Consider the following 51,346-nt stretch of genomic DNA (forward strand, 5'->3'; position numbering starts at 1 on the left):
TTTGCAATTCTTCTGATTGAACTTGTAACTCTTCTGTCATTGCTTGTGATTCATGTAAAAGAGTTTGAATTCGCATACGTCCCATAATGCTATGGATTGTCAAACCTAGATTATCAACAGTTTGTTGAATTAAATCTTGATGCAAGTCTGAAATCTCAGTTACACTTACTAACTCCATTACTGCAATTACTTCATCCTCAAATAAGATAGGGATGACTAGTAGGTTTTTAGGGCGTATTTCTAATAATCCAGTAGTAACGTAACGGAATTCTTCAGGTATGTCCCTGAGAATAAAACTTTTCTTTTCTAAAGCAGACTGTCCAATGAAACCTTCACCCATTTTAATAGACTGTTTTCCAACATCAGGACCTTGACCGGCGAAAGAAGCTTTCTTCACATAGTAGACAGTGTCTTCAATTTCTTCACGAACATAAAATGCACCGCAAGAAGTTTGCGTTTTTTGTATAACCCCACTAAGAATTTTGTTACCTAACATCTCAATAGAAGATACACCTTGATACATTAAAATTAATTCTGCAAGCTCGGTTTGCAACCACTCTCTTTTCGATATTTCGTCTAGTAAGTGGTTCGTTGTATGAGCTAGATCTTTTATTTCATCATGGCTGTTTACATGAATTCTTTCCGTAATTTTTTCTTTGGAAGAAATGGATTTAATAGCTTGAATTACATTTTTAATCGTTTTTGTAATGGAATTCGAAATATAGAGTGAAACGATAATGGAAATACAAGAAAGTAAGAACAATAAACTGTATAACCAAATCTCTAATTTATTATTTTCAATATCTAATTGTGCAGCTCTTTTTTTCGTTAGTTGCTCCTCAGTGCTACGGAAGTTAGTTAGCTGCGACTGTAATGACTGAATTTGAGTCGTGTCGATTGTTTGTACATTATTACTATTATTATTTGTAATGAGTGGGTGAATCTCTTTATTAATCCAACTAGTAATGTTTTCGTTAATCTGTTTTAATTTTTCTTGCTGAGAGGGGTTATCCTCTAATAAAGAAAAAAGATCTTGATAATGTTTTTCGTAATCCTTTTCTGCAGCGTTAAGGGATTGAACGTAATTTGCATCATTAGAAGTGATAAATCCTTTCGCTTTATTTTCAATTGTTAGTAAATCTTTCTCCACTTGATTCGTTAAATTAAGAACTTTAAAATCGTGATCAATAATAAAATTACGAGATTTTTGTAAACTGGAAATCCCATTGTTTAACATAATGAAAGAAATAAGCAAGAACAAAATGATAACTAAATAACCAGCCATAATTTTGTAACGAATACTAAATTTTGCTTTCGATTTCATCAAAAATTCCTACCTTCAAGATTATTAAAAGTTTTCTATTTTAAAGAATAAAAAACGTAATATATATTATATCAGTTTTCATAAGGCCAAACTAGAAATCCCCCTACTGTATTAGGGGGTTCTTTTTTCATAGAGGAAATCATTTTGAAATATAAAAACATATATGAAAGGTAGTAAACGGGGGAATAGAGGATAACAAACATTCTAAGAAGGAAAGAGTGTTCTTAAAGCTTTTTTTGCATCTATTCCTTCAAAAATAAATAATACAAGATCTTTCTTTTTTACAGTAAGGAAAAAGGATACTAGAGTGCTTAAATTTTTGATTGATGTCATTGTTCCATGTTTACTTATAAACAAATTAGCTTGAAATGTTGTCATTAAAGCATAAAAATGATGAATCTGAGTTATTGTAGGTGTTTCATTATAAGAAATAGTAGTAGAGTGAATGGCGTTCATCGTAATATTCCTTTCCATATAGTGAGCATAACAATATAAACATACCCGTTTTAGAAGATGTTAAACGTATAAATAAGAAAAATATAATTAAAGTTTTTTACGTTTAGAAAGAGTTAGGAAGGGTATACATATACTATAAAGAGATTGACTGAAGATGAATTGTAAGATGTCTATGTTTAGTAGATTAGTCTATCAAAATATACTTTTACTTTAAATAAAAAGGAGCCTGGTATACATGAATGAAATGATGATTGATATTACATTTGATTTAATTTACTTGTTAAGTAGTTCACTTGTAGTGCTTTTACTATTCGCATTTTTCGTAAATGGTTATGTTAATAAGAAGGTTAGTGTATACAGAAATGAAGAAAAATAAAGATACATTATATAAAACTTTAGGAGGTTAATAGTTATGAATGTAGATAGAAAAATAGTAGGTGTTTTTAGAACAATTGATGATGCGGCACTCGTTATTAATGAATTAAATGATAAAGGATACCCAGCAGATAACATTTCAGCTATTGCGAAGGATCAAAAGGAAATTGAACACCTGGAAGAAAAATCGGGTGAAAAAGTTAAGAATGAAACTGCACATAAAGCAGATATCTTTTCAGCGACAGGGCTTGTAGCAGGAGGAGTAGCAGGGGGACTAGGTGGTTTATTAACTGGCCTTGGTATACTTGCCATTTCTGGAATGGGTCCAATTGTAGCAGCAGGACCAATCGCAGCAGCTATTGGTGGAGCTGGTATTGGCGGAGGAGCTGGAAGTTTAATAGGAGCATTTATAGGATTAGGAATTCCAGAAGAACATGCTAAAAAGTATGAAGAATATATTTACGATGGAAATATATTAATTTTAGTAGATGCAACATTAGATGATAAGTTAGAAATTTATAAAATATTTGATAAGCATAATGCTTATAACTCTGATTTCTTTAAATAATATTTACTTCACATATCAATTATGCAAAATATAAACATAGTGAATATCGTTTTTTTGATCTTACAACTTTGGCGCGGCCGAGGAGTCGTATGACTATAAGAGAGGAAGGGCTTATAGTAAAAGATCAAGTTCTATCATGTTATTTAAAAGGGAAGAGGTGCCTTTTCGTGATTGTAAAAATATTAAAGGATAGCAGTAATAGCTTCCTTTGTACAGTTCAAAATAAAAATGGAGACCAGTATGTGAAAAAGTGGTTTAGTAAACATGAAAATAATAAAGAATTAGGACGACCAACTTTTAAAGAAGTAGAAAAAGATTGGAAAGAAAATAGAGAATCGTTTATGTATCCCAATATTAAAGCGCTTTATTAAAATGGAACATAATGCGCGTTTTATTATTACAAAACTGTCACATTCCTGTAAGGTAATTCAATAGATTAGATACTTTTTCCGTGTCATAATAAAGTCATAAGAAAGCTTATCAAAACTACAACTTATTAGGAGAGTGTCAGTCATGATTGTAACAACAACTTCTGGAATTCAAGGTAAAGAGATTATTGAGTATATTGATATTGTAAATGGTGAAGCTATTATGGGTGCAAACATTGTCCGCGATTTATTCGCTTCTGTTCGTGATGTTGTCGGTGGTCGTGCTGGTTCTTATGAAAGTAAGCTTAAAGAAGCTCGTGATATCGCAATGGGCGAAATGAAAGAACTTGCAATACAAAAAGGTGCGAACGCTATCGTTGGTATTGACGTAGATTACGAGGTTGTTCGTGATGGAATGTTAATGGTAGCTGTCAGTGGTACAGCTGTACGTATATAAGTAAATAAAAAACAGGCTCACCCCTTGAAGTTCATGCTTTGAGGGGGTTTTTTGTTTTTAAGTTGTAAAAGTAAAAAGAATGGGATTGTATTTCTTAGAAAAATAGAAGTGCCAGTAGCATAAATGGTATTTCGTACAAAAGAGCGAACTCGTTCAAATTATAGAACAGTTTTAAGGGCTAAATGAAAAAGAAACAGTAATGCTACATATATGTAACGTAAGTGCGAATTTTATAATAAAATTGTTATTTGAGATAATGGAAGAATTAGTGGTATAAATAACTTTATAGATAATAATCAAAATAGAGAAGACAGAGTGTTCATAGATGGAATGGTTAAGGGGATTTTCCAATCTGTAATAAAAAACGGAGGTACCGAGAACGTTTTACAGATGTCTGTTACATAAAATTTATAATGGATTGGGGGCAATTTATATTATGTTTTGGTTAGGAGGCTTTTTAGGATACATTGTAGGTTCTATTACTACATGTGCGATACTTTACTTTGGGTATAGAGCCGAGAAAAACAAAAAAGCGAATATGCGAAAGAAAGAGGGGAGAAAAATCAATAAAAAAGGCGTATAGGATGTGGAAGAAAAATTGATAACATTGATGCAAAAATAAAGGACAGTTACATATTTTATATGATTACTATGTACTGTCCCGCTTATTCCTTTTGGATTAACAAAAATTGTTTCCTGTCTTGCTATAAATTTCATAGGCAAAAAAACCAAATAAATAGCCTATTCCGGATCCTAAACTAATGGAAAGCAGTGAGAAATCTGGGAAAAACATGCCGAAAATCAAACCGATTATACAGCCAAAAAGCATTCCTATAGGTATTAAACTATCTAATAACAGTTGAGCTTTTTGAGGTTTTTTCTTACCTAATTTTCCTTCTTTATATTTCCGTTCCATTCTTTTTATTACAAATACTACAATTCCACCAACTATTAAAACGGGCGCGATTGCCGAAATGAACCACATATTAGAAGCTCCTTTCGTATTTTAACCAAATTATACCATGTAATAACATTTTTTAGTTTAAGCGGAGATAAGATTTTTTGCTTCTCCTTCCTTTTTGTTCATGACTAAAGTTAATAGGAGTAAAATTAAGCTTAAAAGTGCCATTATAATAAAAACTTGCGTATAACTATCAAAATAGTCACGAGCGATTCCAGCTAGGACAGGAATGAATCCGCCCATAATATATCCTCCTGATTGCATCATAGCAGTCCATGCACTTGCATCTTCTGAAGTTTTTGTTTCATATAGTGGCAGCATAAGAGCGAGTGGAAATACGCCGCCGAGCCCGATCCCTAGTAAAATAGAAGGGGTCCATGGTGTAGTTAGTGGGTAAATCATAAGCGATAAACCTACGAGTACAAAGCATATACTTCCTAATAACCAAAGTGCTCTGTTTTTATAAATATCCGCTAATGTTGGAATTAAAAAGCTACATATCATTTGAATCACTGTAAAAACAGTTATAAGAGTACCCGCTTGCTCGCTACTCACACCCATACTTTGATTTGCTGGCGCAAGCCAAGTCGTAATGGAATAAAAGATTCCTGATTGTAGTCCGAAAAAGATTGTAAATAACCATGCTTTTTTATTTCTTAAAGGCAATTTATTATTCTTTTTATTTTGTGTGCTCGTCTTCTTTTTTCGTTTCATAATGGGATACCAAAATATAATGGCGATAATAGTTAGTGCACCCCAAAAAGCGAGTGCCATATTCCAAGATCCTTTTAATACATGTTGTAAAGGAATCGTTAATCCTGAACTTAAAGAAGCACCAGTACCCATACCTACTGAATATATTCCAATCATTAAGCCGATTTTCGTAGGGAATTTTTCTTTAATAAAACCTGATAATAGCGGACCTGCAAGTGCAATTCCAATACCGATAAATAAAGAGCTCGCGAATAATGTGGAAATAGAAAAGGTAAAAGCTCTCATACATGTTGCCAAGCCAATTAAAATAAGACAAGCCATAATTGATTTTTCTGCCCCGTATTTCTTAATTACCTTCCCAGTCAGTAAGGCGAATGTCCCCATACAAAAAACAGGAATAGCTGTTAAAAAACTAACGGAAAAATTGCTTATATTTAAGTCTTGTCGGATTGTTTCTAATACAGGTGAAACAGATGTAATTCCGATACGTAAATTAATAGAAACAAAAAATAGCGCTAGTATATACAAATAAGTTCGTTCTTGATGTTTCAATTTCATTTTCTCCTCTCTTAAACATCAGATGTTATTGAGTATATCATCTGATGTTTTTGTGTAATAGATAAGGAGCTTATTTCAGCTCCAAATTTTGAACAGCGTATTTTCGTGCTTCTTCAGTATTTTGTTTTAAAATCGCTTGGAATAACTTTTCATGAATGTCAGAGTTATCTTCATAGTTCGCTGTATTTAATATGAATTGGCTTAAAATGTGACGAAGGGCAGGTACGAAAGATTGATACAAATCAAGTAGAACTTCGTTTTTGCTCGCCTTTGCAATGGCTAGATGAAACTGAATGTCTGCATCTATGTATGCTACATAATTTCCTTCTTGAAGGGCATTTTTTCTTTTATTCAAATGTCCTTTTAAGTATAAAAGATCCTCGTCGCTTCGGCGCTGTGCCGCTAACATCGCTACTTCTTTATCTAACATATTTCGTGCTTCATACACATGATTTATATTAGCTGCTTGTAGTCGTTTTTCAAATGAATCTTGCGTTATATTAAGTGAGACAATACGAGTACCTTGTCCTTGTCGAACTTCTAATATGCCAGCATGTACTAATATTTTTATGCTTTCTCGTAGCGTTGAGCGTCCTACCCCTAACTCTTCCATTAATTGCGGCTCTGTAGGGAGGCGATCACCAACTTCATACTTCCCAGAAAAGATTTTCTCTTGTAGACGTTCCAATACTTCATCGACTAATTTCCGCCGAGAAACTTTTGAAAAAGATTTCTTTTCGTTCATATTCATCTGCTCATCTCCTGTTATGTTCGCTTTTATGATAACCAATATAAGTACTGTTGACAATGTTATTTTTAGGTAGTTGAAGCCGGGATATCAAAATTAGGTTTATAAGGCATAAAAAAATCAATCAAAATAGAGTCTTCAATTGCATTCAATAACTCGTCAAAAACACTTTCCCTTTCGTTTTCTCAGCGGACTGCACAACATCAACTGCCGCTTTCACATCCGCTAAGTCATATGTAGAATGTACTTTCATAAAACGTAATTGCTTATTTTCTACTAAACGAATTAAGTGACGAAACGTTTCTTGCCATTTATATGGTGACACTTCATTATTCCAATGTCGTAAATGAAATATGTTTGCGTGTACTTTTGCTTTCGTGACAATCTCGGCCCAGTTCACTTGTATTCCTGATAGAAGCCCGATCGTTAAAAAATGCCCGTTTGGACGTAAGGAGAAAGCTAATTCATTTCCATCCGGTCCCCCGATAGAATCAATTGCAGCATCCGCGCCGAGCCCGTTCGTTAATTCCATAACGGTTTCATAAAGCGGGGTAGTGGAAGTATCGATTACATATGCAGCACCTAGGCGCAGTAATTCTTCTGTATGCTTATTATTTTTTGTAACGGCAATGAATTGGAAGTTTAAAATTTGTGATAACTGCGCAAATAGATGTCCAATAGCAGATCCACAAGCATTCACTAATAAAACGTCATTACTCTGTAAGTTTAACGTTTCTGTACAAGTAACCCACGCCGTAAGAGGGTTAATATACATTTGTGCCGCTGTAAAATCATCGATGGAATCAGGGATAGGGACTACAAAATCAGCTGACGTCTTCACATACTCCTGCCAAGTACCTTCTCCGCGTAACGGTAAAACACGTTTACCGATAAGGTCTCTCGTAACGCCCGCACCTACATCTTCTACAATACCAACACCTTCATAACCAGGTATGTTAGGTAAAGGAATTCTATGAGCGTACGCTCCCGTTATTGGAATTAAGTCAGATGGATTAATCGGTCTAACTAGCATACGAACGAAAACTTCATTATCTTTCAGTGGTTCTATATTTTTATATTCAACTTGTAATACGTCTTTTGGATTGCCAAACTTATGAAATTGAATGCATGTTCCAAGCAAAGTAATTTGCCCCCTTAGTTTGATTGGGTTTATTATAGCATTTTTGGTTTAGGTGGTTATTTTGTTAGTGATAAATAGGTTTTTTAATTTGCGTATTTATCAGAATTTTATAAAATGTGTATATAACTATAAAATGGGGGGATTTCTTCATGTGTACTAGTTTGACGTTACAAACAAAAAATTTCCAGCATCTTTTTGCGAGAACAATGGATTTCACATTAGATATGAATCAGGAAGTAATAATCATTCCTCGGCGTTATCAGTGGAAAAATATAACTGGTGAAACGATCCGAGCGAAAAAGGCTGTTGTCGGAATGGGAATTAATCATGAAGGAAGGGTCATTATGGCGGACGGAGTAAATGAAGCTGGTATGACATGTGCCACTCTCTATTTCCCGGGATTCGCTACTTATAGTAACAGCATAGATGACCATAAAACGAATTTAGCACCATTTGATTTTGTGGCTTGGAGCTTGACGCAGTTTAATTCTGTTGAAGAGTTAAAAAAATCTGTTGATAACATTTCCCTTATAGATGTACCATTACCAGTTTTAGGGATTACTCCGCCACTACATTGGATTTTAGCAGATAAATGGGGAGAGTGTATTGTACTTGAGCCGACAACTGATGGAATAAAAATGTATGACAATCCAATAGGAGTGATGACTAATAGCCCGGAGTTTAATTGGCATTTACAAAATTTAAGACAATATATTGGACTTAAATCGCAGCCATTTGCACCAACCGAGTGGGGAGACGTACCATTAAGTGCTTTTGGCCAAGGTTCCGGATCGATGGGACTTCCTGGAGATTTCACCCCGCCATCAAGATTCGTGCGGGCAGCATATGGCAAACAAAACATTCAAGGTATAGAGAACGAAGAAGAGGGGATATCGGCTATTTTTCATATCTTATCAAATTGTGAGGTTCCTAAGGGGGCAGTAATAACAGAAGACGGTATATTAGATAATACTATCTATACAAGTGCAATGTGTATGGAGTCTGGAACATATTATTACCATACTTACGATTGTAGACAAATTATAGCCATTCATTTATTCAATGAAAATTTAGATACAGCTGAGATTAAAACGTATCCGTTCCAGCGGAAGCAAAAAATCTTTTATGAAAACTGATAAAAACACCTCCATTGAATTTGCATACTTAGTATGCGAATTCGGGAGGTGTTTTTCTATTAAGCCGAAGCCTTCTTCATTCTCTCAAGTAAACTAGATAACACATGCGTACGATACGATTCTAGTTTTTTACCTTCATAAGTACGGATACCTAATTTTTTAAGTTCTTTTACATACCAACCTTTGCTTCCGAAATACATGTGATCGCTCCCCTTCAACTTTGTTTTTATTTGTTCTGATTGCATATGGAGGTACAGGTAATATAATGAAGGAAATGAATTTCGCGCGAAAATGGTTAACTTTGTTGCAAAAGACATATATACTAAAGATAGTATACAACGAGGTGGACAAGACGTGATTATAGAGAAGCACGAAATTCAAATTGACCAAATTACTAGCGGTAAAGTGAATATCTTTACTTTCTATAGAAATAGAAAGCAAATTGATGATCATTTTTTACGATTGCAAGAACCATCGCTTACAGCAAACTACTTCTTCCATTTTCATTTTGATGCAGAGAGCTTGCATCTACTGCAGGAAGAGTTTCCAGGCGTATATCCGTACGACGGTAGTGAAACGATTCACGACTGGACGGAAAAGATGAAAGCTGAATTGCAACATCAGATCCAAACAGGTAAATGGAATAAAAGCGTACGTATTGGTAATCGCATTCTAGATGTGGTGTTTACGTGGTGTGACGAAGATATAGTAGAGTGAAAAAGAAGCGGATGACGCTTCTTTTTTTAGCGCTGGAATAAAACGAGCTTACCTGCAGTAGATGTACAGCGATGTGTTTTTTCATACAATCCTTTTTCTTGTAAAATAGATTCACCTTTTGCTTTTGCTTCTTTTTCAGTTGCCGCCTCGAATGATTCGTCTAATGCTTTTGAACCATCTTTTTCAAAGACTGTTAGAACGTATACTCCCATGAAAATTCCCTCCAATAATTAAAATCAGAATCTTATAATTATTTTGACATAAAACGCTACAATATGCAAAGAAATATATGACATTGCGTGGTAAAATAGAATGAAACTTTAATCATCGAGAATATTTTCATTCTCGATGATGATTAGTTTTCAGCGATGTTAATTTTAATAAAATGAAACTTTTGAAAGATAGAAAGGATCGTTATTTGTGAAACAAGTAAAGTTTATACATGCGGCTGATTTGCATTTGGATAGTCCGTTTAAAGGAATGGAGATGAATGTTGCGCAGTCTGTTTGGGAGAGAATGAAGCAAAGTACGTTTGAATCATTTGAGCGTATTGTTGATAAAGCGATTCAAGAGCGCGTTGATTTCGTATTACTAGCTGGGGATTTGTATGATGCGGAGACGAGAAGTTTGAGGGCGCAAGTGTTTGTGCGTGAGCAAATGAAGAGACTTTCGCAGTACGATATCCCTGTTTTTATTATTCACGGTAACCATGATCATTTAGGAGGAAGCTGGGCAGCGATTGAGTTTCCGGAAAATGTTCATGTGTTTACGGAGCCTTACGTAGAAGAGAAATCATTTTATAAAAATGGTGAGCTATTAGCTTCTATTTATGGGTTTAGTTATTTGCAGCAAGCGGTAACGGATAATATGACAGCGCAGTATACGAAAATGAGTGATGCGCCTTTTCATATTGGCATGCTTCACGGAAGTGTGGAAGGAGATGCAGAGCATAATCGCTATGCACCGTTTCAAATTCGTGAATTGAAAGAAAAACAGTTTGATTATTGGGCTCTTGGCCATATACATAAACGTGAAATTTTATTAGAAGAGCCGTATATTATTTATCCAGGGAACATACAAGGTCGTCATCGTAAGGAAACAGGCGAGAAGGGTGCGTACCTTATTGAACTTACGAAACAAGGAACGCACTGTTCATTTTTCCATACGGCAGATGTTGTATGGGATGAGATCGAGGTTTGTATTGATGGACTTGAAACTGTTGATGAACTTATGACGAGCATGTCAACTGCGATGAATGATTGCCGAAGAGAAGAGGAAGGGACGCTTTTAACTGTCGTATTCATAGGGCAGGGCCCACTTTCTCCTTATTTGCGTGACGAAAAGCGTGTGGAAGAGATTTTTCACATTTTAGCATCTGGCGAAGAGCGAAAAGATTTCGTATATGCAATGAAGTGGAAAAATGAGACGGTTTCTTTTGCGGAAATCGAACGTTTGAAAGCGGAAAATCATTTCGTCGGTAGTGTGCTAAAGGAGCTAGAAGCTTTCACAAATATGGACGGCGTGTTGCGCACCATTTGGACATCTCCTGTAGCGCGTAATAGTATTGAATCTTTTACAGAAGAAGAGAAGAAAGAGATTCAAAAGGAAGCAGAAAATATTATTTTAGAGCAATTATTCCAGCAAGAGAGGGATAAAAAATGAGAATTGAAAAACTCCATATTTATGGGTACGGAAAATTAGAAAATGTGGAAATGGATCTTTCCTTGCTGACGGTGCTATACGGTGAAAATGAAGCGGGGAAATCGACAATTCGCTCGTTTATGAAAAGTATTCTGTTCGGTTTTCCGACGAGAGGACAGCGCCGTTATGAGCCGAAAGAAGGCGGGAAGTATGGCGGTGTGATGACTGTACAAACAGAGCAGTACGGCCGTTTGAAAATTGAACGATTGCCAAAGACGGCAGCTGGCGAGGTGACCGTTTATTTTGAAGACGGGAAAACGGGCGGCGAGGAAATTTTAAACGATATATTAAGCGGGATGAATGAAAGTTTATTTGAATCGGTCTTTTCATTTGATATGCATGGTCTTCAAAATATTCATCAGCTCGGCGAAGCAGATATTGGCAATTATTTATTTTCAGCAAGTGCAGTCGGAAGCGATGCGCTATTACAGTTAGATAAAAAGCTAGAAAAAGAAATGGATCAGCGTTTTAAACCGAGTGGGCGTAAACCGGAAATTAACGTGTCACTGCAAGAGATGAAGAAACTTGAAGAGAAGATGAAAGAGTGGCAAGGGAAAATTGGCACGTATGAAAAACAAGTGAAGCAGTTAAAAGAAAGTGAAGAGAAGCTTGCTTCTGTTCGCGTGGAAAAAGAGAATGCAGAAAAGCGAAAGCAAGATTATGAAATATTAGCAGCGCTTGAGCCCCTCGTTATTGAAAAGCGTGCGCATGAGAAAGTGTTAGAAAATGAGAGCGGGCAGTTTCCTGTAAACGGAATGGCGCGCTATGAAGCGATTAAGGCGAAGATGGAGCCGCTTCAGTTACAAGTTGATTCGCTCCATAAGAAAATCGAGACAGTGCAATCGGAAATTGCCTCGATTCAAATAGATGAAGAGTTTTTACAAAAAGAAAGTTATGTAGAAGAACTTCGTATGCAACATATGTCTTACGAAAATGCACGCCAAGAAATGCGTGATATGACAGGAAGTATTGCGAATATAAAAAAAGAAATTGCAGAACTAGAACAGCAAATTGGTGCTACTTTTGAAAAGGAAGCGGTTCTTGCGTTTGACATGAGTTTGGCAACGAAAGAATTAATTACGCAAACCGTGCAAAAGGCACGTGAATTAGAAACGCAAAAAGCACAGCTTGATGATCGTTTTAAAGTAGCGCAAGAGCAATTAGAAGAACAAGAAGAAAATATAAGACAGATTCAGAAACAAATGTTAGTTGATGAAGAGCGAAATACGTTAGTTGAGAAAGAGAAATCGTTCCAAGATGCGGCGTTTATCGGTATGGGCGCAGAGAGAATGAAGCGCAAGTATGAGGAAAAAGCAGGAGCAGCTATGCAAAAGAAAAAGCAGTGGCAAAGAGTTTGTCTTCTGTTACTTCTTATTAACACGCTTGTTTTATTCACGAGTTTATTTATTGATAACCGCCCGCTCTTATTTATTAGTGTTATTGTTTTTGTAGGGATTGTTCTTGCCCTTGTTTTATATAAAGATCCGTCAAGTGGATTACAAGAAGAGCTTCTTACTCTTCAGCAAAGTGCTGGCGGGAGACAAAGTGAAGAAGCGCTGTCTGTGCGCTATGAGTTAGAAAAAGATGAAGAGATTCGGAAGCTATTTGAGCGTGAGTCTTATAAATTGCAGCAAATGGAGCGAGCTTATGATAAAGTCGTTTCATCGTATGAGGAATGGGAGAGAGAAACGTTCCAGGCGGGAGAACAAGTAGATGCATATAAAACGCGCTATATGTTCCCAGAATTTTATACGTATGCACACATATTGCCAGCGTTTGAGCGTATTGAAAAAATGCAGCAATTATATCGGGAGTTAGAAAAACAAGGCACGCGAAAATCTTCATTATATGAAATGATTTCGCATTTTGAACAGAAACTAGAAGCTGTTATCGGTAGTGCGGAGTATAGTAAGCTACACGGGGCACAAAGTCGTATGCAAAATGAGAAAGAGAAGCGCCAAACTTGTAAGCAGTTAAAAGAAAAACTGGCGGAATGGCAAGAAGAATATGAGTTTATGCAAGAACAATTGAAACAACTGTTAGTAGAACGAAATGCATTATGGAATATTGCAGAGACTACAGATGAAGAGATGTTTTTAGAAGCGGGTAAACTGGCGGAAAAACGTGAAGATGCTGAGAAACAAGTAGTGCGTTTATTACCGCAAATTGATCTGTTAGAACAGCGTTTAAAGAGTTTATCATTAGCTGAACATTACGAAGCTGACGGTTATGAAGAGAAATTAAAGAGAGAAATTACAGTCGTACAAAACTGTCTGGCGCAAGAGAAAGAATTGACAGAGCGCATCGCGAAACATCGTATGGAAATTGCGAATTTAGAAGAAGGTAGTACGTACGGCGATTTAATGCATGAGTGGGAAATGAAAAAAGCGCAAGTACGTGAACAAGTGAAGAAGTGGGCTGCTTATGCGGCCGCAAAGACAGTATTAACGAAAACGAAGCAATATTATCATGAAGTGCATCTGCCTCGTATTTTACAAAAATCAGAAGAGTATTTCGTCTATTTAACGGGCGGACGCTATAGTAAAATCTTTTCACCGTCAGAGGCGGAGCCGTTCGTTGTTGAACGTAACGACGGTATACGTTTTTACAGTCATGAACTAAGCCAAGCGACAGCGGAGCAGTTATATTTATCGCTGAGATTTGCACTTGCGAAAACATTTGAACATGATTACCCATTTATTATTGATGATAGTTTCGTGCACTTTGATGCGGTAAGGACGGATCGAACGATTGAACTAATAAAGGAAATCGCAAAAGATAGACAAGTCATCTTCTTTACATGTCATGCGCATTTACTCGCGTATTTTACAGAAAAACAGATTATAAAATTAACACATAAGCGTAAAGAAAATGAGTTGTAATATGCTATACTAAAAGTAACTGATTTGGTGGAGGAATTCGAATGAAAAAGAAAATTGCAGAATATGAAGTTGGTGAACAAGTCGATGTTTTCTTGTTAATTAAAACAGCGACAAAAGGTCTAGCAAGTAATGGAAAGCCATTTTTAACAGTAATCTTACAAGATCCAAGTGGAGATATTGAAGCGAAGCTATGGGACGTATCACCAGAAGTTGAGAAACAATATGTAGCAGAAACAATCGTTAAAGTAGCTGGTGATATTTTAAACTACAAAGGACGTATTCAATTACGTGTGAAACAAATCCGTGTTGCGAATGAAAATGAAGTAACAGATATCTCGGATTTCGTAGAAAAAGCACCAGTGAAAAAAGAAGATATGGTTGAGAAAATTACGCAATACATATTTGAAATGAGAAACCCGAACATTCAGCGTCTAACAAGACATTTATTAAATAAGCATCAAAATGAATTTTTAGAATATCCAGCAGCGACAAAGAATCATCATGAGTTCGTATCTGGACTAGCTTATCACGTTGTATCAATGCTAGATTTAGCGAAAGCTATTTCAAATCTATACCCATCATTAGATAAAGACTTACTATATGCAGGCGTTATTTTACATGACCTTGGTAAAGTAATTGAACTATCTGGTCCAATTTCTACAACGTATACGTTAGAAGGAAATTTACTAGGCCACATTTCTATCATGGTGAACGAAATTGGTAAAGCAGCAGATGAGCTGAACATCGATGCAGAAGAAGTATTAATTCTTCAACACATCGTCCTTTCTCACCACGGAAAAGCAGAATGGGGTAGCCCAAAACCACCATTAGTAAAAGAAGCAGAAATTCTGCACTACATCGATAACCTAGATGCAAAAATGAACATGATGGACCGCGCATTAGGACGCACAAAACCAGGTGAATACACAGAGCGTGTCTTTGCACTTGATAATCGTTCGTTCTATAAACCGACGTTCCATAATTAAAAGTGTGAATAAAGTGGCCTCATTAAGTTTTAAAAGCTTAGTGAGGCTGTTTTCTTTATTAAAAATTAAATGAAATAGTTAAGAAGTACGCATGGGATTAACGAAGAACGATTAAAACATATCTCACCACTAGAATGGGAGCATATCAACTTTAATATGGCAGATACTTAGAATCGCTTCAGCCTGTATAACAGGCCTAAAAATAAGAGTTGAAACTTGTTTAGCATCTATTTTTGTTAAAAGGTGGGAGAATTGTGCTATGATGTGGGCAAATATAAAACTATCTAAAGGAGGGATTTACATGCCGCATATTGTGTTTCGTGGAATTACTACTGAACAATTAAAACACATAAGCAAGACATTAGTAGAAGAGCTCGCAGAGATTTGTGAGTGTGGTACGGATAATTTTACGTTGGAACTACCAAGTTCTACGTTTATATTCAATGGAGAAGAAATAGAAGCGTTTCCTCTTATTGAAGTGAAATGGTTCGAGCGTGGACAGGAAATTCGTGATCGATTTGCCAAGGCCATTACTACATATGTAATGGATTTTGGACTTCCAGAAGTAGAGGTTGTATTTACGGTTTTCACAGAATCAGCGTATTATATTAACGGGAAGCATTGTGCAAGTTAGAGATATTATAAATGTTTTTGTAACATTTATCCCGCATTAACGGGCAGTAAGACCCCCACCTCAAAATTCAGCGGAAGCAAAGAAGTTAGGTGGGGGATCAACTGTCCGTAAAAGCCCGATTGGTTCAACTAATAATCAGTGGGGGATGAACAAAACCCCCACTGATTAAAGTTTCACTTTATAAGGGATAGAACCACATCGCTATCAAGCTAACTAGACAAAATATCCTCTAAAAAGAGAAAGGCGTTATTCTTTCTGAGAAATCATAGGAAAGGATAACGCCTTTATATCAATTTTAATATAATCGATTCACTTCTTTATAAAAAGTTTGGTTATTTTATTGAAGCTTATTCCACAAACACACCCGTTTGTTCACTTTTTTACTGTTTGAAAGCCATACTTTTTATATTGATTCATTTATTGGAAAAACCGAAAGTTTTAAACTCTCTCTATTACATATTTATTTTTGGAAAAATAGCCTAACTCCAAATACTAATAATACTGTGCCAGTAATACCCTCTATTGTACGGTTCACCTTTTCTTTTCTTAAAAAAGTTCTTAATTGACGTATTAGAGAGATATAAAGTAAATACCATATTGCTGTCAAAGTCGTAAATGTGAATCCCAACAAAAGAAATTGGAAGAAATGACTTTGATTACTCACAATAAATTGGGGTAGAAAACTAAGGAAAAATACAGCCGTTTTTGGGTTTAAGATTGCCGTGGTAAATCCTTGTCTAAAACTTTTAACCGTTCCAATATCCTTAGAGTTTATTTCCACTGAACTTGACATATCTTCTTTTTTAGAAAAGGCACTTTTAATTGACTTTACAGCTAAATAAATTAAATAAAATGCCCCAGCATATTTTATTAATGTAAATAGCATAGCAAATTTCATTAAGATAGCAGAGAGTCCTAGTGTAGCCATTATTGTATGAATCATCATTCCAGATACTGTTCCTAAGACGGTCTTTATTCCACCATTTCTACCATGAGAGATAGTGTTTTTTGTAACTAAAGCAAAACCGGGACCAGGCATCATTATAATAAGGAGTGCTGTAAGGATAAATAGCATATAATTTTCCATGTTCTGGTATTTCCTTTCTGATTTTTAGTTTCGCTTATAGTATAGCTTTTTTCCTTAAAACATTAAATATAAAAAGTGTGATCAGGATAGTATCATAAGCTTTCAAGGAGTTGTAATTGAATTATAGAGGGCTTCACTTGAATAATGTTCTTCTGTAAATGAGCGTTTTAATAGAATGTCAATTACGTAAATAATCAGATTTTACACCCTAAATGTTATTTAACAAAAAAATCTTGAATTCGAGATTTTTCGCTTGCTTTTCAATCACTTGAGGTGTAAAGTGATAGTAACGAAAGCGATTGAGTCATATGAAAAACATACACTCAGTTGTTTTCGATTAAAAAACAAAGTAACTTATACAGTAAAAACTAAGATGAATTTACAAAAACATAATTAAGAATAAATTGAAAAGCTAAAAACCATATTAGTTGTGGGAAATATTATTTTTTTAGTTATCACTTGACTAGTAAAACGAAACGGAGGAATAACCAATGTATAAAATTAAAGGGCATCATCACATTTCAATGGTTACGAAAAATGCAAATGAAAATAATCACTTTTATAAAAACGTGCTTGGCTTACGTCGTGTGAAAATGACAGTAAATCAAGATGATCCGTCAATGTACCACTTATTTTATGGAGATAAAACAGGAAGTCCAGGTACGGAATTATCATTTTTTGAAATTCCATTAGTAGGAAGAACATATCGCGGTACGAATGCGATTACTCGAATTGGATTACTCGTTCCTTCAGAGGAAAGCTTACATTACTGGAAAGAACGATTTGAGAATTTTGATGTGAAACATAGTGAAATGACAACATATGCAAATCGTCCTGCTTTACAATTTGAGGATGCTGAAGGTCTTCGCTTAGTACTACTCGTTTCAAACGGAGAAAAAGTAGAGCACTGGGAAACTTGGGAGAAATCAGAAGTTCCTGCAAAGCATCAAATTCAAGGAATGGGTTCTGTGGAAATGACAGTTCGTAGACTTGATAAAATGTCGAGTACACTTACAGAGATGTTCGGTTATACAGCGGTTAGCCGTAGCGAAGAGGAAGCAATTTTTCAATCCATTAAAGGAGAGGCTTTTGGAGAAATCGTTGTGAAATATTTAGATGGACCTACTGAAAAGCCGGGCCGAGGGAGCATTCACCATTTAGCAATTCGCGTGAAAAACGATGCAGAGCTTGCCTATTGGGAAGAACAGGTGAAACAAAGAGGCTTCCAGTCTTCAGGAATCATCGACCGTTTCTACTTTAAAAGCTTATATTTCCGTGAATCAAACGGAATCCTTTTTGAAATTGCGACAGATGGACCAGGATTTACAGTTGATGGAGATGTGGAACATTTAGGAGGAAAACTTGATTTACCACCGTTCTTAGAAGATCAGCGTGCAGAGATTGAAGCGAATTTAGCACCTATTGAAGAGAAGTAATAGGAGAGAAAATATAAATTAAAAAACATTGGAGGAATATAAAATGAACCAATTAAAAGGAATTCACCACGTTACAGCGATTACAAGTAGTGCAGAAAAGAACTATGAGTTTTTCACTCACGTTTTAGGAATGCGTTTAGTTAAGAAAACAGTAAACCAAGATGATATTCAAACGTATCATTTATTCTTTGCAGATGATAAAGGGAGTGCAGGAACAGATATGACATTCTTTGATTTCCCAGGTGTTCCGAAAGGCGTACACGGTACAAATGAAATTTCAAAAACTTCATTCCGTGTTCCGACTAATGCAGCATTAGAGTATTGGGTGAAACGCTTTGACCGTCTTGAAGTAGAACATACAGGAATTAAAGAGCAATTTGGTAAGAAAACTCTTTCTTTCGTTGACTTTGATGACCAACAATATCAATTAATCTCAGATGAACTTGATAAAGGAATCGAATCAGGTACACCGTGGCAAAACGGGCCAGTACCATTAGAATATGCAATCACTGGTTTAGGACCTGTATTTATCCGTATTGCAAACTTTAGCTTCTTCAAAGAAGTGTTAGAAAAAGTTCTATTATTTAAAGAGGTTGCGCAAGAAGGGGAATTCTATTTATTTGAAGTGAACAAAGGCGGAAACGGTGCATCTGTTATTGTAGAACATAATACAGTTCTTCCTGAAGCACAACAAGGTTTTGGTACAGTGCACCATGCGGCATTCCGCGTAGAAGATCGCGCTGTATTAGAAGAATGGATTGAGAGAATCAGTAGCGTAGGACTTCCTTCATCTGGATATGTAAACCGTCACTTCTTCGAATCATTATATGCAAGAGTTGCACCACAAATTTTATTTGAATTCGCAACAGATGGCCCAGGATTTATGGGAGATGAGCCATACGAAACACTTGGTGAAAAATTATCTTTACCTCCATTCCTAGAGCCAAAACGTGAAGAAATTGAAAAATTAGTTCGTCCAATTGATACAGTGAGAAGTACGAAGGAATTTATTAAAGAGTAAAAATAGAGATAGTAAGTAGGAGAGCAAGTAGTTTTAGCGGAGTGCTGGAACTGCTTGCTTTTTTATTTATCCTAGTAAGTTTTCTGACAATTGTTTCTCAAGTTATTAAAAAGGAAAACTTTGGTATAATTAATTAAAATATAGAATTTTCTAATAATTATTTTTCAATGCATAGAAAAGGAGTGGTAATATACAATTTTGATAATTGTATAAAAATCCTAATTTTATAATTTTGGAGAAAAGGGGATGCGAGTTTATGGGAGCAGATGTAGTAACGCGGGAGCAAATGAGACATTCTTTAGATGATTGGTATCGTGTAATGTTACAGCAAAATATAGAGAAGGCTACGGAAATGAAAGAGGAGATTGAAAGTAAGATTAGTGGGTTGGACGTGGATCAGGATGTATTACTTTATCATGCGTTGTTGAATTTTAGATATGATGCATTAGTTGATTGGATTTCAGTTAGAGAAGATAGTTTTGATAAAGTGGAATCTTTCGAAATTCCAACAGAGGGCTTTTTAGCTTATTATTATCACTTTTTTAAAGGGTTTCATTGCACATTAATTTCAAATTATAACGAAGCGAAAGAACAGTATGAGCAAGCTGAGAAGTTATTGAAATATATTGCAGATCCGATAGAACATGCGGAGTTTAATTATCGGATGGGGAATTTCTATTATCAAAAATATGACCAAGTTCATGCAATAGATTACTTGAATAGGGCAAAAACAGCATTTTTACAATATCCAGGCTATGAAATAAAAGTAGGATTATGTGAAAATGCTTTTGGACTATGTTGTGTAGACATAGATCACTATGAATTAGCGGAAGAAAACTTTAATTCTGCTATGGAAGTATTGCAAAAAGCAGATCAAAAAAAATATATGCTAATGGTTCGGCATAATTTAGCTTGGCTTTATGCTAGTCAAAATCTTTCAGAATTAGCGATTCGTCATATATCTGAGGTGACCAAAAATTACCCAGAACACTTTAAAGCCTTGTTTGTAGAAGCACATGAACATTACAAATTAGGACAATATAACTTAGCGAATCCAATTGTTGAAAAAGGTTTAAATATTTGTGTTGATTTAGGGGAAAAAGAATTTCAACATCGGTTTAAAATTTTGAAAGAACTCAATGGAAAATCTTCAGTATCAATTATTGAAGATGTAATTTTAGAAGGAATTTCTTATTTTGAGAGAGAAAGATTATGGGATTGTATTCAAGAATACACTGAAATTTTAGCACTGAAATTTTATGAATTTGATGATCATGTTAAGGCAAGTAAATATTTTTATATGAATAATAAGGCTCAAAAAAATATATTGGAAAAGGGAGCGTTAAAATAATGAAGAAATTTCGTTTGGCTATTGTTGGGACTGCATTAGTAGGGGTATTATCAATTGGGTTCAATAGTTCTTTTACAAATCAAGCTGTAAATATTGGTGACACAGGAGGGGCACCAGCAAGACCAGACTACGTTAATATTGGTGACACAGGAGGAGCACCAGCAAGACCAGACTACATTAACATTGGCGACACAGGCGGAGCACCAGCAGATAATAGAGGCGACGGCGGAGTAAGCCAACTATAATAACAAAGAAAGGGACTTCAACATGAAGTCCCTTTTTCTATTTTCAGGCCATGTAGAGAAAAGAATTGACTTACTTTAAATATGTAACTATAATAGTTACATAATAACCATTAGTAATAGAAATGAGTTATATTTTTTTAGTATAATTGTAACTATCTCAGTTACAATTAAAAGGAGAACATAAAACAACCAAAAAATGTAAAAACTTTAAATAGAAACAAGAGAAAGGAGACGGGAACTTTGAAACGGTTTAAGTTTTATATGATTAGCGGTATTGTGCTCGTTTTGTTAATTGTTTGTAACTTCGTTGAGAAGCCGATTGCGAAGGTTGGAGAAGTGAAAGATACTGTTATGATGAAGTTGAATACGAAAGAGAGTATGGCGCAAATTGATGGGCAGACGATTTATTTTAAACAAATTGGTGAGGGGAAACCTCCGTTACTTATGCTTCACGGGTTTGGTGGTTCTTCTGATGGGTTTAGTGATATTTATCCGGAACTAGCGCGAGACCATACGATTATTGCGGTTGATATTTTAGGGTTTGGGCGTTCTTCTAAACCTATTGATTTTCAGTATTCGTTTCCTGCGCAAGTGAATTTATATTATAAGTTAATGAAGAAGCTCGGATACGATCAGTTTGCGGTGCTCGGCCATTCAATGGGCGGAGAGATGTCCCTTAATTTAGCGTATTTATATCCGGATGCAGTGACGCATCTCATCTTGGCGGATTCCACAGGGATAGAGTCTTTCCAGCAAAAAGAAAGTTATGAAGTACCACCGCTATCGACGGACTTACAAACTGTAACTGAGATTGCGAAGTATAATAAAAATGAAGTGAAAAATAGTCGTGATGATAAAGAGCATTATGATCAGCTTACGAAAATGAGAGAGCGCCGCATTGCGATGGAAGCAGATAAAATTAAGGTACCGACTTTAATTTTATGGGGACGACATGATAAGAGTGTTTCTTGGAAAAATGGTGAACTGTATCATGGGCTATTTGCGAATAGTACGTTTCATATTATTGAAAAAGGATACCACGCACCGTTTCGTCAGGAACCAATTGAGTTTATGGAATATGTACAAGCATTTTTCGCGAAGCATCCACAATAAAAATTTTAAGCATAAATCCACTTCTTTCCTCATAAAGTGAAACTAATAAGGCTTGTCTAAGGAAAGGAATGAAGTGATTTGGAAACTTTACCATGGTGGGTGTATCTTGTAATTGTCGGGATTGTACTAAGTGGCTACATGGTTTTATATACTTCGAAAAAAGAGCAAGATATGGATAATGAGTTTATCGAAAAAGAAGGCGAAGTATATATGAAGCGTTTAGAAGAAGAGCGCGAGAAACGTAATCAGGATAGTGATAAAGATTCGGTATTGCTTTAATAAAAATTTTGAAAGGCTACCACCTAGTAGAACTTTACAACTAGGTGGTAGCCTTTTTCTTCTTGGGGATCAGGTTATATAAATTTAATATTACATGTATACGAGATTCATCAGAACTTTTATTGATGGTATTTATATATTTTTTTACTCATAAGAATGGAACTAGCGGGGGATTTTACTGGGGGGGATTAACAATGCATAGGGATGAAACATCATTACATCCTGATACAGGTGTTACATCTGTAATGTTTGTTGAGCGTTCATTAAATGAAATTCGTTTTTGGTCTAGAATCATGAAGGAGCATTCTTTTTTTCTTCGCTTAGGGTTTAGATGCGAGGATACTCAACTAATTGAAGAGGCTAATCAATTTTATCGATTGTTTGAACATATCGAACAAATAGCGCATTCCTATACAAATGAAACAGATCCTGAGCAAATAAAAAGATTTAATGCAGAAGTACAACAAGCCGCAACTAATATTTGGGGATTTAAAAGAAAAATTTTAGGATTAATTCTCACATGTAAATTGCCAGGACAAAATAACTTTCCACTGTTAGTTGACCATACAAGTAGGGAAGCTGACTATTTTAGAAAACGTTTAATACAATTAAATGAAGGGAAATTAGATGCCCTTCCTGATGCTATTATTAAAGAAAATGTTTTCTTTTTACGGATTATGGCAGACCATGCTAAATTTATTGGCCATCTTCTTGATCCATCGGAAAGAAAGCTTGTAGATACAGCACGGAATTTTAGCAATGATTTTGATGAATTGATGTATCAAGCAATTGACTTAGAATCTATGAAACCACAATCCCAAACAGTCCCACTTTTAGATCAATTTTTAGATCAAAATCGTGTGTCGGTTACATCTCTTCGGGATTTTAAGAAAACAGCACGTGATTTAATTGAGCAATGTAAAATAAAGAGTATCATTCATCCATTATTAGCAGACCATGTTTTCCGTGAAGCTGATAGATTTCTTGAAATCATTGATATGTATGATGTTCATCTTACAAATATTCAATCACAACCTAGATATTAGAAGATAAGGAAAGATACTATTTTTTCCTTAAGCCGAGAAGTTAACAATTTATTGTTAGCTTCTTTTCATTGTTGTTAAAATTTTCTTTTCGTTTAGTAAATTTCCTTTTAAAGACTATATAAATCCCTTTGATCGAATATGTGATTATTTGTAAAACAGTACATGTGGAAATATTATAAATATGTAAGAAGTATACGGATGTTAGATTCTAATAAATTATTCGAGGGAAATTTCCTAATTAAGTATATTAACTTGTTTGCACTAAATTTTACAGGGTTTTTTATTAGTTTTAATTTAATTTCTTCATTATCTTTCCAGACGCTGTCCATACTAGTATAAGTTGAGAAATGAACAAAACGATAATGATAGGCAGTTGATGTAACTCCATAGTAACTGTAACCATCTAAAGCCCAATTCATACACTATGGTGGAGGATTTTCACCTAATAACCGGATGAAAAAGGGGTGTAATCATGAAGAAACGTACTGTTAATGAAGCGGGAGGGAATGTGCCACAACCAATCCGCAGCGACGGAGCAGGTGCGATTGATTCTGGACCTCGTAATGTTATGCGGGATATTCAAAATCCGAATATGCTTGTTCCGCCTATAACGGATGCAGGGTTAGTTCCTAACTTGAAGTTTTCATTCTCGGACACTTCTATGATTTTGAAACAAGGCGGGTGGTCTCGGGAGATTACTGCTCGGGAACTACCGGTTTCGACGACGATTGCGGGAGTGAATATGAGTTTAACGGCCGGTGGAGTACGAGAACTACATTGGCATAAAGAGGCAGAATGGGCGTATATGCTTTTAGGACGGGCGCGCATAACGGCTGTTGATCAAAATGGGCGTAATTTTATTGCTGATGTTGGACCAGGTGATCTTTGGTATTTTCCGCCTGGTATTCCGCATTCCATTCAAGGATTGGAACATTGTGAATTTCTACTTGTTTTCGATGATGGACATTTTTCTGATTTATCTACTTTAGCTATTTCTGATTGGTTTGCGCATACGCCAAAAGAAGTGTTGTCGGCTAATTTTGGAGTACCTGAGAGTGCTTTTCATTCTATCCCTTCAGGTCAAGTTTATATTTATCAAGGAGAGGTGCCAGGTTCGCTTGAAAGTCAGGAAGTTCAATCACCGAAAGGGGAAGTTCCTTTAACATTTAAACATGAACTGTTAAAACAAAAGCCAATTAAGACTCCTGGTGGTAGCGTTCGAATTGTAGATTCTACAAATTTCCCTATTTCAAAAACGATCGCAGCAGCGCTCGTTGAGGTTGAGCCTGGTGGAATGAGAGAACTTCATTGGCACCCGAATAATGATGAATGGCAATATTATTTGACAGGAGAAGCGAGAATGACTGTGTTTCTTGGAAATGGTACCGCTCGTACATTTGATTATAGAGCTGGTGATGTCGGATATGTACCGTTTGCGACGGGGCATTATATTCAAAATACAGGTACCGAAACATTATGGTTTTTAGAGATGTTCAGAAGCAATCGTTTTGAAGATGTATCGTTAAATCAATGGATGGCACTGACTCCTAAAGAAATAGTGGAGGGTAATATACATGTTGGCCCGCAAGTAATGGATTCCCTGCGTAAGGAGAAGTGGCCTGTTGTGAAATATCCGGGGTTTTCATATAGTCCGAAAAATGATGAGTAAAAATGAAAATTTGCGTTATTCTTTCTGGAGACTGATAAGAAGGGATGGCGTATTTTTTATGCCTAATCTAGTCTTTATCCCGCTATTTGCCGGGCTGTCTGTAAAAGCCCGATTGGTGAGGGCTGATTAAAGTTTCACTTTATTAGTATCCGCTCTTTGTATTATTGTTCGGGAAATTATTATTGGAGCATAGTATAGGGAAGATACATATAAAATAGCACTATTATAAGCTGTAACGCATAAGTTGCACAGGCGATGCAACGATAACTAGCTTTACTCTTCATCATTTATTTGAACATAATGGGCATAGAGAGGTGATAAACACAGTATGATTTTTAGTGAGCGTTTAAAAGAAGAAAGGGAAAAAAGAAATTGGTCGCAAAATGATTTGGCTGAAAAAATTCATGTAAGTAGGCAATCTGTTTCGAAATGGGAGACGGGAAAGAACTATCCGAGCATTGAAATTATTATTCATTTAAGTGATTTGTTCGATATTACGATTGATGAACTGCTAAGGAGTGATGAAGAATTGACGCAGAAAGTAATTGAAGATAGTAAGAAATTGGCATATCCAAAATGGAAGGTGTTTTTTGATAGTTTATTTATGATAGGGGTATTTTTACTTATTGCAAAAATCGTTGTATGGATGCTAAATAAATTTGCTGGAGCAAGTATTGCAATTGTAGCAGATGCGCCATATGTAATGAATCTTTTGCCCCTTGTATTCATGATTATAGGTGGTATAGGTTCTGATAAGTTGAAGAAAATATATAAATAGAGGAAAGATTTGAAAGAAATCCCCTACACTAGCTGTTCTTTTCACTTAAATTGTGTACTATAAAGGATAGGATGACATAAAGAAGGGGATATAGAGAATGGAATTTCATGAACAGAAGATTTTGCCGGCAGTGAGGCAAATTAAAGATTTGGAAAAGCTATTACATAGTTCGTATGAATATATCGTTATTTTAGATATTCATGTCGGCCAATTGAAGAGTGTTATATCACTTGCGAAGCAATATTGTAAAAAGGTGTTTTTACATGTGGATTTAATTCATGGCTTGCAGAGTGATGGGCATGCGACGGAATATTTATGTCAGGAGTTTCGACCGTACGGGTTACTTTCGACAAAGGCGAGCGTTATTATGAAGGCGAAGCAAAAAGGTGTTGTGGCAATACAACGCATCTTTTTAATCGATTCGAGTGCGATGGAGAAGAGCTGCAATCTTTTAGATAAGACGAAACCGGATTATATTGAGGTGCTTCCAGGAGCAATGACGGATATTATCGCTGAAGTGAAAGAGCGTACTGGTGTACCGATTTTAGCAGGTGGTTTTATTCGTACTGTAGAAGATGTGGAAAGAGCTTTAAACGCTGGTGCGACAGCGATTACGACGTCAAAACGCGAACTATGGAAACATTACCAAAAAAAGTGACGAAAATGTGAAAAAATTCTGTTGACACCGCTTTCATAAGAGGTTAACATTATAGACAAGTTAATAAACGTGACGGAGAAAAGAAGAGATCCACATTTCATTGTTTCTATATAAATTTATATAGAAGCGTGCAAAGCTGTGGGTCTTTTTCTTTTGACAAAAACGAATGGCCATTCATTTTACCTCTATCACATTTGGAAGCGTTTAAATTGATTGTGGAGGGATACTATGTCAGCATTTTTAGGAGAGTTAATAGGGACTGCGTTGTTAATCGTACTTGGTGGCGGCGTTTGTGCTGGTGTAAGTTTAAAGAAATCGTTTGCGAAAGATTCAGGTTGGATTGTTATTACAATGGGCTGGGGCTTAGCAGTAGCGGTTGCAGCGTATGCGGTTGGATCAATTAGTGGGGCACATTTGAATCCAGCTTTAACGATAGGACTAGCATTTAAGGGAGCGTTCCCATGGAGTGACGTACCAGGTTATATCGTAGCACAAATGATTGGGGCAATTATCGGGGCAGTTATCGTATATTTACATTACTTACCACACTGGAAAGAAACAGAAGATCCAGGAACAAAGTTAGGTGTATTTGCAACAGGTCCAGCAATTCCGAACACATTTGCAAACCTTTTAAGTGAAATGATTGGAACATTCGTTTTAGTATTTGGTATATTAGCAATTGGTGCAAATAAATTTGCAGATGGATTAAATCCATTTATCGTAGGTTTCTTAATTGTAAGTATTGGTTTATCATTAGGTGGGACAACAGGATACGCAATTAACCCAGCACGTGATTTAGGTCCGCGTATCGCACACTTCTTCCTTCCGATTGCAGGAAAAGGCGGTTCAAACTGGAAGTATGCATGGATTCCAGTAGTAGGTCCAATTTTAGGTGGATCACTTGCAGGTTTATTCCATCAAGTTGTATTTGAAGGAAAGCAAAATTCAGCACTTATTTATGTGATTATCGCAACTGTGATTGTACTAGCAATCTCTTATATGACAAGTAAAAAAAGCGGAAGCAATACAAATAGTAGAAAAGTAGCATAAGGGGGAAACCGATATGAAAAAATATATTCTTTCATTAGACCAAGGAACAACAAGCTCACGCGCAATTCTTTTCAATAAAAAAGGTGAAATTGTTCATTCAGCTCAAAAAGAGTTTACACAACATTTTCCAAAGCCGGGCTGGGTAGAGCATAATGCACAAGAAATTTGGGGATCTATTTTAGCAGTTATCGCAACTTGCTTAAGCGAAGCAGATGTAAAACCAGAACAAATCGCAGGTATCGGTATTACGAACCAACGTGAAACAACGGTTGTCTGGGATAAAACAACTAGTAAACCAATTTACAACGCAATTGTATGGCAATCTCGCCAAACAGCTGAAATTTGTGATGAGTTAAAAGAAAAAGGTTATAGCGAAATGGTTCGCGAAAAAACAGGTCTTTTAATTGATGCATACTTCTCTGGTACGAAAGTAAAATGGATTTTAGATAACGTTGAAGGTGCAAGAGAGAAAGCAGAAAACGGTGATCTATTATTCGGAACAATTGATTCGTGGCTTGTATGGAAACTATCTGGTGGTAAAGCACACGTAACAGATTATTCAAACGCATCACGTACGTTAATGTTTAATATTCACGACTTACAGTGGGATGATGAGCTTCTAGAAATGTTAACAGTACCAAAGAGCATGCTTCCAGAAGTACGTCCATCATCTGAAATTTACGGAGAAACAATTGATTACCACTTCTTCGGCCAAAATGTACCGATTGCAGGTGTAGCTGGTGACCAACAAGCAGCATTATTTGGACAAGCTTGTTTCGGTGAAGGTATGGCGAAAAATACTTACGGAACTGGTTGCTTCATGTTAATGAACACAGGTGAAAAAGCAGTAGCTTCTGAGCACGGTCTATTAACAACAATTGCATGGGGAATAGATGGTAAAGTAAACTACGCATTAGAAGGAAGTATTTTCGTAGCAGGTTCTGCAATTCAGTGGTTACGTGACGGAATGCGCATGTTTAAAGATGCAAGTGAGAGTGAAGTGTATGCGAGTCGCGTTGAATCAACTGATGGTGTATACGTTGTACCAGCATTCGTTGGACTAGGAACACCTTATTGGGATAGTGAAGTACGCGGCGCTATGTTTGGTGTAACACGCGGTACGACGAAAGAGCACTTCATTCGTGCAACGCTAGAATCTTTAGCTTACCAAACGAAAGATGTATTATGCGCAATGGAAGCAGATTCAGGTATTGAACTGAAAACATTACGCGTTGATGGCGGAGCAGTTAAAAATAACTTCTTAATGAAGTTCCAAAGTGATATTTTAGATGTTCCTGTAGAGCGTCCAGTGATTAACGAAACAACGGCTCTAGGTGCAGCATACTTAGCTGGTCTTGCGGTTGGATATTGGAAAAACCAAGATGAAATTAAATCACAGTGGCATATGGACAAACGCTTTGAACCAACGATGGAAGCGGAAACAAGCGAAGAGCTATATGCTGGATGGAAAAAAGCAATTGAAGCAACAAAAGCTTTCAAATAATCATAAACAGTGTTATAATGGTGACAAGTTAATAATTCGGTAGGAGATTTGGAGAGACCACAACGCGCTATAGAGGCGAAATCTATAGCGGAGTTTGTGGTCTCTTTTTTCGTTATCAAAGGGAGGAATTACCATGAAATTTTCAAGTAAACAACGTAAAGACGTATTAAACGGAGTAAATAAACAAGAGTTAGATGTGATCGTAATTGGTGGAGGTATTACTGGTTCTGGTATTGCATTAGATGGAGCAACACGCGGGTTATCAACAATTGTGTTTGAAATGCAGGACTTTGCAGCAGGTACATCAAGTCGTTCAACGAAGCTTGTACACGGTGGTCTACGTTATTTAAAACAACTTGAAGTGAAAATGGTAGCAGAGGTGGGTAAAGAGCGTGCGATCGTATATGAGAACGGTCCCCATGTAACAACACCAGAGTGGATGTTACTTCCGTTCCATACAGGCGGTACGTTCGGATCATTTAGTACATCAATTGGTCTTCGTGTATACGACTTCTTAGCAGGTGTAAAACGAAGCGAGCGCAGAAAGATGTTTAACCGTGAAGAAACGCTAAACAAAGAGCCTCTTGTAAAAAAAGAAGGATTAAAAGGCGGCGGTTACTACGTAGAATATCGTACAGACGATGCGCGTCTTACAATTGAAGTAATGAAAGAAGCAATTGAGCATGGTGCGAAAGCTGTTAACTACGCAAAAGTAGACAGTTTCTTATATAAAGATGGAAAAGTATGCGGTGTACGTGTAATCGATTTACTAGACGGTGAAGTATATGAAGTTTACGGTAAGAAAATTGTAAACGCAGCTGGTCCTTGGGTAGATACACTTCGTGAAAAAGATAACTCGAAAAAAGGAAAAGTACTTCAGTTATCAAAAGGTGTTCACTTAGTAATTGATCAAAAACGTTTCCCACTCGGGCAAGCAATTTACTTCGATACACCAGATAAACGTATGGTGTTCGCGATTCCTCGCGGAGGAAAAACATACGTAGGTACAACAGATACGTTCTATGATAAAGACGCAGCTGTACCACAAATGACAACAGAAGATCGCACATACATCATTAATGCAATTAACTACATGTTCCCAAGCGTGAAAATTACAGAGAAAGACATTGAATCAAGCTGGGCTGGTGTACGTCCGTTAATTTATGAAGAAGGTAAGAATGCATCTGAAATTTCTCGTAAAGATGAAATTTGGACTTCTGAATCTGGTTTAATTACAATCGCAGGTGGTAAATTAACAGGATACCGCAAAATGGCTGAAATGGTAGTAGATTACGTAACGAACTTACTACAAAAAGAAGGTCATAGTGCATATCCGAAGAGTGATACGAAACATATGCCGATCTCTGGTGGACATGTAGATGGTTCACACGGATTCCCGGCATTCGTTGCGAAAAAAGCAGAAGAAGGTACGAAATCTGGTTTAACGAAAGCACAAGCAGAAGAATTCGCAAAATTCTATGGTTCTAACGTTGATGTACTATTTGGCTTAGCGAAAAAACATAAAGACGAAGCGAAAGAATACAACATGCCGCTTGACGTTCTAATCCCACTTGTATACGCAATGGATTACGAAATGACAGCAAAACCAGTTGACTTCTTCGTACGCCGCAGAGGCGCTGTATTCTTCAACATCCACTGGGTATATGAGTGGAAAGAAGCAGTAATCAACTACATGGCTGCGAAACTAGGCTGGAGCAAAGAAGAACAAATGAAATATACAGCTGAACTAGAAAAAGCATTAACAGACGCTGTAATTCCTGTAGATCAACAAGAACAGGCAGCTGCGTTAGCATAAAATAGAGAACCACCTGAAGGGGAGCCTTTAGGTGGTTTTTTCTCTTGACTAAAAATAAATAAAATGTGTTACAATGATGATAGAGTATTTAGTGTGAATTTTGCATAAAATAAAAAAGACAGAAGCCTGAGAAACTTCTGCCTTTGTAACCTAACTTGCTATTGTGGTGGTAGTAGGTGCGGTTATAAGACAATTACATTAACGTTTTAGCCGAGAACCGCCCTTACCTTTTCCACGAAGCAGGGTGGTTCTCGCTTTTTTGTATACAGAAATTAGCCATGGACCGAAGTATCTTCTACCGATGACAACGCCAGCTCCGGTTAGGATACCATACACTAATTTAATTACAAACATCGCGATCATATTATCACCTCCCCCTTTTTTCAAAATGGAAGAGATGATTACCACACCTACTAGTTATAGCTTATTAAGTTACGTATTCATTGTATTATGTTTTAAAATAGGGAACAAGATATATGGATGAAAATTCCTAGTTTTAAGCAGAGCATTAGTGTCAGGGGACAAGAAGTAAATAAATATTCATAAAAAAACGGTATGGACATTACCATCCGTATTTTTTTATGTATTTATAAAACTTTTCCATACAGTGCGTCGTCTAATATATGGGAAGGAGGAAATGATGTGGATGAATTAACGATAGAAGCGTTTGAAATAGAAGATAAGGAGGAACTTATCGACGAAATAATGAACAAGTATGGGCAAGAAGTCCTGCAGCTTGTGTATTCATATGTGAATAATAAAGAGATTGCGGAGGATGTAACGCAAGATATATTTGTAAAATGTTATAAATCTCTTCATACATATAAAGGGAAATCGAATGTGAAAACGTGGTTATGGAGAATTGCGATTAATCAATGTAAGGACTATATAAAAAGTTGGTATAACAAAAAGGTAATCGTTACAGAGGATGAATTTGCGTATATTGGGATTCAAAATGATAGTGTCGAACAAACTGTCATTCAAAATGCGGAGGATAGTAGGTTGGCTTCTGCGGTAATGAGTTTACCGATAAAATATCGAGAAGTCATTTATCTATTTTATTATGAAGAATTATCAATTAAAGAGATTGCTACAGTAATAGAAGTAAAGGAAAACACGATAAAAACGAGACTGAAAAAAGCGAAGGAGCTTTTGAAGAAAGGATTGGAGGAATAATCAAATGGAAGATGGATTAAAAGGCTTGCGAAAATCAATGGAGAACACAACGTTTAAACATTTGAGTTTTTCTGATCAGCACCAGAAGCAGGTGCGAGAAAAAATTAAGCAATCGTCCGAAAAGGAAGAAGATATCCTTTTAGCAGTGTTACAACTTCTTATGAATGAAAAAACGGGTTATGAATTGATGCAGTTGCTAAGAGGGAGAGGGATTCAAAAATTCGAAGGTGGTGAAGGGTCTCTATACACTTTATTACATCGTCTAGAACAAAATCGCTTTATCCAATCTAGCTGGGATCACGCGGGAGCTAAATATTATCAATTAAATGATAAAGGAAATAAAATGCTGCGAAAGGCAGAGAAGAATGCTACGAAGGCACGATTTATATTAAAAGGATTAGTACAGGAGTGAGAAAAAATTGAGCAAAAAAGGGGAGCGTTTTTTAAAAGAAGTTACGAACCATATTAAATCAAAAGAAGCAAAGGACTTGGTGGCAACAGAACTAGACTTTCACTTGAAACAGACGAAGAATATGTGGATAGAGAAAGGCTTAAGTGAGGAAGTTGCTGAAGATAAGGCTGTTGAACAAATGGGAAGTCCAATTAAGCTTGGCCAGGAACTTAATAAACTACATAAGCCAAAGGTTGATTGGTTCTTAATTGGTTTATTAGTGGCTGCGATGGGGCTAGGTTTTTTGCCAGTTATAGCGCTTGGACATGCTGACTTATTAATGAATAAGGTGATATTTGTAATTCTCGGTGTTACAACAGCGATTGGGATGATGCTATTTGATTATCGGAAGTTAGAGAGGCTTGGGTGGCTGTTTTATACAATTGGTGTACTTATCTTGTTAATGATAAAATGTTTTCCGACTGCTTCTTTGAATGGAGAACCATTACTAAAAATTGGTTCCGTCATAATTGATTGTTTAATGACAATACCATTCTTTTTTCTAGGCTGGGCTTCTTTTTTCAATAACAGTAGATTAAAGTTTATACATCTTCTCATGTTGTATTTATTTTCTTTATATTTATTTCTAACTACATCAACTCTTTTACCACTGTTCATCTATATCACGATGGTATTTGTTATGCTTTGGTGGAGTAAGTTAGGAAAGAAAACGGCATGGCTCATTACGATTTTACCTATTGTACCATTGATTATTAGGGATCTACTTTCCTGGTCTGCTGTAAAAGAATACCGTATGGCCAGAATTTTAGGAATGTTAAATCCAGAGCATGATCTATGGTATTTACGTTTAAAAGAGGCGATGTCTTCAGCAGGTTGGTTTGGTACATATGAAAATATAAAGTCTATCCGTGCTGCCCATACTGATTTTGTATTTGCAAGTTTGACTTACTATTATGGATATGTACTTGCGCTAGTTCTTGTCGTGATTCTTTCTCTTTTTGCAGTAAGAATAATGAACATAGCTTATAAAATAAATGATGGTTATGGTAAATTGCTTCTCGTTGGCGGAGTGACTCTTTTTGTAATCCATTTTATTTGTAATGTTGGCATGACCCTCGGGATATTACCACGTGTTTCTATATCATTACCATTTATTAGCTACGGATTGATACCAACTCTGTTTCATGCATTTATAATGGGAATTGTGTTAAGTGTATATCGACGTAAAGATATTCCTTTTAGAATGAGAAAAACACCTTGATAATCATCAAGGTGTTTTAGTTATTAGCTCAAAACTCTCCGAATCAGCCTCAAGCACAAAAGGACTAACCTCGCCAACGCTATAAAGTTGCAACTCATGCATTGCTCGCGTACAAGCAGTGTAGAACAATCTACGAACGCTCTCATCGCTGTACGCATCTTCAGAAGCATCGTAAATAATAACAGCGTCAAATTCGATACCTTTTGCTAAGTAAGCAGGTATCACAACAATGCCTTGCTCATACTCGGCTGAGTTACTCTTCACGAGTTTAATATTCTCGATATGACGGAGTGCTTCGTATGCAGCGGCGCTTTCAGTTGCGGATTTACATATAATCGCGATTGTATTGTGATTTTGTTTTTGTAGTTCGGTAACTTTTGTAGTAATATGCTCGTGCAGTTCGCTGTAATCAGCTATTTTCGTTACTGTAGGTTTCTCGCCATCGCGTTCAAAGGCGTGAATGTTCTTCCCTTCCGGTACGAGAGCACGTGTAAATTCAATAATCGGTTTTGTTGAGCGGTAGCTACGAGTTAAGTTAATACCGTTCGTTTCATCTGGTCCGTATAAGCTAGTAAGTGTATTGAAATTCACTGCCTCACTCGCATGGGCAAATATCGCTTGGTTAAAGTCTCCGAGTACCGTCATTCTTGCAGCAGGGAAGAGACGTTTTAAAAACTCGAACTGAAACGGAGAATAATCTTGCGCTTCATCTACGAGTACGTGTTTAATCGATCTGTTCGTTTGGAAGCCTTCAATTAATTCTTTTAAAAGTAAAAATGGAGTCGCATCCTCGTAATATAGCTTTCCTTCATCAAGCATGTTCACTGTTAATGAGCAAATGTCATCCCACTCTTTCGGTTTTTCCCCAGTAACCCATGATGCATCTGTGAAGAGCTGTTTATATATGCTTGTGAAATTGATGAAACGCAATGTTTGAACGCCTTTACGAAGTGGCTTCATTTTTTTACGGACAATCATACGCCCAAGTACTCTTGTTTCTTTCTCAAAGTCTTGAAAGGAGTTGTCGTCAAACTCGCCTTTTTTCTGTAAATATTTATAAGCCTTTTGGTATTCATCTTTACTAAGTAATTCAATTTCTTCTTCTACCCAAGGCTTTTTCAGTTCTGCTTTTTCGAGTGCATCTATTTGTTTATTTAGCCAATCCGTTAACTTTTCAATTCGACTATGGAAGCGGAGGGAGGAGTCAGTATTATAAAATTGCTCTGTAATCTCTTTTGCAGAGACGATCAGTTTTCCTCTAAATTTCATTCCTCTAAATAGCATGCCTGAAGATTCAAGAGATTGTCTGTACGCTCTAATCATCTCGAAAAATTGAGTGGATGCTTTAAATCGGATGCTCGCATTTCTCGTTTTATAGGTAGGGCTATTCGTTTCAGTTAACATATATTCCAATTGCTCATAAGGGTCTTCAACATCAAATGACTTACTTAGTCTATGGTTTAAATATTCTTGGAATGTTACTTGCTGCATATTTTCTTCACCGAGTTCAGGTAGTACGTTAGATACGTAGCTATTGAACATAGAGTTAGGGGAGAAGAGAATAATTTGATCCGCTTTTAGCCATTCGCGATATTTATATAGTAAGTAGGCGATTCGCTGAAGGGCAGCAGATGTTTTACCACTACCAGCAGCTCCTTGAACGATAAGGAGTCGGCCTTCATCGTGACGGATAATTTCATTTTGCTCACGCTGAATCGTAGCGACGATACTTTGCATATGTTTGTTCGTACCTTTTCCGAGTGCTTGTTGCAAGATTTCATCGCCAATTGTAAGGCTCGTATCGAACATGGAATCAATCTCGCCATTTTGAATAATGTATTGTAATTTTTTCTCCACATTACCGCGAATTACGCCGCCTGGTGTGTTGTACTCAGCTGGTCCTGGTGGGTAGTCGTAATAAACACTTGAAATTGGGGCGCGCCAGTCATAAATAAGAAAGTTTTCTCCGCTTGCATCAGTAAGGGTAGAAACACCGATATAGATTTGTTCTGTGGAAGGTTCGCCTTCTTCAGTGAAATCGATGCGTCCGAAGTAAGGTGCTTTTTGCATACGTCGCAGCGCGGCAAGTCGATTAAAGGTGTGTTTATGGGTGATTTGTGTAACAGCTAGTGATTGAGCTTGTTGTCTTAAGTTGATAACTGTTTCAAGGTAATCATCAAAAGTATCTGTATTCACTTTAACGTCATCCCAGAAGTGTTTACGGATGTTGATTACTTCTGCCCGGCGTCTGCCAGTTTCGTTTTCCAGCTTATCAATTTGCTGCGTAATAGTTTCGATTACGGTATCCAATCGTTTTTGCTCTAGATCAAGTTTTTTGTTCATACGTAAGCACTCCTTTAAAAGTGAAAAATAGAGGTTGACTGAAGAAAAATTTTGTTGTACAATTAAGATACGGATAAATACGTTCTTTATATTTTTTAAAACGTGTTTCTGTACTAATTTAACATAGTTTTTGAATTTAATCAATGATAATAAGATAAACCTTGGTTCCGTGTAGCGTGGATCAAGGTTTTTTTGTGTTTTTAAGAGGGAATCACACTTGTTGTCGTTTTTTGTCGGTAAGTCGATATATTTGAAAAATCGCCGATATAATTTCATTTACCGAATCTGGATATAACTATCGGGAGAAGAGGATATAAAAAAAGCTCGGGCCGAAGCCCAAGCTTTTTACTTCATTATTTCTTTTCTTCTTTTTTATCGTCAGCTTTTTGCTCTTTGAAAAGATCTTTTAAATCTTTATCGTCAACTTTTACGTCAGCTTTTTTGATTTCTTTCATCATTAAGTCATTCATAAATTGAGCATCTTGCGTTTTTTCTTGAGCTAGTGATTTTTTAATATCAGCTTTTGATTTATCGAAAGTTGCATCTGCGTGATTATCAGTTACTTTAATAATATGGTAACCGAATTGTGTTTTTACAGGTTCGCTTACTTCATCTTTTTTCAACTTTTGAGCTGCTTCTTCAAATTCTTTTACCATTTTCCCTGGTCCGAAGAATCCTAAGTCGCCACCTTTTTCTTTTGAACCTGTATCTTCAGAGTATTGCTTTGCTAATTCTTCGAAAGATTTACCTTGAGCAAGTTCATCTTTCACTTTTTTAGCAGTTTCTTCATCTTTTACAAGGATATGACTTGCTTTAATTTCTTTTTTATAATCCTCGAATTTTGCTTTTACATCTTTATCAGTAATCGATTGTTCAACCGCTTTTTCTTGAGCTAATTGAGCACGCACACTATTTTTGATAGTTTCTTCTTTAATACCTTGTTGTTTCATTAGTGTATCGAATTGATCACCGTATTGTTTTTTCATTTCATCGAACTTTTTGTCTACATCTTTGTCTTCAACTTTGTAGTTTTTAATAAGAACTTTTTCCATAACCATGTTGTTTAGTACTTGTTTACCAGCTTGTGTCTTCATTTGATCGTAGAATTCTTCTTTTGTAATGTCACCAGCTTTAGATGTAACGATTTTGTCTGATGATGATGTTCCACATGCTGATAATGCGATTACACTTGTTGCGGCTAAGGCAAGCATAGCTTTCTTCATTCGATAAACACTCCTACTATTATGTATTTTTAATTTATCCTACACCGATGAATTTTAAATTCATAAGAGCCCGATTAAGTCTCACTGATACTTTTGCTTTTTTGTATTGGTAAAGCGCGCTTAACAGGGCTTACCGTGGCTGAGGATAAAGTTTTGATGAATGTTTTGTTCTATAGTATAAGCAATATGTACAAAATTTAATATATCATATTTCGACGCGTTTTCATATTGATAAAGAAAAATTAACCAGTACGTGTCAGATTTTGAAAGTGTGCCATATTGGGCGTATGCCGCATATACAGAATAGAGGAGGGGATGGGGATGAATTCTCAACTTATTTTATTACTTGTACTGTTTATTTTATTGGTTATTGTAGGTATAATTTGCTTATAGAGGAAAAAAGTGAGGAAGGGGCTTTCCTTCCTCACTTTCCATGAAATATAATTTCTATATAACTAGAAATTAATAAAATTGTTATACATACATTAATAACCCGAAAGACACCGGGCTGGCGGCTCGCAGCTATTTGTTTTCGTTCACACAGTGTATGTGTCATGAAATTCGTGTAAAATATAACAAGAAGTGCGAATGCGACAAAAACAACTGTTATAAGTGTCATGAGGCGAGACCTCCTTTTGGCTAAAATACATATACATATATTGTATCACACGATATTTTGTTCGTGTTACAAAATTCAGAAATAGAAGACTTTGTGTTAGAAAGTGAGGGAGAAAATGGACGTTGTTAGAAGATTAGAACAAGCTGAATACTACGTAGACTTACTATTTAAAATGATTGATGAAGAGAAGTGTCCATTTTATTCTTTGATCATAAAGAAAAAAGCTCGTAAAAAAGATATTGAACGTATACTAAATCTTTGTGAAAAACTGAACGAGCAATATGTAGTGGAGAAAGCAGAAGGGCTTCTTTTGTTCGATGCGCTGTTAGATCAATTTGAAAAAGCGCTTCCACATCAGCTCGAAGTAAACGAAACTGCGGAAGCGCTAGCAAAACAAGGTTTATTTAAGCCGCTTATGAATGAATTCTTAAGCATGATTGCGAAAAAATAAATAGATTATTTCTTAACTAACTTTTGATCGGATTCTGTAAAGTTCTCTTCAATATCTTCTAATGATTTCTCAAAAATATCGATGAAGTCTTGTCCGTAAATATTACGCAGGATTGCAATCAGTTCGATATTTTCTGGGAACTTCCCATAAAAATTACGAAGTGCAAGAGCCCCATTAAACACTGAATTATTTTCAGGATCATACTCCTCCATTAAGCGAAGTAGTAATTCTTCCCCTTTGTCTGTAATTTCAATGTACGTATTTCGTTTATCATCTTCCTTTTTTGAGAATACAAGATAGCCGCGTTCTTCAAGCTTTTTAGAGAAGTTAAACGCCGTTGATACGTGCATAACTCCAAACTTAGCAATCTCAGAAATAGAAGCCCCTTTTAAATGATAAGCGATTGTTAAAATATGATGTTCATTAATATTTAAATCGTAAGGTTTAATCCACTGCTGCCAATCTTTCTCTACACATTTCCATAACGCTTTCGATAATTGAGCAATGCGTTGGCTGAAAATCATCGCTTCTTTTACCGAGTAATCTTTTTCTCCACTTTTCATGTACTCACCCACTTTAACATTCTTTTTTCATTACTATCTATTATGCCAGTAAAATAAAAATTAATAAAGTCTTTTTGTGAGAATTGTGAAAATTTTTTAACAAAATGACATTCTATACAAATCATGCATAACTATGGAAGCGTTTTATGAGTCGTGAATACATGCGTTGTCCTTACATGTTAATTGATAACATATATTGTAAATGCATAAAAACACGGCATATCTATACGATATGCCGTGTCAAGGTCAATTTATATAAAAAATATTTGTTATATGCAAAAAACTAAGCAGGAATTTGTTTACGCTTTTTCTGGAACAGCTTCTTGTAGTTTCTCAATTGACTTTTGGATGTCCAAAATTTCTTTCTCAATATGGCGCTTGTTTTGAGAAATATCTTGTTTCCAGTTAGAAAGCGTGTCTTGCATGTCATCTTTTAGTTCTTGAAACACTTCTTTACCTTCTGAAGCAGTTTCAACAATTTGACGCTTTAATAATTTCGTATCAGCTGTAATATCAGCTAAAGTCTTTTTAATATCATTTCCTTTTTCTTTTAACTTGCCGCGCATGTCTTTACCAGAAGAAGGAGTTGAGAAAAGAACGGCTAGTCCAGCAACTGCTCCCCCGCAAATAACACCTGTAATAAAGGATTTAGCTTTTGACATAAAAGGAGACCTCCTTATTTTTTGTTCGTATTCATGATGTAAAACAATATGCATATCTTTCTTATATGTGCTATGCACAAACAATCATCCCTGAGCATTTTAAGTGAAGAAACAAGCCATGCGGAATTTGATGACTTCAGGGAAGTGGCTTGTTATGTATTACGCCTTCTTATAGTGTCATTATTTCACACTATTTGCAATTGTACTTGCGATGTTTTGTAAATTTTCCATAGTGTATTCATTTTGGTGTGATTTCCAAACAGCACCGAAACCATCTTTTTCACCGTAGCGTGGAATTAAATGAAGGTGGAAGTGGAACACAGTTTGTCCAGCTTTTTCACCGTTATTGTTAAGTAGGTTAAAGCCAACTGGATTAAACTCTGCTTTAATCGCATTTGCGATTTTTGGAACGACAGAAAAAATGTGTGATGCGATTTCTGGCGTTAACGCAAAAATGTCTTGTTTGTGAACTTTCGGAATAACAAGAGTATGTCCTTTTGTTACTTGACTAATATCTAAAAATGCAAGCACATGTTCATCTTCGTATACTTTTGAGCAAGGGATTTGCCCGTCAATGATTTTACAAAAAATACAATTGTCTGCTGTATGATTCATTGATCTCATCCTTTCAAATATCCTTAGCCGTATTTTACCATAATTACATAAGAGAACAAACACGAAAAACAGGAAGCTGACTCAGCTTCCTGTTTTCTGAAGAGGGATTGAAAAAGCATTATCGTAATTTACGTTTCGCAGACACCTCATTTATTTAAGAAATGCACGGTAAATCGGCTAAAGTTTCTGCCGTAGACACCCCATTTTCAAGTGAAATGAATTGCAATCTTTCATAAAAGGAAATTGTTTATTTTTTAAAACAGTATATGCTCTTTCGGAGACACCCCGTTTCGAAAATGAAACAAATAATCTGGTTATGTGTAAATTTCATTGTCCAACATGGACACCCCATTTCATGATGACTTCACTATGTTGTTGTACTCATCAATTGGTGGTTGCTTTTTCAATGTGTTCCTTCTTCAATAATTATGATGTCCGCTTTCGGGAAAATATATGCTAATAAATTTAAATTTTTTTTTTGAGTACATGGATACTATGTAGTACAGCATAATTTTTGGTAAGATGAATATAGAATGAATACTAATGAAGAAAGTGGTGTCGTATGAGCGAGTTATTGCGTGTAGAAAATGTTACAGGAGGATATACGAAACGACCTGTATTAAAAGACGTTTCGTTCTCTGTTAATAAAGGCGAACTTGTCGGCTTAATCGGTTTAAATGGAGCTGGTAAAAGTACGACGATTAAACATATTATCGGTTTAATGGAACCGAAAAAAGGAACTGTCACAATTAATGGGAAAACAATTCGTGATGATATGACAGCGTACCGTTCTAGCTTTTCATTCATTCCAGAAACGCCGGTATTATATGATGAATTAACGTTAGAAGAGCATTTGAAATTAACAGCGATGGCGTACGGCGTCGATGAAAAACAATATGAAGAACGTGTAGGACAACTATTACATGAATTTCGAATGAAAAATCGTTTAAAATGGTTTCCATCTCATTTCTCAAAAGGGATGAAACAAAAAGTAATGATTATGAGCGCGTTTTTAGTTGAGCCATCTCTTTACATAGTAGACGAACCTTTCGTTGGATTAGATCCGTTAGCAATTCAATCTCTTCTTCAAATGATGGATCAAATGAAAAAGAGTGGAGCCGGTATTTTAATGAGCACACATATTTTAGCGACGGCAGAGCGTTATTGTGATTCGTTCATTATTCTGCATCAAGGTGAAGTAAGAGCGAAGGGAACATTAGCTGAACTGCAATCACAGTTTAATATGCCAGGTGCAACGTTAGATGATATTTACATCGCGCTAACAAAGGAAGAAGATTATGAATAGCACAGCGTTATGGAAAGAACGATTTCGTCACTTTCTAAAAGAAGTTCGTACATATAGTAAATACGTATTTAATGATCATTTGAAATTTATTTTCGTGTTCATCATCGGTGCGGGAGCGTATTATTACCAGCAATGGTTACAAACGTTAACATCTTCCTTTCCAACTGCGCTCGTAATGGCAGTATTAATTGGACTCGTGTTAACAGCTGGATCCATTCAAACGTTATTAAAAGAAGCGGATCTCGTTTACTTACTGCCAGTTGAAGAAAAGTTAAAACCTTACTTCACCAAGGCATTTCTTTTTACATTTATGATTCAGTTATACATAATCGCAATCGTAGCAGCTGCGCTTGCTCCGTTATACTTCCAACAAATGAAGCAAACCGGTGCTGGCTACATATGGATTGTCCTCGCATTTGTCATTGTAAAAGCGTGGAATTTATTCGTCGCGTGGGAAAAATCATTTTTAACAGATCAAAATATACAAAGAGTTGATTGGTTTATTCGTTTTATCTTAAACGGTTTATTTGTATATTTCCTTGTAGAACGTACTTCAGTTCTTGTTATTGGCGGAATCGTTCTGCTCATGGTGTTATATCTTGCTATCATGCATCAAATGGTAAAAGGAAAGCCGCTAAACTGGGAGTATTTAATTTCTGAAGAAGGTAAGAAAATGATGCTGCTGTACCGAATTGCAAATATGTTCGTTGATGTACCAGCATTAAAAGAAAGAGTATCTCGCCGAAAATGGCTGGATTTCATTCTGTCGATAATCGGCGAAAAGCGCACATATTTATACTTATATACGAGAACGTTTTTAAGATCAGGTAACTATTTTGGATTATATGTGCGTCTGCTCGCTCTTGGAGGAGTTATTCTTTACTTCATTCCATTTTTATACGGGCGATTTATCGTAAGTTTTATTTTCCTATACTTAATTGGCTATCAGCTATTAACTTTATGGAAACATCACCGCATGAAAATTTGGCTTGATTTGTATCCAGTAAAGGTAGATGAAAAGAAGAAAGATTTTCTTACTTTATTAAATGTGATTCTAATCATCGGGAGCGTAATCTTTACAGTTATATTTGCACTAGCAACGAAAGATTTCATGATGACAGGAATTTTACTTGTCGTAAGCATATTATTTAGTATCGGTTTCGTTTACCAATACGGTGCGAAGCGCATTGAACGTTTAAATTGAAGGGAATGAACCTATGATTACATATGAAGAAAAGGTTATAAAAGAACTGGAGCAGTGGAAAGCTACATTCATGAAAGATTCTTCTATGATGACACGGTTCTCAAAGAAAGTGCAGACGAAAGTACAACAGCTTATTCCGGCGAAAGTGCAAAAAGTCTTAACAGAAACGATTCGGATGATGGTGCAAACGATCAGCGCCGGATCAAACTTTATAAAGCCGAAGCTAAAAGAGACGACATGGTCACTGCAAAGACGTGATGACGAAGTGCGTAAAAAAATGGATGAGTACAAAAAAATAGCTGCGGCAGAAGGAGCAGGGACGGGGGCTGGTGGTATTTTACTCGGTCTTGCTGACTTTCCGCTTTTACTTACGATTAAAATTAAATTTTTATTCGATGCAGCAACGTTGTATGGATTTGATACAAGTAAACAAGAAGAGCGTCTTTTTATTCTTCACGTTTTCCAACTCGCCTTTTCAAGTGACAATCACAGAAAAGAAATATGGAAAGCAATTGAAACGTGGGATACAGAAAAAGAAAATCATATGGACTGGGAAAAGTTCCAAACAGAATACCGAGACTATATCGATTTAGCGAAAATGCTTCAGCTCGTACCAGTAATCGGTGCCCCGGTAGGCGCATATGCGAACTATCAATTGCTGCAAAGACTTGGAGAAGTGACAATGAATTGTTATCGTATGCGATTGCTAAATAGAAAGTAAAAAAAAGCATCCTAAATGTGTGATTTAGGATGCTTTTTTTAGAAGTTAATTTCGCTATAGCCAACTCCGACTACAATCAATATGATAAAGAGCACAATAATGGATGGAAATCCGCTTTTATTATCGTGACCAGCCTCATCGCCGCCTTTATCCCGCTGTTTATGAAGGCTGATTAAAGTTTCACTTTATCAAGAACTTCCTGTGTAAACTCTTATTAACTTGCAAATTATTCAGTTTCATTTTATAATTTATTTACCGACCGGTAAGTAAAAATAAGTGAGGTACAGTATGACAAAGAATTTACAAACATCGCAAAACATTGTCGAGGCATCATTTAAACTCATGGCAGAGCACGGCATTGAGAAGATGAGCCTTTCCATGATTGCGAAAGAGGTAGGTATTTCAAAACCGGCTATTTATTATCATTTTTCTTCTAAAGAAGCGTTAGTCGATTTTTTATTTGAAGAGATTTTTTCTGATTATCATTTTGCAAATTACTTCGATAAAGAGCAGTATACGAAAGAAAATTTTGCAGAAAAGCTAATCGCAGATGGTTTACATATGCTCTCTGAGTATGAAGGGCAAGAAGGAATACTACGCGTTATCAATGAATTTATCGTAACTGCATCGCGAAATGAAAAGTATCAGAAACGATTATTTGAAATACAAGAGGATTTCTTACATGGTTTCCACGATTTATTGAAGCAAGGCGCGAGACTGGGCGTTGTGTCACAACATGCAACGGAAGAAAACGCTCATACGCTAGCGCTTGTGATCGATAATATGAGCAATTATATGCTCATGGGATTTCAGTTAAAATATAAAGAAATTTGGATTCGAAATGTGAAAAGCGTCATGAAGGAGGAGTAAAAATGAAAATGCAAAAAAACTGGTGGCTCGGTTTTCTTGGATTCATTGGAGTTTATAAAATTCCAGGCATGATAGAGGCTTTTCAAGCAGATGGAAGTTGGATGAAGTTAATCGGTTTTATTTGGCTACTTTGGTTCGGATATTTTATTCCAGAGAGGAAAGAAGATTAAATTTTAATTTTCTGTAAAGTTATGTAAAATATAGATTAAGAGTATTCGTATATTAGATTACTAGATTTGGAGTGGTTACATGGATCCATTGAAAAATGAAATTAACCCTGACATGGTCAAAGTGTGGAAAATTCGTGCTGTAATTGAAGAAGGGATCGGTATACTCGTCATTTTAGCTTACCTTTTCCTCATGATAAAGTTTGATTGGTGGGCGTGGATTTTGTATGTGATGATTGGGCTAACAGTTGTGTTCGCGCCATTTTCGTACTTCTTATTCCCGAAACTACGTCAACGTTATTACAGCTACCAACTAAATGAAGAAGAACTTGAAATTCAGCATGGTCTTTTCGTCGTAAAGCGCGTATTAGTACCGATGATTCGTGTGCAGCACGTTACGATTGAACAAGGACCAATTATGAGAAAATACGGATTAGCAGAATTACACATTTCAACAGCAGCAACTTCTCACAGCATTCCAGGCTTAACGATGTATGAAGCAGAAATGTTGAAAACGAAAATCGCAGAATTAGCGAAAGTGAGTGATGAGGATGTATAAGAGGCAGCATCCAATCACGATGTTATTAGAATTGAAAATAACAGATTTTATACCACTCATTATTTTCATGTTTAGCTTAAACGGAAAATTCCCGTTTTGGTATTTAATTCCCGCAGCATTTGGTTTACTCACCGTTTTTTCAGCATTTGAAAAATGGTATTACACAACATATTGGGTTGAAAATAACGTATTACATGTGAAAAAAGGTCTCTTCGTGAAAAAGGAGAGCTACTTAAATAAAGAACGTGTTCAAACGATTAATACAAGTTCTAACGTACTATATCAAATGCTCGGTTTGAAAAAAATTCAGATTGAAACAGCTGGTGGGGGCGATGAAGCAGAAGTTAGCTTAGCTGGTATTACGGCAGAAGAAGCGGCGGAGCTTATTGCTTTGCTAAATGAGCCAACTCCAGAAGTGAAAGCAGAAGGAACGTTAGACGAAGCAACAGAAAATGTAGTAGAAAAAGCAATTGTTACAGAGGAAAAACAAACGACAGAATATAAATTAACTTGGAAAGAGATTTTATTAGCATCTGTTACATCTGGTCAATTTGGACTATTATTCTCTTTAATCTTTTTCGTTTATCACCAAGTAGATGAGTACATTCCGAAATGGATAGAGAATGGCGTAAAGTCGTATGTAATGGAACATGATATATATGGCTGGATTTTCATGGTAGCCATTTTACTCGTTCTTTCTTGGATTATATCTACAATCGGTTACGCGTTAAAACATGGCGATTTCACAGTGAATCGAAGAAATGACGAAGTTCGCATTTCACAAGGATTACTTGAGAAAAAAGAGCTCGTACTAAAATTGCATCGTATTCAAGGTATTACGATAAAAGAAAGTATTTTACGCCAACCATTCGGTTATTGTGCTGTGCAAGTAGAAGTCATTCAAAGTGAGGGAAAAGAAGAAAAAGTTACACTGCATCCTATCATTCGAAAAAATCGAGTGCAACAGTTACTCGCCCATTTACAATTACCATACGAACTGAATGCAAACATTATTGCATTACCAAAAGCAGCATTGCGCCGCTATCTCATTGATAGTTTTATCTTCTTCGCAATGCTAGCAATCCCGCTTCTTGGAATAAGTATATACTCTGAAAAGCACTTCATCATGTGGGCATTAATTCCGCTCGCAATCCTTATCTTTACACTTGGATACGCAACATTTAAAACAAATGGTTACAGTGTTAACGGAGAACAAATTACACTTGTCTATCGTAGCGTCGGAAAATACACAGGACTTATTAGAAGAAGACACGTCCAATCAATGGAGAAGACACAATCATATTTCCAGCGCCGCGCGGATTTATGTACGTATAAGTTTTCTAGTGCATCATCTAGTTATAAAATAGAGCATACGAGAGTAGAAGACGCGGAGAGAATGCAGGATTGGTATAAGAAGAGAATGAGGGAGGAATAATTTGAGAAAGCTTGCCTATTATGAAGGGCAGGCTTTTTTTGTTATAAGGAAATGAGTGGTTTAAGTGATAGAGCAGTACAACTACAGCACACATGTATTAATATGTATGAAAAAAGGTAATATTCTTCTATTTTAGAGGAATCTGTGGAATTTTTGATATAAATGGTATACTAAAATATAAATAGTATTAGGAGGTTATATATGATAAGTCAGTTGAAAAGAGAAGCACTTGATGCATTAAAAGGAAGATGGGGATTAGCGGTAGGGGCAACTTTATTAATTGGAATCCTTATTGGAGCTGTTGAAATGCTAACCACAGGTATTTTTTCGATATTTTGGGGTTGGGAAGAAGCAAGTGATTCACTCACAGTAAGTATTATTGTAATGCTTGTTATTGGTCCATTAACAATAGGTGCCTATTATCTTGTTTTAAATGCAATTCGTAGGACTGATGCTCGCATTGGTCATATATTTAGATGGTTTAGCGATGGAAGTAAGTTGATGAAGTCGTTTTTAACATATTTACTAATGTATGTATACTTGACTCTATGGACATTACTTCTTATTATTCCAGGTATTATTAAATCATTTTCTTATTCTATGACATATTTTATTTTGAATGATCATCCAGAATATACAGCGAATCAAGCGATTACTGAGAGTCGTCATATGATGAATGGACATAAAATGGATTACTTTTTACTATGCTTAAGTTTCTTAGGCTGGTTCATATTAAGTATTCTTACTATAGGAATCGGTTTCTTATGGTTAGTACCTTATTTCTACTCGACATCGGCAGCATTTTATGAAGAGATTTCAAAAGAATATTATAAAAAAGAGAGCACTACTTTCTAATAAAACATATAAACTATCTACCCTAAAGAATGTAGGGAGCAGATAGCAGATGGTTTAGGTGTTTTGATATTTGTCCTATTTTCGGGATTCACTTCAGGATAAGGTATAGATTTTTATATAGAAATGCTTCCCTCTATGTTTTATCATAGAGGGTTATTTTTTTATGTAAAAATGATAGGAAATAATGAATAATATATGTAAAGAAAAAAGCGAGGTGAATGAGAGTGAGCAAATTTTTAATACCGTATTCATTTTCTATATTAAGTTTCTTTATTTCAGCAACAGCACTTGATTTATATGATAGGATGGGAAACGATAGTGAGCTGGTTTCGCCGAACATAATTGGAAAGATAATTCAATCTACTGCGCAAATGGGAGTCCTTACATTGTATTTCGGAGTACCTATTATTTTAGGTGGCTGTCTACTTGGTGAGCTATTGTTTAGAGGTATCATTTTACGATTTAAACTAAGCTATATTATATCTTTATTATTATATCTATTTTTAGCTTTTAGTATTGTTTTCGTAACGGTAGGCATTCCAACTACATATGAAGATTCTAATACATTTTTCATAGGGATAACTATGATTTGTGCTGTTACATTCTTTGTGAGTCGGAATATATGGGAAAACAAGTTAATAATGGAGTGACAAAATGAAATACACCTGTCCATGTTGCGGATATAAAGTTTCACTTTATTGGATCAGTTAGAAAACCGACTAGTGAAGATGTGAAGGATGCTAGTTGGCCGCGAATTTGTTAAGTAAAATGTTATTACTCGATTCGATGGGAGTAATAACATTTTTTATTTAATGCTGAAAGAATTACTGCCGTCTTATAAAGTAATAAGAAGGACTACATCGGTAAATTTTATTGATGGATATATTAGGAATGAATACAAAAGTATAGATGTATAGTCGACTTTGTGTATTTAATGTTATCATATTGAATGATATGGAAATTTTTAATAGAATAAGTAACTAAAAATTCAAAGGTAATGAAGCTTTTGTTGTATAAAGAAAATACTTAGTAGTAATCAACAATATTAAAAATAAGATTCGTATTTATATAAATTTAGTAGAAATGGGGTTTTAAAAAGGAATGAGTATCAGCATAACGCGGCAAAAGATTTTGGCGGCCGCTTCTCAAATTGTGCAATGTAAAGGGGTTGCTAAATTAACCTTAGAAGCAGTGGCAAAAGAGGCGGGTGTAAGTAAAGGTGGATTATTGTATCACTTTGCAAATAAAGAAGCTTTAATAGAAGGTATGATAGTCAGAGGGATAGAGGATTATGAGGGCGCTATTTACAATAAAGTAGCGGAAGACTCAGAGAGGAAAGGGAGATGGGTTCGCTCTTTTGTAGAGGAAAGATTAAGTAATGAGAGAAGAACAGAAGAGTTGTCTAGTAGTATGATGGCAGCATTCATGTTAAAACCTGAATTACTTGAGCCATTACAACAATCATTTCAGCAACTGCAAAAGAATATAGAAAACGATGAGATAGATTCAGTTTGTGCAACAATTATTAGATTAGCAGCAGATGGATTATGGTATTCGGAATATTTAGGGGTTGGCAGACTAAGCCCCGAGTTAAGAGAAAAAGTGATTCAAGCTCTTATTGATAATTCGTATAAATAGAATATACGAACTATATAATGCGAAAACAATTCACCATTACTTATTTAATGTAGTGGTGAATTGTTTTTTTTTATTAGAAAAATAGAACAATTTTATAGAGTATTGAATTATAACCGTCCAGACGGTATAGTAATATTTGGTTTAAGAGGAAAATGAAACAAAAAAAGAATAAAAGATATTTTTAGCACACTATTCGAAAGGATAGGCCGCAAAGCTTAGAGTCTACGGTAATACATATTGGTTACTAAGATCGTCTGGTTGCACATTTTTGATGCAACCGGACGGTCTTTTTTTGTTATATAAATATAAAAAATAGGAGGGAACTATGCAAATGAAAAGTACTAAAAGGCATATTTCAATGGTTTCATTAGTTTTTCTAGTATTATTTTCAGTGCTGAATGTGTGGGCTCCAGTTATTCAAGCTGCTGTGATGAAAAGTCCAGTGGACGAAATTAATATTTCCCGTACTGATGGCACGACATCTGAACCGTATCAAGCCTCAGATGGTATGAAAGTAGAAGTGAAGTGGTCAGCTAAAGAAAAAATAAAAAGTGGAGATCAATTCACAATTGATATGCCAAAAGAGTTTCGAAAAGACCTTATGAATATGAGTTTTCCTTTAAAAGATGCTGAAGGAAAAACAGTTGGTACATGTGAGATGAAAAAGGGTCTATTAACGTGTACTATGGGTGATTACGTAGAAGGAAAGAATAACATTAAAGGCTCTTTATTCGTAGAATTCTACTTTGGTCTAGAAGCATATGATGGTGTTAAAGAAATTCCATTAGAATTTAACGTTGATGGTCAAATCGTCAATAAAGAAGTAAGTGTAAATAATACGACAGAGAGACCGAAGCCACAGCCCAATACGGAAAATTTATTGAAATGGGGTTCTTATAATCAAGAAGATCCTTCAATTGCTGATTGGCTTGTATACGTAAATGCAACTGGAACAGAAATGCAAGATCTTAAATTAACAGATACATTAGGACCTGGGCATGAGTTAATTACAGACAGCGTAGTATTAGAAGAGGCTGTATTTGAAGATGGTTATGCACCAACAAATATTAAGCCAGCAGATTTATCTAACATTAAAATAAATGCAACGAAGACTGGATTTACAATTGAGTTTCCAGACAGTTCAAAAGGTTATATTTTAAGATATAAAACAAAGGTTACAAATCCTGCTGCAAAGCCTCATAAAAATACTGTGAAATTAGAAGGTAAAAATATTAAAACTGAAGAAAAAGTAGGACAAGTATTTGTAAGTGGTGGAGGAGGATCCGGTTCAGGTGACAATAATCCACCTAGCATTGAAAAAAATATAGTTGATGAGAATGGCAAGCTTGTAGAGAATGAGCAGTTAACACAAATGGATCAAGTTATTCAATACCAAGTTGGTACACATATACCGAACGATCCTCCTAAATACACATCTATGGTAATTAGTGATGATTTAGAAGATGTTTTAGAAGTATTAGAGGCAAAAGTGTATGATCAAAATGGCCAAGATATTACTTCTAAAGGAACGTTAAATATAGATAAACAAAGAAGTGAAGTAACATTTACGTTTGGTGAGAGTTTTGACTATAAGTCATATGAAGACCAGATAATCAATCTCAGTATCAAGGCGAAAATAAAAAATAATGCAGACTTATCTTCTTACGTAGATAAGAAGATTCCTAATAAAGCGGAATTGCATTTTGATGATAAAACATTAACATCAAAAGAAGTAACTATTACGCCGCCTGAAGCTCCAAAAGATGGTACAGTATTGATTCATAAAACAGATTCTGAGAATCCGAATAAAGGGTTAAAAGGTGCCGAATTTGAAGTTCGAAATAGTGCAAATGAAGTTGTTGCAAAACTAAAAACGGACGAAAAAGGTTTTTCAGTACCTCAAACTTTAGCTCCTGGGACGTATAAAATTTATGAAACAGTAGCACCAGAAGGATATCAAAAATTAACAAGCCCAGTAGAGGTTACACTTCAAGCTGGAGAAACAAAAACAATTGAAATTAAAAATACTATGCAAAAGGGTCAAATTGAAGTAAAGAAAATTGATTCGGAAAATGGTGAAAAACCATTGGAAAATGCAGAGTTTGATATAGTAAAAGACGGTGTAGTAGTCGAACATATTGTTACAGATAAAGATGGTAAGGCAATCTCTAAACCGTTAGCACCAGGAAAATATATTTTAAAAGAAACAAAAGCACCTGAAGGCTACCAATTAAAAGAAACAGAGTTCGAAGTAAATGTAACAGGGGACGGCATATTCCCAATACAAGTGGAAAATGCAATGGTAGACAAAGGGAATATAGAAATTACAAAAGTGGACAAAGAAAACGGGGCAGTATTAGCCGGTGTCGAATTTGAAGTCCAAGATGAGAAAGATGGCGTAGTAAGAAAAGTAGTAACAGATAAAGATGGAAAAGCAAACGTTTCAGATCTATCAGTAGGAAAGTACAAATTAGTAGAGACGAAAAG

At 35.8% G+C, this 51,346-nt stretch carries 56 protein-coding genes and 1 riboswitch; of the genes, 39 read left to right on the plus strand and 17 right to left on the minus strand.

Going from position 1 to position 51,346, the window contains the following annotated elements; all coding sequences use genetic code 11:
• Both MR160_RS15765 and MR160_RS15770 read right to left on the minus strand, forming a co-directional pair.
• Positions 1-1,324: CHASE3 domain-containing protein (locus tag MR160_RS15765; RefSeq protein WP_242297687.1), on the minus strand; the 1,324-nt coding region annotated here is incomplete at its 3' end.
• A 204-nt stretch (positions 1,325-1,528) separates the two neighbouring features.
• Entirely contained in the window at positions 1,529-1,780 is a 252-nt protein-coding gene (locus MR160_RS15770; protein ID WP_000991351.1) for a hypothetical protein, read from the minus strand.
• A gap of 235 nt (positions 1,781-2,015) precedes the next feature.
• Here MR160_RS15770 and MR160_RS15775 point away from each other — a divergent pair, with 235 nt between their 5' ends.
• The 5 genes from MR160_RS15775 to MR160_RS15795 all read left to right on the plus strand — a co-directional run bounded on the left by MR160_RS15775 (position 2,016) and on the right by MR160_RS15795 (position 4,131).
• Complete coding sequence (locus tag MR160_RS15775; protein WP_001004568.1) at positions 2,016-2,156, plus strand: hypothetical protein; 141 nt, start codon at positions 2,016-2,018, stop codon at positions 2,154-2,156.
• Positions 2,157-2,192: 36 nt separating this feature from the next.
• Positions 2,193-2,723 carry a general stress protein gene (locus MR160_RS15780; RefSeq protein WP_001100085.1) on the plus strand — a complete coding sequence of 177 codons (531 nt, stop codon included), beginning with the start codon at positions 2,193-2,195 and terminating at the stop codon, positions 2,721-2,723.
• Between the two features lie 167 nt (positions 2,724-2,890).
• Positions 2,891-3,094: a DUF4028 family protein gene (locus tag MR160_RS15785; RefSeq protein ID WP_000635853.1), complete on the plus strand. Its 204-nt coding sequence runs from the start codon at positions 2,891-2,893 to the stop codon at positions 3,092-3,094.
• A gap of 142 nt (positions 3,095-3,236) precedes the next feature.
• Positions 3,237-3,548: a heavy metal-binding domain-containing protein gene (locus MR160_RS15790; RefSeq protein ID WP_242297689.1), complete on the plus strand. Its 312-nt coding sequence runs from the start codon at positions 3,237-3,239 to the stop codon at positions 3,546-3,548.
• A gap of 436 nt (positions 3,549-3,984) precedes the next feature.
• Positions 3,985-4,131, plus strand: coding sequence for a hypothetical protein (locus tag MR160_RS15795; RefSeq protein WP_000498641.1), 147 nt, complete (start codon positions 3,985-3,987; stop codon positions 4,129-4,131).
• Between the two features lie 96 nt (positions 4,132-4,227).
• Here MR160_RS15795 and MR160_RS15800 read toward each other — a convergent pair whose 3' ends face one another.
• The 4 genes from MR160_RS15800 to MR160_RS15815 all read right to left on the minus strand — a co-directional run bounded on the left by MR160_RS15800 (position 4,228) and on the right by MR160_RS15815 (position 7,670).
• Positions 4,228-4,533 (minus strand): hypothetical protein, encoded by a 306-nt coding sequence (locus MR160_RS15800; protein ID WP_000264237.1) that lies wholly within the window; start codon positions 4,531-4,533, stop codon positions 4,228-4,230.
• 57 nt (positions 4,534-4,590) lie between these two features.
• Positions 4,591-5,781: an MFS transporter gene (locus tag MR160_RS15805; RefSeq protein WP_041488111.1), complete on the minus strand. Its 1,191-nt coding sequence runs from the start codon at positions 5,779-5,781 to the stop codon at positions 4,591-4,593.
• Between the two features lie 70 nt (positions 5,782-5,851).
• Entirely contained in the window at positions 5,852-6,532 is a 681-nt protein-coding gene (locus MR160_RS15810) for a FadR/GntR family transcriptional regulator (protein ID WP_001056900.1), read from the minus strand.
• Between the two features lie 145 nt (positions 6,533-6,677).
• Positions 6,678-7,670 (minus strand): zinc-dependent alcohol dehydrogenase family protein, encoded by a 993-nt coding sequence (locus MR160_RS15815; RefSeq protein ID WP_242297691.1) that lies wholly within the window; start codon positions 7,668-7,670, stop codon positions 6,678-6,680.
• A 149-nt stretch (positions 7,671-7,819) separates the two neighbouring features.
• Between MR160_RS15815 and MR160_RS15820 the strand changes: the two genes are divergently transcribed.
• Positions 7,820-8,806 carry a choloylglycine hydrolase family protein gene (locus tag MR160_RS15820; RefSeq protein ID WP_000337587.1) on the plus strand — a complete coding sequence of 329 codons (987 nt, stop codon included), beginning with the start codon at positions 7,820-7,822 and terminating at the stop codon, positions 8,804-8,806.
• Positions 8,807-8,865: 59 nt separating this feature from the next.
• Here MR160_RS15820 and MR160_RS15825 read toward each other — a convergent pair whose 3' ends face one another.
• Positions 8,866-9,006 (minus strand): YflJ family protein, encoded by a 141-nt coding sequence (locus MR160_RS15825; RefSeq protein ID WP_000273536.1) that lies wholly within the window; start codon positions 9,004-9,006, stop codon positions 8,866-8,868.
• A gap of 154 nt (positions 9,007-9,160) precedes the next feature.
• On the opposite strand from MR160_RS15825, the gene MR160_RS15830 reads away from it, so the two are divergent.
• On the plus strand, positions 9,161-9,523 hold the full coding sequence (locus tag MR160_RS15830) for a hypothetical protein (RefSeq protein WP_044783539.1): 363 nt from the start codon (positions 9,161-9,163) through the stop codon (positions 9,521-9,523).
• A 26-nt stretch (positions 9,524-9,549) separates the two neighbouring features.
• On the opposite strand, the gene MR160_RS15835 is transcribed toward MR160_RS15830, so the two are convergent.
• Complete coding sequence (locus MR160_RS15835; RefSeq protein WP_000539552.1) at positions 9,550-9,735, minus strand: YhzD family protein; 186 nt, start codon at positions 9,733-9,735, stop codon at positions 9,550-9,552.
• Positions 9,736-9,943: 208 nt separating this feature from the next.
• On the opposite strand from MR160_RS15835, the gene MR160_RS15840 reads away from it, so the two are divergent.
• The 4 genes from MR160_RS15840 (at position 9,944) to MR160_RS15855 (ending at position 15,726) form a co-directional block, all read left to right on the plus strand.
• The gene (locus MR160_RS15840) at positions 9,944-11,185 is read left to right on the plus strand and encodes a metallophosphoesterase family protein (protein ID WP_098900013.1); all 1,242 of its coding nucleotides are present in this window, start codon (positions 9,944-9,946) and stop codon (positions 11,183-11,185) included.
• On the plus strand, positions 11,182-14,106 hold the full coding sequence (locus tag MR160_RS15845; protein ID WP_242297693.1) for an ATP-binding protein: 2,925 nt from the start codon (positions 11,182-11,184) through the stop codon (positions 14,104-14,106). Before MR160_RS15840 ends, MR160_RS15845 begins: the two co-directional genes overlap by 4 nt.
• 41 nt (positions 14,107-14,147) lie before the next feature.
• Positions 14,148-15,092, plus strand: a complete 945-nt coding sequence (yhaM, locus tag MR160_RS15850) for a 3'-5' exoribonuclease YhaM (protein WP_000726650.1) — start codon at positions 14,148-14,150, stop codon at positions 15,090-15,092.
• A gap of 301 nt (positions 15,093-15,393) precedes the next feature.
• Positions 15,394-15,726 carry a DUF1904 family protein gene (locus tag MR160_RS15855; protein ID WP_242297695.1) on the plus strand — a complete coding sequence of 111 codons (333 nt, stop codon included), beginning with the start codon at positions 15,394-15,396 and terminating at the stop codon, positions 15,724-15,726.
• A 460-nt stretch (positions 15,727-16,186) separates the two neighbouring features.
• Here MR160_RS15855 and MR160_RS15860 read toward each other — a convergent pair whose 3' ends face one another.
• Complete coding sequence (locus tag MR160_RS15860; protein WP_000433010.1) at positions 16,187-16,813, minus strand: LysE family translocator; 627 nt, start codon at positions 16,811-16,813, stop codon at positions 16,187-16,189.
• A 491-nt stretch (positions 16,814-17,304) separates the two neighbouring features.
• Here MR160_RS15860 and MR160_RS15865 point away from each other — a divergent pair, with 491 nt between their 5' ends.
• The 13 genes from MR160_RS15865 to glpD all read left to right on the plus strand — a co-directional run bounded on the left by MR160_RS15865 (position 17,305) and on the right by glpD (position 30,779).
• On the plus strand, positions 17,305-18,249 hold the full coding sequence (locus MR160_RS15865) for a ring-cleaving dioxygenase (protein WP_063675068.1): 945 nt from the start codon (positions 17,305-17,307) through the stop codon (positions 18,247-18,249).
• A gap of 43 nt (positions 18,250-18,292) precedes the next feature.
• Complete coding sequence (locus MR160_RS15870) at positions 18,293-19,270, plus strand: ring-cleaving dioxygenase (RefSeq protein WP_242297696.1); 978 nt, start codon at positions 18,293-18,295, stop codon at positions 19,268-19,270.
• Between the two features lie 256 nt (positions 19,271-19,526).
• Entirely contained in the window at positions 19,527-20,621 is a 1,095-nt protein-coding gene (locus tag MR160_RS15875; protein ID WP_136804074.1) for a response regulator aspartate phosphatase, read from the plus strand.
• The gene (locus tag MR160_RS15880; RefSeq protein ID WP_098852333.1) at positions 20,621-20,866 is read left to right on the plus strand and encodes a Phr family secreted Rap phosphatase inhibitor; all 246 of its coding nucleotides are present in this window, start codon (positions 20,621-20,623) and stop codon (positions 20,864-20,866) included. Before MR160_RS15875 ends, MR160_RS15880 begins: the two co-directional genes overlap by 1 nt.
• A gap of 240 nt (positions 20,867-21,106) precedes the next feature.
• Positions 21,107-21,979, plus strand: coding sequence for an alpha/beta fold hydrolase (locus MR160_RS15885; protein WP_150191842.1), 873 nt, complete (start codon positions 21,107-21,109; stop codon positions 21,977-21,979).
• 78 nt (positions 21,980-22,057) lie between these two features.
• On the plus strand, positions 22,058-22,258 hold the full coding sequence (locus MR160_RS15890) for a sporulation YhaL family protein (protein ID WP_000449223.1): 201 nt from the start codon (positions 22,058-22,060) through the stop codon (positions 22,256-22,258).
• Positions 22,259-22,452: 194 nt separating this feature from the next.
• A complete protein-coding gene (locus tag MR160_RS15895; protein WP_000554483.1) occupies positions 22,453-23,304 on the plus strand; it encodes a DUF2935 domain-containing protein in 852 nt (283 codons plus the stop codon).
• Between the two features lie 472 nt (positions 23,305-23,776).
• Positions 23,777-24,973 carry an oxalate decarboxylase family bicupin gene (locus MR160_RS15900; protein ID WP_242297699.1) on the plus strand — a complete coding sequence of 399 codons (1,197 nt, stop codon included), beginning with the start codon at positions 23,777-23,779 and terminating at the stop codon, positions 24,971-24,973.
• Between the two features lie 328 nt (positions 24,974-25,301).
• Positions 25,302-25,751: a helix-turn-helix domain-containing protein gene (locus MR160_RS15905; protein ID WP_000577641.1), complete on the plus strand. Its 450-nt coding sequence runs from the start codon at positions 25,302-25,304 to the stop codon at positions 25,749-25,751.
• Positions 25,752-25,848: 97 nt separating this feature from the next.
• Positions 25,849-26,409 carry a glycerol uptake operon antiterminator GlpP gene (glpP, locus tag MR160_RS15910; protein WP_000394286.1) on the plus strand — a complete coding sequence of 187 codons (561 nt, stop codon included), beginning with the start codon at positions 25,849-25,851 and terminating at the stop codon, positions 26,407-26,409.
• 228 nt (positions 26,410-26,637) lie between these two features.
• Positions 26,638-27,459 (plus strand): glycerol uptake facilitator protein GlpF, encoded by an 822-nt coding sequence (glpF, locus tag MR160_RS15915; RefSeq protein WP_001272200.1) that lies wholly within the window; start codon positions 26,638-26,640, stop codon positions 27,457-27,459.
• A gap of 13 nt (positions 27,460-27,472) precedes the next feature.
• Positions 27,473-28,963, plus strand: a complete 1,491-nt coding sequence (gene glpK, locus MR160_RS15920; protein ID WP_000760013.1) for a glycerol kinase GlpK — start codon at positions 27,473-27,475, stop codon at positions 28,961-28,963.
• A gap of 133 nt (positions 28,964-29,096) precedes the next feature.
• Positions 29,097-30,779: an aerobic glycerol-3-phosphate dehydrogenase gene (gene glpD / locus MR160_RS15925; RefSeq protein ID WP_242297701.1), complete on the plus strand. Its 1,683-nt coding sequence runs from the start codon at positions 29,097-29,099 to the stop codon at positions 30,777-30,779.
• A 198-nt stretch (positions 30,780-30,977) separates the two neighbouring features.
• On the opposite strand, the gene MR160_RS15930 is transcribed toward glpD, so the two are convergent.
• Positions 30,978-31,142: a hypothetical protein gene (locus MR160_RS15930; protein ID WP_000561150.1), complete on the minus strand. Its 165-nt coding sequence runs from the start codon at positions 31,140-31,142 to the stop codon at positions 30,978-30,980.
• A 279-nt stretch (positions 31,143-31,421) separates the two neighbouring features.
• On the opposite strand from MR160_RS15930, the gene MR160_RS15935 reads away from it, so the two are divergent.
• From MR160_RS15935 to MR160_RS15945, 3 genes are read left to right on the plus strand one after another with little or no spacing between them, the layout of a single operon-like run.
• The gene (locus MR160_RS15935; protein WP_000344008.1) at positions 31,422-31,955 is read left to right on the plus strand and encodes a sigma-70 family RNA polymerase sigma factor; all 534 of its coding nucleotides are present in this window, start codon (positions 31,422-31,424) and stop codon (positions 31,953-31,955) included.
• 4 nt (positions 31,956-31,959) lie between these two features.
• Positions 31,960-32,367, plus strand: coding sequence for a PadR family transcriptional regulator (locus MR160_RS15940; RefSeq protein WP_000389386.1), 408 nt, complete (start codon positions 31,960-31,962; stop codon positions 32,365-32,367).
• A gap of 7 nt (positions 32,368-32,374) precedes the next feature.
• The gene (locus tag MR160_RS15945) at positions 32,375-33,628 is read left to right on the plus strand and encodes an FtsW/RodA/SpoVE family cell cycle protein (RefSeq protein WP_000037420.1); all 1,254 of its coding nucleotides are present in this window, start codon (positions 32,375-32,377) and stop codon (positions 33,626-33,628) included.
• A gap of 6 nt (positions 33,629-33,634) precedes the next feature.
• Here the strand turns inward: MR160_RS15945 and helD are convergent, their stop codons facing one another.
• The 3 genes from helD to MR160_RS15960 form a co-directional block, all read right to left on the minus strand.
• Entirely contained in the window at positions 33,635-35,971 is a 2,337-nt protein-coding gene (gene helD, locus MR160_RS15950; protein ID WP_001035461.1) for an RNA polymerase recycling motor HelD, read from the minus strand.
• A 353-nt stretch (positions 35,972-36,324) separates the two neighbouring features.
• Entirely contained in the window at positions 36,325-37,194 is an 870-nt protein-coding gene (gene prsA, locus MR160_RS15955) for a peptidylprolyl isomerase PrsA (RefSeq protein WP_000710062.1), read from the minus strand.
• A gap of 424 nt (positions 37,195-37,618) precedes the next feature.
• The gene (locus MR160_RS15960) at positions 37,619-37,813 is read right to left on the minus strand and encodes a hypothetical protein (RefSeq protein WP_000172690.1); all 195 of its coding nucleotides are present in this window, start codon (positions 37,811-37,813) and stop codon (positions 37,619-37,621) included.
• A gap of 115 nt (positions 37,814-37,928) precedes the next feature.
• Here MR160_RS15960 and MR160_RS15965 point away from each other — a divergent pair, with 115 nt between their 5' ends.
• Positions 37,929-38,264 carry a DUF1878 family protein gene (locus tag MR160_RS15965; RefSeq protein ID WP_000383656.1) on the plus strand — a complete coding sequence of 112 codons (336 nt, stop codon included), beginning with the start codon at positions 37,929-37,931 and terminating at the stop codon, positions 38,262-38,264.
• Between the two features lie 5 nt (positions 38,265-38,269).
• On the opposite strand, the gene MR160_RS15970 is transcribed toward MR160_RS15965, so the two are convergent.
• The 3 genes from MR160_RS15970 to MR160_RS15980 form a co-directional block, all read right to left on the minus strand.
• Positions 38,270-38,827 (minus strand): HTH-type transcriptional regulator Hpr, encoded by a 558-nt coding sequence (locus MR160_RS15970; protein WP_000834924.1) that lies wholly within the window; start codon positions 38,825-38,827, stop codon positions 38,270-38,272.
• A 299-nt stretch (positions 38,828-39,126) separates the two neighbouring features.
• Complete coding sequence (locus MR160_RS15975) at positions 39,127-39,489, minus strand: YtxH domain-containing protein (RefSeq protein WP_000030302.1); 363 nt, start codon at positions 39,487-39,489, stop codon at positions 39,127-39,129.
• A 180-nt stretch (positions 39,490-39,669) separates the two neighbouring features.
• Positions 39,670-40,104: an HIT family protein gene (locus MR160_RS15980; RefSeq protein ID WP_001016835.1), complete on the minus strand. Its 435-nt coding sequence runs from the start codon at positions 40,102-40,104 to the stop codon at positions 39,670-39,672.
• A 562-nt stretch (positions 40,105-40,666) separates the two neighbouring features.
• Between MR160_RS15980 and ecsA the strand changes: the two genes are divergently transcribed.
• Genes ecsA through ecsC form a run of 3 tightly spaced genes read left to right on the plus strand, consistent with a single transcriptional unit; the run spans position 40,667 to position 43,335 of the window.
• Complete coding sequence (ecsA, locus tag MR160_RS15985; protein WP_001292597.1) at positions 40,667-41,410, plus strand: ABC transporter ATP-binding protein EcsA; 744 nt, start codon at positions 40,667-40,669, stop codon at positions 41,408-41,410.
• The gene (gene ecsB, locus MR160_RS15990; protein ID WP_001089123.1) at positions 41,403-42,614 is read left to right on the plus strand and encodes an ABC transporter permease EcsB; all 1,212 of its coding nucleotides are present in this window, start codon (positions 41,403-41,405) and stop codon (positions 42,612-42,614) included. The genes ecsA and ecsB overlap by 8 nt, the downstream gene beginning before the upstream one ends.
• Positions 42,615-42,627: 13 nt before the next feature.
• Positions 42,628-43,335, plus strand: a complete 708-nt coding sequence (ecsC, locus tag MR160_RS15995) for an ecs operon protein EcsC (RefSeq protein ID WP_000634144.1) — start codon at positions 42,628-42,630, stop codon at positions 43,333-43,335.
• 38 nt (positions 43,336-43,373) lie between these two features.
• Here ecsC and MR160_RS16000 read toward each other — a convergent pair whose 3' ends face one another.
• Positions 43,374-43,508, minus strand: a complete 135-nt coding sequence (locus tag MR160_RS16000) for a YjcZ family sporulation protein (protein WP_102981857.1) — start codon at positions 43,506-43,508, stop codon at positions 43,374-43,376.
• 115 nt (positions 43,509-43,623) lie between these two features.
• Between MR160_RS16000 and MR160_RS16005 the strand changes: the two genes are divergently transcribed.
• From MR160_RS16005 to MR160_RS16040, 8 genes are all read left to right on the plus strand, one after another.
• Positions 43,624-44,205: a TetR/AcrR family transcriptional regulator gene (locus MR160_RS16005; protein WP_000164836.1), complete on the plus strand. Its 582-nt coding sequence runs from the start codon at positions 43,624-43,626 to the stop codon at positions 44,203-44,205.
• 2 nt (positions 44,206-44,207) lie between these two features.
• Positions 44,208-44,375 carry a hypothetical protein gene (locus MR160_RS16010; protein ID WP_000783816.1) on the plus strand — a complete coding sequence of 56 codons (168 nt, stop codon included), beginning with the start codon at positions 44,208-44,210 and terminating at the stop codon, positions 44,373-44,375.
• 79 nt (positions 44,376-44,454) lie between these two features.
• Positions 44,455-44,931 carry a PH domain-containing protein gene (locus tag MR160_RS16015; protein ID WP_000371368.1) on the plus strand — a complete coding sequence of 159 codons (477 nt, stop codon included), beginning with the start codon at positions 44,455-44,457 and terminating at the stop codon, positions 44,929-44,931.
• The gene (locus MR160_RS16020; protein WP_000278212.1) at positions 44,924-46,366 is read left to right on the plus strand and encodes a PH domain-containing protein; all 1,443 of its coding nucleotides are present in this window, start codon (positions 44,924-44,926) and stop codon (positions 46,364-46,366) included. The genes MR160_RS16015 and MR160_RS16020 overlap by 8 nt, the downstream gene beginning before the upstream one ends.
• Positions 46,367-46,567: 201 nt before the next feature.
• Positions 46,568-47,221, plus strand: coding sequence for a DUF975 family protein (locus MR160_RS16025; protein ID WP_000625404.1), 654 nt, complete (start codon positions 46,568-46,570; stop codon positions 47,219-47,221).
• 224 nt (positions 47,222-47,445) lie between these two features.
• Positions 47,446-47,871 (plus strand): hypothetical protein, encoded by a 426-nt coding sequence (locus tag MR160_RS16030; protein WP_002083032.1) that lies wholly within the window; start codon positions 47,446-47,448, stop codon positions 47,869-47,871.
• A gap of 451 nt (positions 47,872-48,322) precedes the next feature.
• Entirely contained in the window at positions 48,323-48,859 is a 537-nt protein-coding gene (locus MR160_RS16035; RefSeq protein WP_000028014.1) for a TetR/AcrR family transcriptional regulator, read from the plus strand.
• Between the two features lie 173 nt (positions 48,860-49,032).
• Positions 49,033-49,125, plus strand: a riboswitch (cyclic di-GMP riboswitch).
• 59 nt (positions 49,126-49,184) lie between these two features.
• Positions 49,185-51,346, plus strand: a 2,162-nt coding sequence (locus MR160_RS16040; protein ID WP_242297710.1) for a SpaA isopeptide-forming pilin-related protein, incomplete at its 3' end; no start/stop codon positions are given.

The sequence above is a fragment of the Bacillus cereus group sp. BfR-BA-01382 genome, assembly GCF_022663475.1.
In the GTDB taxonomy this organism is placed as follows: Bacteria; Bacillota; Bacilli; order Bacillales; family Bacillaceae_G; genus Bacillus_A; species Bacillus_A thuringiensis_S.

Coding starts and splice junctions, on each gene's coding strand:
- MR160_RS15930 (WP_000561150.1), bottom strand. CDS start 31,142: ATGATCGCGATGTTTGTAATTAAATTAGTGTATGGTATCCTAACCGGA.
- glpD (WP_242297701.1), top strand. CDS start 29,097: ATGAAATTTTCAAGTAAACAACGTAAAGACGTATTAAACGGAGTAAAT.
- MR160_RS15960 (WP_000172690.1), bottom strand. CDS start 37,813: ATGACACTTATAACAGTTGTTTTTGTCGCATTCGCACTTCTTGTTATA.
- MR160_RS15835 (WP_000539552.1), bottom strand. CDS start 9,735: ATGGGAGTATACGTTCTAACAGTCTTTGAAAAAGATGGTTCAAAAGCA.
- MR160_RS15855 (WP_242297695.1), top strand. CDS start 15,394: ATGCCGCATATTGTGTTTCGTGGAATTACTACTGAACAATTAAAACAC.
- MR160_RS15775 (WP_001004568.1), top strand. CDS start 2,016: ATGAATGAAATGATGATTGATATTACATTTGATTTAATTTACTTGTTA.
- MR160_RS15780 (WP_001100085.1), top strand. CDS start 2,193: ATGAATGTAGATAGAAAAATAGTAGGTGTTTTTAGAACAATTGATGAT.
- MR160_RS15880 (WP_098852333.1), top strand. CDS start 20,621: ATGAAGAAATTTCGTTTGGCTATTGTTGGGACTGCATTAGTAGGGGTA.
- MR160_RS15975 (WP_000030302.1), bottom strand. CDS start 39,489: ATGTCAAAAGCTAAATCCTTTATTACAGGTGTTATTTGCGGGGGAGCA.
- MR160_RS15810 (WP_001056900.1), bottom strand. CDS start 6,532: ATGAATATGAACGAAAAGAAATCTTTTTCAAAAGTTTCTCGGCGGAAA.
- helD (WP_001035461.1), bottom strand. CDS start 35,971: ATGAACAAAAAACTTGATCTAGAGCAAAAACGATTGGATACCGTAATC.
- MR160_RS15820 (WP_000337587.1), top strand. CDS start 7,820: ATGTGTACTAGTTTGACGTTACAAACAAAAAATTTCCAGCATCTTTTT.
- MR160_RS15940 (WP_000389386.1), top strand. CDS start 31,960: ATGGAAGATGGATTAAAAGGCTTGCGAAAATCAATGGAGAACACAACG.
- ecsB (WP_001089123.1), top strand. CDS start 41,403: ATGAATAGCACAGCGTTATGGAAAGAACGATTTCGTCACTTTCTAAAA.
- ecsA (WP_001292597.1), top strand. CDS start 40,667: ATGAGCGAGTTATTGCGTGTAGAAAATGTTACAGGAGGATATACGAAA.
- MR160_RS15825 (WP_000273536.1), bottom strand. CDS start 9,006: ATGTATTTCGGAAGCAAAGGTTGGTATGTAAAAGAACTTAAAAAATTA.
- glpP (WP_000394286.1), top strand. CDS start 25,849: ATGGAATTTCATGAACAGAAGATTTTGCCGGCAGTGAGGCAAATTAAA.
- MR160_RS15905 (WP_000577641.1), top strand. CDS start 25,302: ATGATTTTTAGTGAGCGTTTAAAAGAAGAAAGGGAAAAAAGAAATTGG.
- MR160_RS16025 (WP_000625404.1), top strand. CDS start 46,568: ATGATAAGTCAGTTGAAAAGAGAAGCACTTGATGCATTAAAAGGAAGA.
- glpK (WP_000760013.1), top strand. CDS start 27,473: ATGAAAAAATATATTCTTTCATTAGACCAAGGAACAACAAGCTCACGC.
- MR160_RS15965 (WP_000383656.1), top strand. CDS start 37,929: ATGGACGTTGTTAGAAGATTAGAACAAGCTGAATACTACGTAGACTTA.
- MR160_RS15870 (WP_242297696.1), top strand. CDS start 18,293: ATGAACCAATTAAAAGGAATTCACCACGTTACAGCGATTACAAGTAGT.
- MR160_RS15970 (WP_000834924.1), bottom strand. CDS start 38,827: ATGAAAAGTGGAGAAAAAGATTACTCGGTAAAAGAAGCGATGATTTTC.
- MR160_RS16015 (WP_000371368.1), top strand. CDS start 44,455: ATGGATCCATTGAAAAATGAAATTAACCCTGACATGGTCAAAGTGTGG.
- MR160_RS15845 (WP_242297693.1), top strand. CDS start 11,182: ATGAGAATTGAAAAACTCCATATTTATGGGTACGGAAAATTAGAAAAT.
- MR160_RS15800 (WP_000264237.1), bottom strand. CDS start 4,533: ATGTGGTTCATTTCGGCAATCGCGCCCGTTTTAATAGTTGGTGGAATT.
- MR160_RS16005 (WP_000164836.1), top strand. CDS start 43,624: ATGACAAAGAATTTACAAACATCGCAAAACATTGTCGAGGCATCATTT.
- MR160_RS16035 (WP_000028014.1), top strand. CDS start 48,323: ATGAGTATCAGCATAACGCGGCAAAAGATTTTGGCGGCCGCTTCTCAA.
- ecsC (WP_000634144.1), top strand. CDS start 42,628: ATGATTACATATGAAGAAAAGGTTATAAAAGAACTGGAGCAGTGGAAA.
- MR160_RS15895 (WP_000554483.1), top strand. CDS start 22,453: ATGCATAGGGATGAAACATCATTACATCCTGATACAGGTGTTACATCT.
- MR160_RS16010 (WP_000783816.1), top strand. CDS start 44,208: ATGAAAATGCAAAAAAACTGGTGGCTCGGTTTTCTTGGATTCATTGGA.
- MR160_RS15875 (WP_136804074.1), top strand. CDS start 19,527: ATGGGAGCAGATGTAGTAACGCGGGAGCAAATGAGACATTCTTTAGAT.
- MR160_RS16020 (WP_000278212.1), top strand. CDS start 44,924: ATGTATAAGAGGCAGCATCCAATCACGATGTTATTAGAATTGAAAATA.
- MR160_RS15795 (WP_000498641.1), top strand. CDS start 3,985: ATGTTTTGGTTAGGAGGCTTTTTAGGATACATTGTAGGTTCTATTACT.
- prsA (WP_000710062.1), bottom strand. CDS start 37,194: ATGAAGAAAGCTATGCTTGCCTTAGCCGCAACAAGTGTAATCGCATTA.
- glpF (WP_001272200.1), top strand. CDS start 26,638: ATGTCAGCATTTTTAGGAGAGTTAATAGGGACTGCGTTGTTAATCGTA.
- MR160_RS15790 (WP_242297689.1), top strand. CDS start 3,237: ATGATTGTAACAACAACTTCTGGAATTCAAGGTAAAGAGATTATTGAG.
- MR160_RS15865 (WP_063675068.1), top strand. CDS start 17,305: ATGTATAAAATTAAAGGGCATCATCACATTTCAATGGTTACGAAAAAT.
- MR160_RS15980 (WP_001016835.1), bottom strand. CDS start 40,104: ATGAATCATACAGCAGACAATTGTATTTTTTGTAAAATCATTGACGGG.
- MR160_RS15805 (WP_041488111.1), bottom strand. CDS start 5,781: ATGAAATTGAAACATCAAGAACGAACTTATTTGTATATACTAGCGCTA.
- MR160_RS15770 (WP_000991351.1), bottom strand. CDS start 1,780: ATGAACGCCATTCACTCTACTACTATTTCTTATAATGAAACACCTACA.
- MR160_RS15860 (WP_000433010.1), bottom strand. CDS start 16,813: ATGGAAAATTATATGCTATTTATCCTTACAGCACTCCTTATTATAATG.
- MR160_RS15900 (WP_242297699.1), top strand. CDS start 23,777: ATGAAGAAACGTACTGTTAATGAAGCGGGAGGGAATGTGCCACAACCA.
- yhaM (WP_000726650.1), top strand. CDS start 14,148: ATGAAAAAGAAAATTGCAGAATATGAAGTTGGTGAACAAGTCGATGTT.